General features: G+C 70.0%; 48 protein-coding genes and 1 pseudogene. 39 read left to right on the plus strand and 10 right to left on the minus strand.

Translation table 11 applies throughout. The features are described 5' to 3' along the window. The 4 genes from JR064_RS10330 to JR064_RS10345 all read left to right on the plus strand — a co-directional run. Positions 1-465: c-type cytochrome (locus tag JR064_RS10330; RefSeq protein WP_206229659.1), on the plus strand; the 465-nt coding region annotated here is incomplete at its 5' end. Continuing rightward, positions 462-1487, plus strand: coding sequence for a beta-propeller fold lactonase family protein (locus JR064_RS10335; protein WP_206229660.1), 1026 nt, complete (start codon positions 462-464; stop codon positions 1485-1487). The genes JR064_RS10330 and JR064_RS10335, both read left to right, overlap by 4 nt. A gap of 46 nt (positions 1488-1533) precedes the next feature. Next, entirely contained in the window at positions 1534-2643 is a 1110-nt protein-coding gene (locus JR064_RS10340) for an S-(hydroxymethyl)glutathione dehydrogenase/class III alcohol dehydrogenase (RefSeq protein WP_179567391.1), read from the plus strand. A 15-nt stretch (positions 2644-2658) separates the two neighbouring features. Next, entirely contained in the window at positions 2659-5055 is a 2397-nt protein-coding gene (locus JR064_RS10345; protein WP_206229661.1) for a TonB-dependent receptor, read from the plus strand. Between the two features lie 440 nt (positions 5056-5495). Here JR064_RS10345 and JR064_RS10350 read toward each other — a convergent pair whose 3' ends face one another. Both JR064_RS10350 and JR064_RS10355 read right to left on the minus strand, forming a co-directional pair. Next, positions 5496-7481: a sigma 54-interacting transcriptional regulator gene (locus JR064_RS10350; RefSeq protein ID WP_206229662.1), complete on the minus strand. Its 1986-nt coding sequence runs from the start codon at positions 7479-7481 to the stop codon at positions 5496-5498. Between the two features lie 254 nt (positions 7482-7735). Next, positions 7736-8668, minus strand: a complete 933-nt coding sequence (locus JR064_RS10355; protein ID WP_179567385.1) for a carbohydrate kinase family protein — start codon at positions 8666-8668, stop codon at positions 7736-7738. 262 nt (positions 8669-8930) lie between these two features. On the opposite strand from JR064_RS10355, the gene JR064_RS10360 reads away from it, so the two are divergent. The 13 genes from JR064_RS10360 to JR064_RS10420 all read left to right on the plus strand — a co-directional run bounded on the left by JR064_RS10360 (position 8931) and on the right by JR064_RS10420 (position 25638). Then, positions 8931-9977 carry a rod shape-determining protein gene (locus tag JR064_RS10360; RefSeq protein WP_003465837.1) on the plus strand — a complete coding sequence of 349 codons (1047 nt, stop codon included), beginning with the start codon at positions 8931-8933 and terminating at the stop codon, positions 9975-9977. A 169-nt stretch (positions 9978-10146) separates the two neighbouring features. Next, positions 10147-11310 (plus strand): rod shape-determining protein MreC, encoded by a 1164-nt coding sequence (gene mreC / locus JR064_RS10365; protein WP_206229663.1) that lies wholly within the window; start codon positions 10147-10149, stop codon positions 11308-11310. Continuing rightward, positions 11307-11792, plus strand: a complete 486-nt coding sequence (gene mreD, locus JR064_RS10370) for a rod shape-determining protein MreD (RefSeq protein ID WP_179567381.1) — start codon at positions 11307-11309, stop codon at positions 11790-11792. Before mreC ends, mreD begins: the two co-directional genes overlap by 4 nt. A gap of 1 nt (position 11793) precedes the next feature. Continuing rightward, positions 11794-13851 carry a penicillin-binding protein 2 gene (gene mrdA, locus JR064_RS10375; protein WP_206229664.1) on the plus strand — a complete coding sequence of 686 codons (2058 nt, stop codon included), beginning with the start codon at positions 11794-11796 and terminating at the stop codon, positions 13849-13851. Further along, positions 13848-14966, plus strand: coding sequence for a rod shape-determining protein RodA (rodA, locus tag JR064_RS10380; RefSeq protein WP_179567377.1), 1119 nt, complete (start codon positions 13848-13850; stop codon positions 14964-14966). Before mrdA ends, rodA begins: the two co-directional genes overlap by 4 nt. Before the next feature lie 340 nt (positions 14967-15306). Then, complete coding sequence (locus tag JR064_RS10385; protein ID WP_206229665.1) at positions 15307-16641, plus strand: virulence factor family protein; 1335 nt, start codon at positions 15307-15309, stop codon at positions 16639-16641. A 433-nt stretch (positions 16642-17074) separates the two neighbouring features. Beyond that, complete coding sequence (locus JR064_RS10390) at positions 17075-18217, plus strand: NAD(P) transhydrogenase subunit alpha (protein ID WP_206229666.1); 1143 nt, start codon at positions 17075-17077, stop codon at positions 18215-18217. Between the two features lie 3 nt (positions 18218-18220). Then, the gene (locus tag JR064_RS10395; protein WP_179567371.1) at positions 18221-18547 is read left to right on the plus strand and encodes an NAD(P) transhydrogenase subunit alpha part 2; all 327 of its coding nucleotides are present in this window, start codon (positions 18221-18223) and stop codon (positions 18545-18547) included. Positions 18548-18551: 4 nt separating this feature from the next. Beyond that, the gene (locus tag JR064_RS10400; RefSeq protein WP_206229667.1) at positions 18552-19958 is read left to right on the plus strand and encodes an NAD(P)(+) transhydrogenase (Re/Si-specific) subunit beta; all 1407 of its coding nucleotides are present in this window, start codon (positions 18552-18554) and stop codon (positions 19956-19958) included. A 67-nt stretch (positions 19959-20025) separates the two neighbouring features. Continuing rightward, complete coding sequence (locus tag JR064_RS10405; protein ID WP_206229668.1) at positions 20026-21417, plus strand: NAD-dependent succinate-semialdehyde dehydrogenase; 1392 nt, start codon at positions 20026-20028, stop codon at positions 21415-21417. A 225-nt stretch (positions 21418-21642) separates the two neighbouring features. Continuing rightward, entirely contained in the window at positions 21643-22779 is a 1137-nt protein-coding gene (gene mltB / locus JR064_RS10410) for a lytic murein transglycosylase B (RefSeq protein WP_206229669.1), read from the plus strand. After that, positions 22776-24233: a septal ring lytic transglycosylase RlpA family protein gene (locus JR064_RS10415; protein WP_206229670.1), complete on the plus strand. Its 1458-nt coding sequence runs from the start codon at positions 22776-22778 to the stop codon at positions 24231-24233. Before mltB ends, JR064_RS10415 begins: the two co-directional genes overlap by 4 nt. A gap of 193 nt (positions 24234-24426) precedes the next feature. Next, positions 24427-25638 carry a D-alanyl-D-alanine carboxypeptidase family protein gene (locus tag JR064_RS10420; protein ID WP_206229671.1) on the plus strand — a complete coding sequence of 404 codons (1212 nt, stop codon included), beginning with the start codon at positions 24427-24429 and terminating at the stop codon, positions 25636-25638. A 119-nt stretch (positions 25639-25757) separates the two neighbouring features. Here JR064_RS10420 and JR064_RS10425 read toward each other — a convergent pair whose 3' ends face one another. After that, positions 25758-26819: a lipid A deacylase LpxR family protein gene (locus tag JR064_RS10425; RefSeq protein WP_191825248.1), complete on the minus strand. Its 1062-nt coding sequence runs from the start codon at positions 26817-26819 to the stop codon at positions 25758-25760. Between the two features lie 281 nt (positions 26820-27100). Here JR064_RS10425 and JR064_RS10430 point away from each other — a divergent pair, with 281 nt between their 5' ends. The 4 genes from JR064_RS10430 to JR064_RS10445 all read left to right on the plus strand — a co-directional run bounded on the left by JR064_RS10430 (position 27101) and on the right by JR064_RS10445 (position 31535). Then, positions 27101-27379: a DUF493 family protein gene (locus tag JR064_RS10430; RefSeq protein WP_009606261.1), complete on the plus strand. Its 279-nt coding sequence runs from the start codon at positions 27101-27103 to the stop codon at positions 27377-27379. Beyond that, complete coding sequence (lipB, locus tag JR064_RS10435) at positions 27367-28080, plus strand: lipoyl(octanoyl) transferase LipB (RefSeq protein ID WP_179567357.1); 714 nt, start codon at positions 27367-27369, stop codon at positions 28078-28080. The genes JR064_RS10430 and lipB overlap by 13 nt, the downstream gene beginning before the upstream one ends. 22 nt (positions 28081-28102) lie before the next feature. Then, positions 28103-29119: a lipoyl synthase gene (gene lipA / locus JR064_RS10440; protein ID WP_206229672.1), complete on the plus strand. Its 1017-nt coding sequence runs from the start codon at positions 28103-28105 to the stop codon at positions 29117-29119. 238 nt (positions 29120-29357) lie between these two features. Then, positions 29358-31535, plus strand: coding sequence for a carboxy terminal-processing peptidase (locus JR064_RS10445; protein ID WP_179567353.1), 2178 nt, complete (start codon positions 29358-29360; stop codon positions 31533-31535). Positions 31536-31947: 412 nt separating this feature from the next. Here JR064_RS10445 and JR064_RS10450 read toward each other — a convergent pair whose 3' ends face one another. After that, positions 31948-32691 carry a sulfite exporter TauE/SafE family protein gene (locus tag JR064_RS10450; RefSeq protein WP_206229673.1) on the minus strand — a complete coding sequence of 248 codons (744 nt, stop codon included), beginning with the start codon at positions 32689-32691 and terminating at the stop codon, positions 31948-31950. Between the two features lie 85 nt (positions 32692-32776). Between JR064_RS10450 and JR064_RS10455 the strand changes: the two genes are divergently transcribed. Beyond that, entirely contained in the window at positions 32777-33691 is a 915-nt protein-coding gene (locus JR064_RS10455; protein WP_206229674.1) for a LysR substrate-binding domain-containing protein, read from the plus strand. Positions 33692-33715: 24 nt separating this feature from the next. Here JR064_RS10455 and JR064_RS10460 read toward each other — a convergent pair whose 3' ends face one another. Further along, positions 33716-34594, minus strand: a complete 879-nt coding sequence (locus JR064_RS10460; RefSeq protein WP_206229675.1) for an endonuclease/exonuclease/phosphatase family protein — start codon at positions 34592-34594, stop codon at positions 33716-33718. Between the two features lie 164 nt (positions 34595-34758). Beyond that, positions 34759-35754: a glycosyl hydrolase 53 family protein gene (locus JR064_RS10465; protein ID WP_206229676.1), complete on the minus strand. Its 996-nt coding sequence runs from the start codon at positions 35752-35754 to the stop codon at positions 34759-34761. A gap of 225 nt (positions 35755-35979) precedes the next feature. On the opposite strand from JR064_RS10465, the gene JR064_RS10470 reads away from it, so the two are divergent. The 6 genes from JR064_RS10470 (at position 35980) to JR064_RS10495 (ending at position 42012) form a co-directional block, all read left to right on the plus strand. After that, complete coding sequence (locus JR064_RS10470) at positions 35980-37035, plus strand: bifunctional nicotinamide-nucleotide adenylyltransferase/Nudix hydroxylase (RefSeq protein ID WP_179567343.1); 1056 nt, start codon at positions 35980-35982, stop codon at positions 37033-37035. Between the two features lie 64 nt (positions 37036-37099). After that, positions 37100-38524: a nicotinate phosphoribosyltransferase gene (locus tag JR064_RS10475; RefSeq protein ID WP_206229677.1), complete on the plus strand. Its 1425-nt coding sequence runs from the start codon at positions 37100-37102 to the stop codon at positions 38522-38524. Between the two features lie 8 nt (positions 38525-38532). Further along, positions 38533-39639, plus strand: coding sequence for a hypothetical protein (locus JR064_RS10480; RefSeq protein WP_206229678.1), 1107 nt, complete (start codon positions 38533-38535; stop codon positions 39637-39639). Next, on the plus strand, positions 39632-40696 hold the full coding sequence (locus JR064_RS10485; RefSeq protein WP_206229679.1) for a DNA methyltransferase: 1065 nt from the start codon (positions 39632-39634) through the stop codon (positions 40694-40696). The genes JR064_RS10480 and JR064_RS10485 overlap by 8 nt, the downstream gene beginning before the upstream one ends. 78 nt (positions 40697-40774) lie before the next feature. Next, positions 40775-41500: a DUF2242 domain-containing protein gene (locus JR064_RS10490; protein WP_206229680.1), complete on the plus strand. Its 726-nt coding sequence runs from the start codon at positions 40775-40777 to the stop codon at positions 41498-41500. A gap of 143 nt (positions 41501-41643) precedes the next feature. Further along, positions 41644-42012 (plus strand): glycine zipper 2TM domain-containing protein, encoded by a 369-nt coding sequence (locus tag JR064_RS10495; RefSeq protein ID WP_179567333.1) that lies wholly within the window; start codon positions 41644-41646, stop codon positions 42010-42012. A 254-nt stretch (positions 42013-42266) separates the two neighbouring features. On the opposite strand, the gene JR064_RS10500 is transcribed toward JR064_RS10495, so the two are convergent. After that, on the minus strand, positions 42267-43154 hold the full coding sequence (locus JR064_RS10500; protein ID WP_206229681.1) for a TIGR01777 family oxidoreductase: 888 nt from the start codon (positions 43152-43154) through the stop codon (positions 42267-42269). Between the two features lie 216 nt (positions 43155-43370). Here JR064_RS10500 and JR064_RS10505 point away from each other — a divergent pair, with 216 nt between their 5' ends. Beyond that, the gene (locus tag JR064_RS10505) at positions 43371-44672 is read left to right on the plus strand and encodes a hypothetical protein (RefSeq protein ID WP_206229682.1); all 1302 of its coding nucleotides are present in this window, start codon (positions 43371-43373) and stop codon (positions 44670-44672) included. Positions 44673-44741: 69 nt separating this feature from the next. Continuing rightward, positions 44742-45683: a phosphogluconate dehydrogenase (NAD(+)-dependent, decarboxylating) gene (gene gnd / locus JR064_RS10510; RefSeq protein WP_206229683.1), complete on the plus strand. Its 942-nt coding sequence runs from the start codon at positions 44742-44744 to the stop codon at positions 45681-45683. A gap of 13 nt (positions 45684-45696) precedes the next feature. On the opposite strand, the gene JR064_RS10515 is transcribed toward gnd, so the two are convergent. Continuing rightward, positions 45697-46740 carry an oxidoreductase gene (locus JR064_RS10515; RefSeq protein ID WP_206229684.1) on the minus strand — a complete coding sequence of 348 codons (1044 nt, stop codon included), beginning with the start codon at positions 46738-46740 and terminating at the stop codon, positions 45697-45699. A gap of 157 nt (positions 46741-46897) precedes the next feature. Between JR064_RS10515 and JR064_RS10520 the strand changes: the two genes are divergently transcribed. The 5 genes from JR064_RS10520 (at position 46898) to JR064_RS10540 (ending at position 51828) form a co-directional block, all read left to right on the plus strand. Further along, complete coding sequence (locus tag JR064_RS10520; protein ID WP_179567323.1) at positions 46898-47287, plus strand: BON domain-containing protein; 390 nt, start codon at positions 46898-46900, stop codon at positions 47285-47287. A gap of 204 nt (positions 47288-47491) precedes the next feature. After that, positions 47492-47857, plus strand: a complete 366-nt coding sequence (locus JR064_RS10525) for a hypothetical protein (protein WP_179567321.1) — start codon at positions 47492-47494, stop codon at positions 47855-47857. Positions 47858-48058: 201 nt separating this feature from the next. Next, positions 48059-49870 (plus strand): sensor histidine kinase, encoded by a 1812-nt coding sequence (locus tag JR064_RS10530; protein ID WP_191825264.1) that lies wholly within the window; start codon positions 48059-48061, stop codon positions 49868-49870. Further along, the gene (locus JR064_RS10535; protein WP_179567317.1) at positions 49867-50307 is read left to right on the plus strand and encodes a response regulator; all 441 of its coding nucleotides are present in this window, start codon (positions 49867-49869) and stop codon (positions 50305-50307) included. The genes JR064_RS10530 and JR064_RS10535 overlap by 4 nt, the downstream gene beginning before the upstream one ends. 6 nt (positions 50308-50313) lie before the next feature. Further along, positions 50314-51828, plus strand: coding sequence for an ATP-binding response regulator (locus tag JR064_RS10540; protein ID WP_206229685.1), 1515 nt, complete (start codon positions 50314-50316; stop codon positions 51826-51828). A gap of 161 nt (positions 51829-51989) precedes the next feature. Here JR064_RS10540 and JR064_RS10545 read toward each other — a convergent pair whose 3' ends face one another. Next, positions 51990-52829, minus strand: coding sequence for a proteasome-type protease (locus JR064_RS10545; RefSeq protein WP_179567313.1), 840 nt, complete (start codon positions 52827-52829; stop codon positions 51990-51992). A 95-nt stretch (positions 52830-52924) separates the two neighbouring features. Here JR064_RS10545 and folK point away from each other — a divergent pair, with 95 nt between their 5' ends. Further along, complete coding sequence (gene folK, locus JR064_RS10550) at positions 52925-53446, plus strand: 2-amino-4-hydroxy-6-hydroxymethyldihydropteridine diphosphokinase (protein WP_206229686.1); 522 nt, start codon at positions 52925-52927, stop codon at positions 53444-53446. Between the two features lie 117 nt (positions 53447-53563). Here folK and JR064_RS10555 read toward each other — a convergent pair whose 3' ends face one another. Next, positions 53564-54298 (minus strand): pteridine reductase, encoded by a 735-nt coding sequence (locus JR064_RS10555; protein WP_206229687.1) that lies wholly within the window; start codon positions 54296-54298, stop codon positions 53564-53566. A gap of 54 nt (positions 54299-54352) precedes the next feature. Between JR064_RS10555 and JR064_RS10560 the strand changes: the two genes are divergently transcribed. The 3 genes and pseudogenes from JR064_RS10560 to JR064_RS10570 form a co-directional block, all read left to right on the plus strand. Next, on the plus strand, positions 54353-55537 hold the full coding sequence (locus JR064_RS10560) for a class I SAM-dependent methyltransferase (RefSeq protein WP_225209873.1): 1185 nt from the start codon (positions 54353-54355) through the stop codon (positions 55535-55537). Then, entirely contained in the window at positions 55537-55944 is a 408-nt protein-coding gene (locus JR064_RS10565; RefSeq protein WP_425510289.1) for a VanZ family protein, read from the plus strand. The genes JR064_RS10560 and JR064_RS10565 overlap by 1 nt, the downstream gene beginning before the upstream one ends. Before the next feature lie 336 nt (positions 55945-56280). Continuing rightward, a pseudogene (locus JR064_RS10570) lies at positions 56281-56883 on the plus strand (expansin EXLX1 family cellulose-binding protein); the annotation flags it as partial. Between the last annotated feature and the right edge of the window lie 48 nt (positions 56884-56931).

Here is a 56931-nt window from a genome sequence, read left to right on the forward strand (position 1 = left end):
ACGCCTGCCGCTCCGTCGGCGACACCCGCCCCCGCAGCTGCGCCCAACACGGCTCCGGCCGCCCCGGTCGCTGCGCCGGCCGCCGCCGCCGCGACCCCGCCGCCGGCCGCGGTCACCCCGATCCCGAAAGGCCCGCCGGTGAAGGTGACGCCGGAGCTCGCCGCCGAGGGCAAGAAGATCTTCCTGTCCGCCGGCTGCAGCGCCTGCCACGGCGGCACCGGCGGTGGCGGCATGTGCCCGCCGCTGACCAATGACATCTGGGTCTACGGCCACGACGACGACACGCTGCGCACGCTGATCAGCGAAGGAACCGCCGGCATGACCGCGCACGGCAAGGTCCGCGTCGGCCACGAGAAGGTGGTCGGGCAGATGCCGCCGTTCGCGCCGGTGCTCAAGGACGGCGACACCGAGAAGCTGCTGGCCTTCATCCACTCGATCAACAAGACCGCGGGCGCGGCGCCATGATCCCAGGCGCGCGCCGCACGCTGGGCACCGCTGCGCTGGCGCTGCTGTTGGCCGGCGCCGCCTGCCAGCGCGCGGCCGCGCCTGCCGCGGAGGCGAACGCCGACGCCACGCCGTCCGCCACGCCGGCGGCGGCGCTGGCGTACGTGCCCAACCAGCGCGCCGGCACCATCTCGGTGATCGACACCGGCACCGACGCGGTGCTGCGCACGCTGTCCGCGCAGGGCCAGCTCGGCAAGCGCCTGCAGCAGATCCTGCCCGGACCCTCGGGGCACCTGTACGTGATCGACGCGCAAGGGCACCGGCTGCTGGAGCTGGATACGGTGCAGGACCGGGTGCTGCGCAGCGTGGACATCGGCGAGAACGCCGAGGGCATCGCCGCGTCGCCGGACGGCCGCCAGTTCGCGGTCTGCGTGGAAGGGCAGAACCAGGTGATGCTGATCGATCCGGCCAGTTTCGCGATCGGCGCGCGCATCGCCACCCAGGGCCAGGCGCCGGAGCACTGCGTGTACAGTCCCGACGGCGCGCTGCTGCTGACCAGCAACGAAGGCTCCAACGACCTGGACGTGATCGACCTGAAGGCGGGCAAGTCCACCGGCATCATCGCCACCAGCGGCCATCCGCGCGGCATGGCGTTCGCCCCCGACGGCAATACCGTGTACGTGGCGCAGGAAGCGGCCAGCGTGGTCGATGTGATCGATCTGGTCGCACGCCGGCGCGTGGCCAGCATCCCGGCCGGGCAGCGCACCGCCGGCATCGCCATTTCGCGCGATGGCAGCCGCGTCTACGCCTCCAACGGCGGCGCCGGCACGGTCAGCGTGATCGACCCGTCCGCGCGCGCCAGCCTGGCCGAGATCCCGGTCGGGCAGCGCCCGTGGAATCCGGCGCTCAGCGCCGACGGCAAGAAGCTGTACGTGGCCAACGGCCGCTCCAACAGCGTGAGCGTCATCGACACGACCACCATGAAGGAGATCAAGCAGATCGCAGTGGGCGACATGCCCTGGGGTGTGGTCATCGCGCAATGAGGCGAGGAGCGCATGCGGCACAGCGAGAGGATGCGGGGAGAGGGGAATGAAGACGCGAGCCGCTGTCGCCTGGGCGGCGAACCAACCGCTGGCCATCGAGGAGGTGGACCTGCAACCGCCCAAGGCCGGCGAGGTGCTGGTGCGCCTGGTCGCCAGCGGCGTGTGCCACAGCGACGCCAGCACCCTGTCCGGCGCCGATCCGGATGCCGCGTTCCCGGTGATCCTGGGCCAGGAAGGCGCCGGCGTGGTCGAGGAGGTCGGCATCGGCGTCACCAGCGTGCGCCCCGGCGACCATGTGATCCCGCTGTACATGCCCGAATGCGGGGTGTGCAAGTTCTGCCGTTCCGGGCGCACCAATCTGTGCCAGGCGATCCGCGCCAGCCAGGACCGCGGGCTGATGCCCGACGGCAGCAGCCGCTTCTCGCTGCGCGGGCGGCCGATCCTGCACTACATGGGCACCAGCACCTTCGCCGAGTACACCGTGCTGCCGGAGATCGCGGTGGCCAAGATCCATCCCTCCGCGCCGCTGGACAAGGTGTGCCTGCTCGGCTGCACGATCACCACCGGCATCGGCGCGGTGCTCAACACCGCGCGGGTGCGGCCCGGCGACAGCGTGGCGGTGTTCGGACTCGGCGGCATCGGCCTGTCGGTGGTGCAGGGCGCGGTGATGGCGCGCGCCGGGCGCATCATCGTGGTCGACATCAACCGCGACAAGTTCGAGCTGGCGCGCGCACTGGGCGCCACCGACTGCCTGGATCCGAAGGACTTCGGCGCGCCGGTGCAGCAGGTGATCGTCGATCTCACCGACGGCGGCGCCGACCACAGCTTCGAGTGCGTCGGCGACGTGCGCGCGATGCGCGCGGCGCTGGAGTGCTGCCACAAGGGCTGGGGCGAAAGCATCATCCTGGGAGTGGCGCCGAGCGCGCAGGAGATCAGCACGCGGCCGCTGCAACTGGTCACCGGCCGCGCCTGGCGCGGCAGCGCGTTCGGCGGGGTCAAGGGCCGCAGCGAACTGCCGGCCTACGCCGAGCGCTACCTGGCCGGCGAGATCCGCATCGACGAACTCATCAGCGAGACGCTGCCGCTGCAGGACATCAACCGCGCCTTCGATGCGATCCGCGCGGGCAGGGGCATCAAATCGGTCGTACTGTACTGACACGTAGGAGCAAACATGGCTTGCAACAAGGAACGTGGTACTTCGCTGGCAAGCGCGCATGCGCTGGCCGTCGCCATCGCCATCGCCTTGGCCGCCGCGCCGGCCGGCGCGCAGACCACGGTCAATGCCGGCGATGCGCAGATCACCGCGCTGGACCGGGTCGAGGTCACCGCCACGCCGATCCCCGGCACCCTGATCGATGCCGACCACCTGCCGTACACGGTGCAGACCGCCAACGCCGACGACATCGCGCGCAGCCAGGCTGGCAACCTCACCGATTTCATGCTGCGGCAGATGAACGGCGTGGACACCAACGAGGTGCAGGGCAGCCCGTTCCAGACCGATCTCACCTTCCGCGGCTTCCGCGCCTCGGCGTTGCCGGGCGCCTCGCAGGGCGTGTCGGTCTACCTGGACGGGGTACGCATGAACGAACCGTTTGCCGACATCGTCAGCTGGGACATGATGCCGGAGGCGGCGATCCGCAGCGTGGCGCTGATGCCCGGCTCCAACCCGTTGTTCGGCCCCAACACGCTGGGCGGCGCGCTGGCGTTCACCACCCAGTCGGGCCTGACCGCGCCGGGCCTGCGCGCGGATCTGTCGTTCGGCAGCGGCGCGCGCAAGCGCCTGGACGCGTCCTACGGCTATGCCGGCCGCGATGGCCTGCACGCCTTCGTCGCGGTCACCGGTTTCGACGAGGACGGTTGGCGCGACGCGTCCGAAGGCCGCCTCGGCACCGTATTCGGCAAGCTCGGGCGGCAGGGCGAAAACACCGACTGGGACGTGTCGCTGCTGCACGGGCGCAGCCGCCTGATCGGCAACGGCCTGCTGCCCGGCAGCCGCTACACCGACGACGGCATCGAGCCCGGCCTGTACGAGGCCGATCGCGACGCGGTCTATACCTCGCCGGACCTGACCCGCAACCGCAACACCCTGCTGACCGCGCAACTGGACCACCGCTTCGACGCGGACACGTCGCTACATCTGTTGGCCTATTACCGCGACGGCCGCCGCGACACGGTCAATGGCGACATCAACGAGGACTACGAGGAATTCGTCGAGGACTGCGCCGATGGCTACGCCGCCGACGGCACGCCGCTGGACGACGACTGCACGGTGTCGCGCGCCGAGGCCGACGCCCTGCACAGCGGCGTGCTCAACACCACGCAGATGCGCCAGCACGCCGAGGGCGTGGCGCTGAACTTCAGCCGTCAGGCCGGCGCGCATGCGCTCAGCCTCGGCGCCACCTACGATCGCAACCGGGTGCGCTACCGGCAATACGCACAGGAAGGCTTCGTGGAGGACGACCGCGCCGTCGTCGCCGATCCCGACGAGGAGCGCGAATTCTTTTCCGGGGTCAGCGGCCGCAGCAGCACGCTGGGCGTATTCGCCGCCGACACCTGGGAAGTGAGCGAGGCCACCCACGTGACCGGCGCGTTGCGCTGGAACCGGGTCGAGGTCAGCAACGTGCTGTCCACCGCCGAGGACGGCGCGCTGCCGCGCGAGCGCTTCGTGTTCGCCAAGGCCAATCCGTCGCTGGGCATCACCCAGCGCCTGGGCGGCGGCTTCACCGCTTTCGCCTCGGCCTCGCAGAACAGCCGCGCGCCGACCGCGATCGAACTGGGCTGCGCCGATCCGGAACAGCCGTGCCGGCTGCCGACCGGGCTGCAGGCCGACCCGCGCCTGGAGCAGATCGTCTCGCGCACCTACGAAGTCGGCGTGCGCTGGAACCCATCGCCGGAGCAGGCCTTCAACGCCTCGCTGTATCGTGCCGACAATCGCAACGACATCCTGTTCCTGCGCGCGCCGAATACCCAGCTGGGCTACTTCGACAACGTCGATCGCACCCGCTACCAGGGCGCGGACCTGAGCTGGCGCGCCAGCAGCGGCCCGCTGCGCTGGTTCGCCGCCTACAGCTACCTGGACGCGACCTACCGCAGCGACGGCGAACTGCTGTCCGGCGAGCGCACCATCGAGCTGCATCCGGGCATGCGCATCGCCGGCCTGCCGCGCAACACGCTGAAGCTGGGCGTGGAGTGGCAGGCGCTGGCGCCATTGGCATTGGGCGCGGACCTGCGCGCGATCTCGCGGCGCGTGGCCAGCGGCAACGAGGACGGCCTGGTCGAGGATCCCGAGGATGGCGAAGACGCAGTGCGCCACGACCTGTCCACCGGCGGCTACGCGTTGGTCGACGTGCACGGCACCTGGCAGATCGCCGACGGCCTGTCGCTGTACCTGCGCATCAACAACCTGTTCGATCGCCGCTACGAGACCTATGCGGCGGTCGCCGAGGACCTGTTCCCGGACGGCGCGCTGGCGCGCCCGCAGGACGCCGCGGTCGAGGACGGCCCCTCGCGCTTCGTCGCCCCTGGCGCGCCACGGCAGTACCAGGTCGGTTTGCGCTGGCGGTTCTAGAGTGGCCGGTGATCTGTGCAGCGCAGCGCATGGCGCCGCGCCGCCTGCTCCGGGCGAATGCTTTTTGTAGGAGCGGCTTCAATCGCGGCATCGAAGCCGGAAAGTTTCAGGCTTCGACAGCAGTCGGGACTGAAGTCCCTCCTGCAACGGCACGGATGTGCATCGCCGCACCAGGCCACGGTTGTTTGTAGGAGCGGCTTCAGCCGCGACATCGAAGCCGGAAATTTTCAGGCTTCGGAGGCAGTCGGAACTGAAGTCCCTCCCACAACAACGGCATGGATGCGCATCGCCGCACCAGGCGAGAGCTCCTTTGTAGGAGCGACTTCAGCCGCGACATCGAAGCCGCTGGGTATCCGGCTTCGATGTCGCGGCTGAAGCCGCTCCTGCAGAGAGCGTTGGCGTACGCGGGATGGCGTGATCGAGCAGCTTCGCACCCGCACTCAGGCCGTCGCCAATCCATGCTTGCGCAGTTTGCGGTACAGGGTGTTGCGGCTGATGCCGAGTGCGTCGGCGGTGCGGCTGACGTTCCAGCGGTGGCGTTCGAGCTGCTGCTGCAGCACGCTGCGCTCGGCGCTGTCCAGGGCCACGCGGCCGGGCATGTCGTCGGCGGCGACCGCATCGCCGTTGACCAGGCACGGGCCGCTGTCGGCATCGACGATTTCCTGCGGCAGGTTGGAGATGCGGATCATGCCGTCGGCGCACAGCACCGCGGCGGTGCGCAGCACGTTGCGCAGTTGCCGCAGGTTGCCCGGCCAGGCGTAGCTGAGCAGCTTGTGCAGCGCATCTTCGTTGATGCGCACGTGATGCTCGCCGCTCTCCTCGCGCAGCAGGGTGCGGATCAGTTCGGCCTTGTCGCTGCGCTCGCGCAGCGGCGGCAGGTGCAGCACCACGCCGTTGAGGCGGTAGTACAGGTCCTCGCGGAATTCGCCGGCCGCCACCATCTGCATCAGGTCGCGGTGGCTGGCGCTGATCACGTGCAGTTCCAGCGGCATCGCCCGGTCGCTGCCCAGCGGGGTCACGCTCTGTTCTTCCAGCACGCGCAGCAGCCGCGTCTGCAGCGGCAGCGGCATGTCGCCGATCTCGTCCAGGAACAGGGTGCCGCCGCTGGCCTGCAGCAGCTTGCCGTGGCGGCCTTCGCGCGCGGCATCGGTGAACGCGCCGCGCGCATAGCCGAACAGTTCGCTCTCGATCAGCGCCTCCGGGATCGCCGCGCAGTTCACCGCCACGAACGGCCGCGCCGCCCACGGCGAGCCGCGGTGCACCGCCTTGGCGAATTCCTCCTTGCCGGTGCCGGTGGCGCCGCACAGCAGGATCGACACCCGATGCGCGGCCAGCTTCAGCGCGTTGTCCAGATTGTGGCGCATGCGCGGATCGGAGCCGACGTGTTCGCGCGAATAGGCCGCCTCGCCGCTGTCGGCACTGGCGGCGCGCGCGTGGCCGGCGACAGCGTCGCGGCGCGGCGGCTGCGCCAGGGCGAAGAAGCGGCGCCCGTGGCAGGCGCAGCGGATCGACCACAGCGTGCTGGCGTCGTTGCGCGCGCGCTGTTCCACGGTGTCGAAGTCCAGCTGCATCACCTGCGAGATGTCGCGCCCGACCAGCAGGCCGCGATCGCCCTTGCCGAGCTGTTCCAGCGCGGCATCGTTGACGGCCAGCACGCAGCCGTCGTCGCCGATCGCCATCAGCGCCTCGTGCAGCAGGCCGGCGAACTCCGGGCGGCTGTGGAAGCGCAGGATCCACGCATGCCGGTACTGCTCCAGGAAATACGAACGCGCGATCTGCGCCGCCGACATGCGCACCAGCGCGCTGGTGTGGCGCTGCACCAGCTTGGTGTCGCGCGCGTCCGGGGTGGAAGCATCCAGGACCGCCAGCAATTGTCCGTGCGGGTCGAGGATCGGCGCGCCGCTGCACGACAGCGGCAGATGCCGGACCAGATAATGCTCCCCGCGGTGCACGCCGAGCGCGCTGCGCTCCACCGCGCAGGTGCCGATGCCGTTGGTGCCCTGGTAGCGCTCGGCCCAGCTGGCGCCGCAGAACAGCCCGGTCTCGCGGAATTCGCGCAGCAGCGCCGGGTCCTGCACGCTGTGCAGCAAGGTCGCCTCGGCGTCGGCGAACACCACCGCGTAGCCGCCGCCGGCGATCTGCTCGTAGAGGTTCTCCATCTCCACCTTGGCGATGCGCAGCACCTCTTCGAGCCGCTGCTGGCGCTCGCGCAGCCCGCTGCCGTCGTGGACCATCGGCGAAGGGGGGGCGTCCGGACTCAGTCCGTACTCGTCCAGGCAGCGCTGCCAGGAGCGCGCCAGCGCCGGCGGCAGCGGTTCGATCTGGCGGAAGCGGCGCATCCGCGCCAGCAACGCGGATTCCGCCTCGGCAGCGGACGGCGGTCCAGCCGTGGCCTGCAGGAGGTTGGCGACAGTCAGTTCCGACACGTGGCGCATCCTCGGTCCCCACCCGGGACCAGAGTGGCAGTGACGCACAAACCGGGCCTTGGCTCAAACCGCAGTGCAGCAAAAGCCGGGAGTGGGGAGTCGGGATTGGGGATTGGCAAGAGCGGCTTGCCTGGGTCGGATCCCTTGCCGCCCTGGGCCAAAACGAAAAACCGCGCGATCGCGCGGCTTGTCGTGGCATCAAGGCGCCAGAACCCTGCTTTTACGAATCCCCAATCCCGACTCCCCAATCCCGGCTACAAGGCATACCCGAACTGCTGCTTGAACTGGTCGTTGAACTCGTCGAAGTCGAAGCGCTGGTTCTGGGTGCCCGGGTGTTCCACCTTCAGCGCGCCCATCAGATTGCCCATGCGCCCGATCGTCAGCCAGTCGCAGCCGCGCTCGATGCCGAAGATCAGGCCGGCGCGGAACGCGTCGCCGCAGCCGGTCGGGTCGACCACGCGGCGCTCGTGCGCCGGCGGGACGTCGTAGGTCTTGTCGGGGGTGTACACCAGTGCGCCCTTCGGGCCCTGGGTGGTGATGTAGGCCTGCACCCGCGAGACGATGTCCTGCTCGTTCCAGCCGGTGCGCTCCTGCAGCAGGTTGGACTCGTAGTCGTTGACCACCACGTAGTCGGCCTGTTCGATGAAGGTGCGCAGCTCCGGGCCGTTGAACAGCGGCATCGCCTGGCCGGGATCGAAGATGAAGGGGATGCCGCCGGCGGCGAATTCCTCGGCGTTCTGGATCATGCCCTCGCGCCCGTCCGGGCCGACTAGGCCCAGGGTCACGCCCGGCACGTCGCGCACGTGGTTCTCGTAGCTGCGCATCATCGCGCCGGGATGGAACGCGGTGATCTGGTTGTTGTCGTGGTCGGTGGTGATGAACGCCTGCGGGGTGAACAGCTCGTCGATCACCTTGACCCGCGACAGGTCGATGCCCAGCGTCTCGAAATGCTCGCGGTACGGGCCGAAATCCTGGCCCACGGTGCCCATCGGGATAGGATCGCCGCCCAGCAGGTGCAGGTTGTAGGCGATGTTGCCGGCGCAGCCGCCGAACTCGCGGCGCATCCGCGGCACCAGGAACGACACGTTCAGGATGTGCACCTTGTCCGGCAGGATGTGGTTCTTGAACTGGTCCGGGAACACCATGATGGTGTCGAAAGCGAGGGAACCACAGATCAGTGCGGACATCGGGCAGGCCTTGGCGGAGGGATGAGCCCGCATTCAGGCGGGCAGCGTGCGGGGTCGCCGCGGCGCAAAGGGTAACGGCTGCGGCCGGGCAGGGCCACAAGCACGATGCACGGCGCCCCCTGCGAGTGCATGCAAGGCGCGGTTTTAGCGAGAATTTTCCTTGCCCGCACCCAGGTGGGTTGTTACGCTAGCAGACTTCGTTTTCTGCCCATTTTTTCGCCATTCGGCGACGGCACGCGACTCCCCAGGACTCAATTCCCCGATGTTCAAGAAACTCCGCGGCATGTTCTCCAACGACCTGTCCATCGATCTGGGCACGGCCAACACCCTCATCTACGTGCGTGGCCAGGGCATCGTGCTGAACGAACCGTCGGTGGTCGCGGTGCGCCAGGACCGGGCGATCGGCGGCACCCGTTCGGTGGCCGCGGTCGGCGCCGAGGCCAAGCAGATGCTCGGCCGCACCCCGGGCCACATCACCACCATCCGCCCGATGAAGGACGGCGTCATCGCCGACTTCACCTATACCGAGGCGATGCTGAAGCACTTCATCAAGAAGGTGCACAAGTCGCGCTTCCTGCGTCCGAGCCCGCGCGTGCTGGTCTGCGTGCCGGCCGGCTCGACCCAGGTCGAGCGCCGCGCGATCAAGGAATCGGCCGAGGAGGCCGGCGCGCGCGACGTGTACCTGATCGAGGAACCGATGGCCGCGGCGATCGGCGCCGGCATGCCGGTCACCGAGGCGCGCGGTTCGATGGTCATCGACATCGGCGGCGGCACCACCGAGGTGGCGGTGATCTCGCTGAACGGCATCGTCTATTCGCAGTCGGTGCGCATCGGCGGCGACCGCTTCGACGAGTCGATCACCAACTACGTGCGCCGCAACCACGGCATGCTGATCGGCGAGGCCACCGCCGAGCGGATCAAGCTGCAGATCGGCTGCGCCTATCCGCAGGAAGAGGTGCAGGAGATGGAAATCTCCGGCCGCAACCTCGCCGAGGGCGTGCCGAAGATGATCAAGATCAACTCCAACGAGGTGCTGGAGGCGCTGCACGAGCCACTGTCGGGCATCGTCTCGGCGGTCAAGCTGGCGCTGGAGCAGACCCCGCCGGAGCTGTGCGCCGATGTCGCCGAGCGCGGCATCGTGCTGACCGGCGGCGGTGCGCTGCTGCGCGACCTGGACCGGCTGATCTCCGAGGAGACCGGCCTGCACGTGCAGGTCGCCGACGATCCGTTGACCTGCGTGGCCCGCGGCGGCGGCCGGGCGCTGGAGCTGGTGGACATGCACGGCAACGAGTTCTTCGCGCCGGAGTGATCGTGAAGCCGGGAATGGGGAGTGGGGAATGGGGAATCGAACGGCCCCTCCGCACCGACATTGCCGGCTCCGCAGCCGCTCCCTTGCCTGCGCCCCGGCCTGATCAAGCCGGGGATGCGCTGTTGCTTTCCGATTCCCCATTCCCGATTCCCCAATCCCGGCTTTAACTGTGCCTCCCTACGCCGGTCCTCCCGTCACTGCCCGCCCGGGCGAAGCCGCCAGCACGCCGCGCCTGCTGGCGTACCTGGCCCTGGCGGTGGTGCTGATCGTGCTCGATGCGCAGGCCGGCTGGCTGGCCCAGCTGCGCAGCCAGACCAACCTGCTGGTGCAGCCGCTGTGGGCGCTGGCCGGGCTGCCGGGCCGGCTCGGCTCGCAGGTGCAGGAGAACGCCGCCAGCCATGCGCAGCTGGTCAGGGAGAACCGCGCGCTGCGCAACGAACTGCTGATCGCCAAGGCGCGGCTGACCCGGCTGCAGACCGCGGCGCTGGACAACGCGCAGCTGCGCGAGCTGCTGGGCGTGGCCGAGCGCCGCGGCCTGGACGTGCAGCTGGCGCCGATCCTGGACATCGACCTGGACCCGACCCGGCAGCGCCTGGTGCTCGACGCCGGCGGCCGCGACGGCGTCCACGTCGGCCAGGCGGTCATCGACGCCGGCGGGCTGATGGGCCAGGTGATCGAGGTGACCCCGCTGCACTCCACCGTGCTGCTGCTGACCGACCCGGACCACGCGGTGCCGGTGACGGTGGCGCGCAACGGCGTGCGCCTGATCGTCTACGGCCGCGGCGACACCCTCGAACTGCGCGACGTGCCGCTCAGCGCCGGGGTCGAAGTCGGCGACGAGATCGTCACCTCCGGCCTGGGCGGCCGCTTCCCGGCCGGCTTCCCGGTCGGCACGGTGGCGACGCTGCGCCCGGACGACACCCACGCCTTCCTGGTCGGCAACCTGAAGCCGGCGGCGAAGCTGGATCGGGGGCGGGATGTGTTGTTGCTGCGGCCTTCGGCCTCCGCAACGGGATTGGGGAGTGGGGATGGCCAGCCTGCGGCTGTCGAAGAGCGCGCGGGATTGGATAAAAGCGGCGCCAGCGGTGGCGGCAATGGTCGTGTGCCATCCGCGGCTTCCACCGCGCCAACTCAGCCGGCGTCCTCCCCACTTCCGGACTCCCAGCAGGCCACGCCTTCGCGATCGGCCGCCACCCCGCCGCCGGCACGTACCGCGACGGCTCCCGCTCCCGCGGCCTCCGCCGCGCCCGCTGCCCGCAAACAGCCGCTATCCCCTCGAATCCCGAATCCCGAATCCCCAATCCCGGCGTCTCCACAGGAGACGCAGCAATGAGCCGCCCCCGCAGCAAAGGCTGGGTGCTGCCGGTCAGCGTGATCCTGGCGCTGGTGCTGGGCTTGCTGCCGTTGCCGCTGTTGCTGCAGCCGCTGCGCCCGTACTGGCTGGCGCTGGTGGTGGCGTACTGGGTGATCGAGACCCCGGACAAGGTCGGGCTGGGGTTCGCCTTCGCCATCGGCGTGGTCGCCGACCTGCTGTACGGCGGGGTGCTCGGCGAGCAGGCGCTGCGGCTGGTGATCCTGAGCTTCATCCTGCAGCGCTTCCGCGCGCGGATCCGCTTCTTCCCGATGTCGCAGCAGGCGCTGGCGATCGGCGGCCTGCTGGTCAACGACCGCATCGTCGCCGCGGCGGTGCACCTGGCGGTGGGCGAGCCGACGCTGCCGTGGAACTACTGGTGGGCGCCGCTGCTGGGCATGGCGCTGTGGCCGCCGCTGTTCGTGCTGCTGGACGCGCTGCGGCTGGGCCGGCGGAGCAAGTAGCGTGGCCTTCACCCGCCGCACGCAGAAGAACCCGCACGCCGAGGCCGAGCAGTTCCGGCGCCGCGCGGCGCTGGGCTTCTTCGGCGTGCTGGTGGCGCTGGTCGGCCTGGGCGCCTGGTATTTCAAGCTGCAGGTGCTGGACCACGACATCTACGCCACGCGCTCGGACGCGAACCGGATCAAGCCGCGGCCGGTGGTGCCGGGGCGCGGCATGATCTACGACCGCAACGGCCGCCTGCTGGCCGAGAACGTGCCCGCGTTCCGGCTCGACGTGACCCCGGACAAGGTCGAGGACATGGACGCGCTGCTGGCCGAGCTGGGCAAGGTCATCGCGCTGTCGGCGGAGGACATCGAGCGCTTCCAGGCCGCGCGCAAGGCCAGCCGCAGTTTCCGCCCGGTCACCCTCAAGCTGCGGGTCAGCGAGGAGGAGCGCGCGCGTTTCGCGGTGGACCGCTGGCGCTTCCCCGGCGTGGAACTGGAGCCGTACCTGACCCGCCACTACCCCTACGGCGACCTGTTCGCGCACATCATCGGCTACGTCGGCCGCATCGACGAGAAGGACCTGGAGATGCTCGGCGAGGGCAATGCCGCGCTGACCCACATCGGCAAGTCCGGGCTGGAGCGCTATTACGAAGAGGAACTGCGCGGCAAGGTCGGCTACGAGCAGGTCGAGACCAACGTGCAGGGCCGCGCGATCCGCACCGTCGGCCGGGTCCCGGCGCAGTCCGGCGCCGATCTGCGCCTGTCCATCGACGCCGACCTGCAGCGCGCGATGGTCGCCGCGTTCGGCGACTACCAGGGCGCGGCCATCGCGATCGATCCGCGCACCGGCGAGATCCTGGCGATGGTCAGCCTGCCGTCCTACGATCCCAACCTGTTCGTCAACGGCATCTCGCACGCCGACTTCCAGGCGCTCAACAGCGATCCGTCGCGGCCGCAGTTCAACCGCCTGGTGCTCGGCGGGGTGGCGCCCGGTTCGACGATCAAGCCGTTCATGGGCCTGGCCGGTCTGGACAGCGGCACGCGCCGGCCGGAGGACAAGATCCTGTCCACCGGCATGTTCTACCTGCCCGGGGTCAGTCGCGGCTGGGGCGACTCGCACCGCGGCGGGCACGGCTGGACCGACCTGCGCAAGTCGATCGCGCAGTCGGTCAACACGTACTACTACAAGCTGGCCGTCGACATGGGCATCACCAAGGTCGACCAGTACATGAACCGCTACGGCTTCGGCGCGCCGACCGGCATCGACCTGATGGGCGAGATCGGCGGCATCGTGCCGTCGCCGGCCTACAAGGCCAAAAGCCGCAAGGAAGCGTGGTATCCCGGCGACACGGTCAACATCGCCATCGGCCAGGGCGACTGGAAGGTGACCCCGCTGCAGCTGGTGCGCGCGGTGGCCGGCATCGCCGATGGCCAACTGCGCACCCCGCACCTGGTGATGGCCCAGCGCGGCGCGTTCGACCAGCCGTGGGCGCCGGTGGCGCTCGGCCCGGGCAAGCCGATCAGCGACAATCCCGGCAACCTGCAGGCGGTGCGCGAGGGCATGATGGACACCATGCGTCCCGGCGGCAGCGGGCATGCGATCGCGGTCAGCGCGCCGTACCAGATGGCCGGCAAGACCGGTACCGCGCAGGTGGTCAGCCGCAAGGGCCTGGCCGCGGTGGATCCGCGCAGCCTGCCGATGCACCTGCGCCATCGCTCGCTGTTCGAGGGTTTCGCCCCGGCCGAGCAGCCGACCATCGCGCTGGCGGTGGCGGTGGAAGGCGGCGGCTACGGCGCCAGCACCGCCGCGCCGATCGCGCGCAAGATCTTCGATGCCTGGCTGCTCGGGCGCCTGCCCGCCGGCATCGAGCCGCTGGACAGCCTGCGCGGCGCCACCGCGTTCGGCAGCCAGCTGTACTACGCCGAGGATCCGGGCTCGCGCGGCGCCGCCGACGCGGTGGCGCTGGCCGCCGGCGAGCGCCCGGTGCTGATCGGCCCGGTCGAAGTGGAGGCCGCCGAGGTGCCGCTGCCGGCGGCGCCGCCACCGATCCCCGACGAGATCCCGGACGAACGATGAAGGATTTCCTGCGCTGGCTGACCGATCTCGGCGGCCGTTTCGCCCGCACCCTGGACTGGCCGATGTGCCTGGCCCTGGGCGCGCTGATGGTGATCGGCCTGGCGGTGCTCAAGAGCGCCGGCGGCCAGGCCGGCGGCAACCACCTGATGCTGGCCCAGGCCATCCGCTTCGCGATCGGCGCGGCGGCGATGTGGGGCCTGTCGCGGGTCTCGGCGCTGCGCCTGCGCGCGTGGACGCCGCTGATCTATGCGCTGTCGATGCTGCCGCTGCTGGCGGTGTTCGCGCTGGGCACCGGCAAGTACGGCCGGCAGTGGCTGGACCTGAAGGTGTTCTACCTGCAGCCGGCCGAACTGCTGAAGATCAGCATGCCGATGATGGTGGCCTGGTACCTGCACCGCGTGCCGCTGCCGCCGCGCGTGCCCACGGTGCTGGTCAGCGCGGTGATCATCGGCATTCCCACCGCGCTGATCATGCTGCAGCCGGACTTCGGCACCGGCGTGCTGATCGCCGCCAGCGGCGGTTTCGTGCTGCTGCTGGCCGGGCTGCCGTGGTGGTGGGTGGGCATCGCGGTGGGCGGCGTCGCCGCGGCCGCGCCGGTGGCCTGGCTATGGCTGCTGCGGCCGTACCAGAAGGACCGGATCATGATGTTCCTCAATCCGGAGAACGATGCGCTCGGCGCGGGCTGGAACATCATCCAGTCCAAGATCGCGATCGGCTCCGGCGGCCTGCACGGCAAGGGCTGGGGCCTGGGCTCGCAGTCGCACCTGAACTTCATTCCCGAACAGACCACCGACTTCGCGTTCTCGGTGCTCAGCGAGGAGTTCGGCTGGATCGGCGTGGCCACGGTGCTGACCCTGTACCTGGTGGTGATCGCGCGCTGCCTGTGGATCGCCGCGCAGGCGCGCGACACGTTCTCGCGCCTGCTCGCCGGCGCCACCGGCCTGGCGTTCTTCGTCTACGTGCTGGTCAACGGCGGCATGATCTCCGGGCTGCTGCCGGTGGTCGGCGTGCCGATGCCGCTGATGAGCTATGGCGGCACCTCCGCGGTGTCGCTGCTGGCCGGGCTGGGCCTGGTGATGGCGGTCAAGGCGCACCGCCCGGTGCACGGCTACTGAGCCGCACGCACCGCCGGCGCGCGCTGGCTTAACCGCAAGTATGCGGTGATGTGGCAGACGATTGCGGCATGTGTCGGCGCTGCGCACAATTCGCGTCGATGCCACGTCGCGGCGCCGGATTTTCCGGTCCGCTGCGAGCGCAGGATCCGTTCCGGGTGAGCCACGCGCGGCCTCGATGCCGCCCAGCCGACCCGCGTCCACCGAGGGGAGCCAACGCAGCGCAGCGTCGATCCGGGCCAGGCCCGTGTCGTGTCCTTGCGTCCGTCCGCCTGCACCAGTTCCTCTCTCGTCTTCCCCGTGGTTCCTGTCCGCTCGGCTGTGCCGACATGGATGTGTGTCGATGAAATTCCTGAAATTCCTGCTGCTGCTGAGCGTTGCGCTCGGCCTGAGCGGCTATGCGTTGATCCGCTACTACTTTCCTGTCGGCGCGATGCACAGCCACGGCTACGGCCGGGTCGCGCTGACCCAGCCGCCCGGCCCGCCGCAGGGCATGGTGATCCTGTTCGCCAGCGGCAACCGCGCGCAGCGCCAGGCCGCGGCGGCGCGCATCGCCGCGACCGGCGCGGTGGTCGCGACGGTCGACGGCGATCGCTACCTGACGCGCCTGCAGCGCGCCGGCACCGGCTGCGGCCATGCCTGGCACGATGCCGAGCAGTTGAGCCGGCACCTGCAGCGCGATCTGCACGGCGACCGCTACTTCCTGCCGATGCTGGCCGGCACCGGCACCGGTGCGACCCTGGCCGAGCGCATCGTCGGCGCCGCGCCAGCGGCGACCCTGGGGGGCGCGATCGGCATCGCGCCGGCGCCGACCGAGGTCTGCGCCGGCACTGCGCACGCCAACAGCGCGCAGGGCTTCGTCGACATCGCGGCGGCACCGGTGGGCGCTGCGCCGGAGACGATGCTGGCCGCGCGCGTGGCCGCGCACCTGCACATGCCGGGCAGCGGCGGTGCGCTCGACGACCTGCCGTTGACCGAATTGCCGGTGCGCGTGCCCGGCGCGCCGCTGGCGATCGTGCTGTCCGGCGACGGCGGCTGGCGCGACATCGACAAGGGCATGGCCGAGGCCTTGCAACGGCGCGGCATCGCGGTGGTCGGCTGGGACAGCCTGCGCTACTTCTGGCGCGACAAGCCGCCGGCGCAGGCCAGCGCCGACCTGGCGCGGGTCATCGACCACTACCAGCAGCGCTGGCACCCGCAGCGCATCCTGCTGGTGGGCTATTCCTTCGGTGCCACCGCGATGCCGTTCATGTACAACCGCCTGCCGCCGGCGCAGCGCGCGCAGGTCGGCCTGCTCGCCCTGTTCGGCGTGGACCACAAGGCCGATTTCCAGATCCGCGTGCGCAACTGGTTCGACCTGGGCGATGCCGACGACGCCAAGCCGGTGCTGCCGGAAATCGCGCGCATCGCGCCGTCGCAGCTGCTGTGCGTGTATGGCGACCAGGAGAAGGACACGGTGTGCCCGCAGCTGCGCGACAGCGGTGCGAAGATCGTCGCGCTGCACGGCGGCCACCATTTCGACCAGCATCCGGCCGGATTGGCGACGATCGTCGACGCGCGTTGGCAGCAGCTCGCAGAAGACGCGCGCCATCCTGTCGCGGCGCTCGATGCCGGGCATCCTCGCGCCGGCGCGGCGCAACCCGCGCCGCTGCGCACTCCGCCCGGCGCGCTGCAATAGCGATGTCCGGTGCCTCGGCCTCGGCGCTGCCGCTGCCGGGGCGGATGACGATCCAGGCCTCCGTCGCGCCCGGCCATGCGCGCATGGCCGTCGCGTCCGCCTCCAACGCGTCATCTGCGTCGCTGCGCTGAAGGCAGGCAGCGCGCGTATCCGCGTGCACGGCTGCGACCCGCAACGCTCCACCGGCAGCGTTGCCGGCGCCTGGGCGACCACGTGTCCGGTGCGCTGCCCGCGCGCAGCTGGATGCCGGTCGTTCCCGCGTCGTAGTCGGCGCGGCGAGGCGCCAGCCCGACAGCGCTGACAGGCGCTATCGCTACCTTAATCGTCCCGCGCCTGTACCGCAGGCCACTGCGCCGGCCGCAATTGATCGCAATCAATGTTCGCGGCGGGCCGCGCGCGCATCGTGCCTGCAGTTCCCCACAGGCACCGACCCATGGCGTTCACCGTAGCGGTAGTGAAGGAAGAGCAGGCCGGCGAGCGCCGCGTGGCGATGGTGCCCGCGGTGCTGCCGAAGCTGGCGAAACTCGGCGCACAATTGCGCCTGCAGGCGGGGGCCGGTACGGCCTCGCGCTTCGACGATGCCGCCTATGCCGGCGCCACCGTGCTCGACGATGCGCAGGAAGTCGTCGCCGGCGCCGACCTGGTGCTGGCGGTGCAGGCGCCGTCGCTGCAGACGCTGGCGGCGATGCGTCCGGGCAGCGTGCTGGTGGCGATGCTGTATCCGGCCAAGGCGCCGGGCTTGCTGGAGGTGCTGTGCGAACGCCGCATCACCGCGTTCGCGATGGAAACCGTGCCGCGGATCAGCCGCGCGCAGGCGCTGGACGTGCTGTCCAGCCAGGCCGCGCTGGCCGGCTACTACGCGCCGCTGCTGGGCGCGGTGCACCTGCCGCGGATCCTGCCGATGATGACCACCGCGGTCGGCTCGCTGCGCGCCGCGCGCGTGCTGGTGATGGGCCTGGGCGTGGCCGGCCTGCAGGCGCTGGCCACCGCTCACCGGCTCGGCGCGATCACCGAAGGCTACGACGTGCGTCCGGAGACGCGCGAGCAGGCGCAGTCGGTCGGCGCCAAGTTCGTCGACACCGGCATCGATGCGCGCGGCGAGGGCGGCTATGCGCGCGAACTCACCGCAGAGGAGCGGGCCAAGGCCGCCGCGGTGCTGACCCAGCACATCCAGCAGGCCGACATGATCGTCACCACCGCCAACGTGCCCGGACGCACCGCGCCGATCCTGATCGACCGCGCGCAGATCGCCGGCATGAAACCCGGTGCGGTGATCGTGGACCTGGCCGCCGACAGCGGCGGCAACTGCGAGGGCAGCGTGCCCGGGCAGACCGTGGAAGTGGGGCCGGTGACCATCGTCGCGCCGTTCAACGTGCCCTCGGCATTGGCCCAGCACGCCAGCGAGCTGTACGCGAAGAACCTGCTGAACCTGCTCGAGCTGCTGGTCCGCGACGGCGCGCTGGCGCCGGACTTCGACGACGAGGTCGTGGCCGGCACCCTGCTCACCCGCGACGGCCAAGTCTGCCATCCCACGCCACGCGCGGCGCCGCCTGCGCCCGCCACCAAGGAGTCCTGAGCGATGAATCTCGATCTGTCGATGAGCTGGATGATCGCGTTGTACGTGTTCATGCTCGCTGCGTTCACCGGCTACGAAGTGATCGGCAAGGTGCCGTCGATCCTGCACACGCCGCTGATGTCCGGTTCCAACTTCATCCACGGCATCGTCGTGGTCGGCGCGATGCACGCGCTGTTCAACGCCGACACCGTCGCCGGCCAGGCGATCGGCTTCGTCGGCGTGCTGCTCGGCGCCGGCAACGCCGCCGGCGGTTACGTGGTCACCGACCGCATGCTGGCGATGTTCAAGCCCAGCGCCAAATCCGTCTCCGCCTCCGCCCCGAAGGAATAGCGCCATGTTGCAGCTACTGGTGGAAGTCAGCGGGTTCGCCGCCGCCCTGTTGTTCATTCTCGGCCTCAAGCACATGTCCTCGCCGGTGACCGCGCTGCGCGGCATCGTGCTGGCCGGCATCGGCATGCTGGTCGCGGTCGCCGCCGCGTTCGGCTATCTGGCCGATCTGCAGCCCAGCGCGCAGCCGCACGCGCTGACCAATCTCGCCCTGGCGCTGCTGGCGCTGGCGCTCGGCGGCGCCTGGGCCTGGCGCAGCGGACGCAGCGTGGCGGTGACCGCGATGCCGCAGATGGTGGCGCTGTACAACGGCATGGGCGGCGGTGCCGCGGCCGCGGTGGCCGCGGTCGCGCTGACCTCGCGGCAGCCGCAGCACGGCGGCCTGCACCTGGCGGTGACCGTGCTCGGCGCGTTGATCGGGGCGATCTCGCTGTCCGGTTCGGTGATCGCCTGGGCCAAGCTCGACGGCCGCATCAACAGCGCCTGGCGCTTCAAGGGCCAGAGCGTGTTCAACGCGGGCGTGTTCGTCGCGGCGCTGGCGCTCGGCACGCTGGTCGTTGCGCAGATCGGCGGCGGCTGGGCGGCACTGGCGTTCTTCGTCGCCGCGCTGGGCTTCGGCATCCTGATGACGCTGCCGATCGGCGGCGCCGACATGCCGGTGGTGATCTCGCTGTACAACGCCTTCACCGGCCTGGCGGTGGGCCTTGAAGGCTTCGCGCTGCAGAACCCGGCGCTGATGATCGCCGGCATGGTGGTCGGCTCGGCCGGCACGCTGCTGACCGTGCTGATGGCCAAGGCGATGAACCGCTCGCTGGCCAACGTGCTGTTCAGCAATTTCGGCGACGGCGCCGCGGTGGCGCAGGGCGACGTGCAGGGCCGCATGACCGCGGTGGAAGCCGGCGATGCGGCGGTGGCGATGCGCTATGCCTCCAGCGTGATCATCGTGCCCGGCTACGGCCTGGCGGTGGCGCAGGCGCAGGCGCGGCTGTACGAACTGGTCAAGCTGCTGCAGGCCGCCGACGTCGACGTGAAGTTCGCGATCCATCCGGTCGCCGGGCGCATGCCCGGGCACATGAACGTGCTGCTCGCCGAGGCCGGCGTGCCCTACGACCTGATCTTCGACATGGAAGACATCAACGACAGCTTCGCCAGCACCGACGTGGCGCTGGTGATCGGCGCCAACGACGTGGTCAACCCGGCCGCGCGCACCGACAAGGCCTCGCCGATCTACGGCATGCCGATCCTCAACGCCGACCAGGCGCACCAGGTCTACGTGATCAAGCGCGGCCAGGGCAAGGGCTACGCCGGCGTGGAGAACCTGCTGTTCTACGGCGACAACTGCGACATGGTCTACGGCGATGCCGCCGCGGTGCTCAACCGCATGGTGCAGGCGGTCAAGGAACTTGCCGGCTGACCGAACCGATTCCCGTGCCGGCGCAGCCACGCGCCGGCGCTTTCCCACCTTACACGAGGACACGACCATGGCTTATGCGACCCGCAATCCCTACACCGGCGAACTGCTCGCCAGTTTCCCCGAGGCCACCGATGCGCAGGTGCTCGCCGCGATCGGCGCAGCCGATACCGCCTTCCAGCACTGGAAGAACGCCTCCTTCGCCGAGCGCGCCAAGGTCATGCACGCGGCGGCGCAGCTGTTGCGCGCCGATGTGCGCGGCTACGCCAAGTTGCTGACCCTGGAAATGGGCAAGCTGATCGGCGAGGCCGAAGCCGAGGTGACCCTGTCGGCCGACATCTTCGAGTACTACGCGGTCAATGCCGAGCGCCTGCTGGCGCCGGAAACATTGCCGGTGGCCGATCCGGCCGAGGGCGAGGCGATGGTGGTGCACGAACCGCTGGGCGTGCTGCTGGCGATCGAGCCGTGGAACTTCCCGTACTACCAGATCGCGCGGATCATCGCCCCGCAGCTGTCGGCCGGCAACACGGTATTGCTCAAGCACGCCTCCAACGTGCCGCAGTGCGCGGCCAGGTTCGAAGCGCTGATGGCCGAAGCCGGGCTGCCGGCCGGTGCGTTCGCCAACCTCTACGCCACTCGCACCCAGGTGGAGACCATCCTCAACGATCCGCGCGTACACGGCGTGGCGCTGACCGGCTCGGAAGGCGCCGGCGCCATCGTCGCCGCGCAGGCGGCCAGGGCGCTGAAGAAATCGACGATGGAACTGGGCGGCGCCGACGCCTTCGTGGTGCTGGCCGATGCCGAGCTGGACAAGACGGTGAAGTGGGCAGTGTTCGGCCGCCACTGGAACGGCGGCCAGGTGTGCGTGTCGTCCAAGCGCATGATCATCGTGCGGGAGGTGTACGAGCAGTTCCTGCACCGCTACACGCAGGGCGTGGCCGCACTCAAGGCCGGCGATCCGATGGACGCGGCGACCACGCTGGCGCCGCTGTCCTCGCAGGGCGCGGCCGACGAGCTCAAGCTGCAGATCGCCGCGGCGGTCGACCATGGCGCCACCGCCACCGAGGTCGGTCCCAAGGTGCCGACGCAGGGCGCGTTCGTGCAGCCGACCATCCTGACCAACGTGACCAAGGACAACCCGGCCTACTACCAGGAGTTCTTCGGTCCGGTGTCGATGCTGTTCGAGGCCGCCGACGAGGACGAGGCGGTGCGCATCGCCAACGACTCGCCGTTCGGCCTGGGCGGCTCGGTGTTCACCGCCGACACCGCGCGCGGCGTCGACGTGGCCAGGCGCATCTCCACCGGCATGGTGTTCGTCAACCATCCGACCATGGTCAAGGCCGACCTGCCGTTCGGCGGCGTGCGCCGCTCCGGCTACGGCCGCGAGCTGATCGGGCTGGGCATCAAGGAGTTCGTCAACCACAAGCTGATCGACGTGGTGGACATCGACGCGCCGTTCTGAGCATCGGCGCCGCGCAGCACTCCGGGCCGTCGGTGGGCAACCACCGGCGGCCTTTGCGTTTGCGCTGCGCAGCCGGCGATGGCGCCGATGCCGGCGCCGCGCCCCAGCGGGGCATCGCCGCGCTGTTCAGCATGAATACGCCAGGCGCACTTGACTCGCAGCAAAGTTCTTTTGTTTCATGGCGTTATTGGTGGAAATTCATCTGGACTCTGTTAACCTGCCGGCATGATTCGACGCTCGCTGATTTGCCTGATCACGCTTGGCCTGGTCGCATGCGCGACCCAGCCCAAGGCTCCGCCGCCGCCGCCGCAGGCCAATGCGCTGCCGCAGCCCGCGCCGCGCCCGGCGTTGCCGGTGGAGGCGGCGCCCGAGGCGGTGCCCGCGCCGCCGGTCGACCTGACCCCGGTGCCGTTCGAGATCGCGCGCGCCAACTTCGTCCGCGACACCGCCGCCAGGTACGGCCTGGACCCGGCACAGATCGAGGCGACGCTGGCGCAGGCGCAGTTCAAGGACGCGATCGTGGCGGCGATGTCGCGCCCGGCCGAGCGGGTCAAGCCGTGGAACGAATACCGGCCGATGTTCATCAGCCAGGCGCGCATCGACGGCGGTCGCGCGTTCCTGGCCACGCATCGCGAAGAACTGATGCGGGTGCAGGCGCGCACCGGCGTGCCGCCGGAGATCATCGTGGCGATCATCGGCGTGGAGACCAGTTACGGCAAGAACGCCGGCAGCTACCGCGTGCTCGACGCGCTGTACACGCTGGCGTTCCGCTATCCGCGCAGCGGCGATCCGGCCAAGCTCGAGCGCGAAGTGCGCCGCGAGCTGTTCTTCCGCGACGAACTCGGCCAGCTGTTCGCGCTCGGCCGCGAAGAGAACCTGGACATCGCCACGCTGATCGGCAGCTACGCCGGCGCGATGGGCCTGGGCCAGTTCATGCCGTCCAGCTACCGCCAGTTCGCGGTGGACGGCGATGGCGACGGCAAGCGCAACCTGTTCACCGACTACGACGACATGTTCTCCTCGATCGCCAACTACTTCGTCAAGAAGGGCGGCTGGGTCCGCGACGGCGCGGTCGCGGTGCCGGCCACGCTGCGTCCCGGCGCCGAGGAATTCAATCCGACCGACTGGACCCCGAGCTACACGCTGGCCGACCTGGCCGCGCGCGGCTACCAGCCGGCCGCACCGGTCCCGGCCGGCGCCACCGCCACCCCGATCACGCTCGACGGCAGCGCCGGCAAGCAGTACTGGCTCGGCTTCCAGAACTACTACGCGATCACCCGTTACAACATTTCCAAGATGTACGCGATGGCCGTGTACCAGCTGTCCCAGGCCATCGCCGGCAAGGAGTTACCCCCGGCATGAACCCGAACGCGCTGCTCCGGATCGTTCCCGTCGTCGCCCTGCTGGCGCTGGCCGCCTGCAGCAGCGCCCCGAAGAAGACCGCCGGCGGCGGCGCCGCCGCGCCCGGGGTCAGGGTGGAAGGCCGCGGCCCGGCGCATGTCGCCACCGGCTGCCCGTCCACCTCGCCGTACGCGCCGGCCAAGGAAGACCCGTCCACGCGCGGTAACTACACCGCCGGCGGCCTGTACGCGCCGGGGGTCAGCGACAGCACGCCGGACTACGTGCCCAACGTGGCCTGCATCCCCGAGCCGCTGGTCACCAACGAGCCGCGCTCGGCGGTCGGCAACCGCTCGCCGTACATGGTGCTCGGCCGCGAATACAAGATCATCGACGACCCGCACAGCTACGTCGAACGCGGCACCGCCTCTTACTACGGCAGCAAGTTCCATGGCCGCCTGACCTCCAACCGCGAGGTCTACGACATGTACGCGTTCACCGCCGCGCACAAGACCCTGCCGCTGCCCAGCTTCGCCCTGGTCACCAACCTGGACAACGGCGAATCGGTGGTGGTGCGGGTCAACGACCGCGGACCGTTCCATGACGACCGGGTCATCGACCTGAGCTACGCGGCGGCGGTCAAGCTCGGCATCACCGGCAAGGGCACCGGCCGGGTCGAAGTGCGCGGGCTGACCCCGGCCGACAACGGCAACCTGCTCGCGTCGCGGCGGACCGGCAAGCAGGTCGCGACGGGCACCACGCTGGCCAGCGCGGCCGGAACGGGCAGTGCCGTGCAGACCGCGGCGGCGCGGCGCGCCACCGACATGGACAACCTGGTCAAGGCCTTGCCGGCCAAGCCGGCCACCGTCGTCGCCGCGTCCAGCGTGTCGGCGCGCAGCGCTGCCGCGTCCAGCGCCGCTGCGCCCAGCGCCGCCAGTGCGACCGCGGCGGCAGCCGCTTTGCCGGAAGGCGAGCGCTGGCGCTATCGCGTGCAGGCCGATGCCGACACCGCGGCCAATGCCGACCATTTCGACGACTGGATGAAATCGCGCGGCGTGCGCGTGGCGACCGGCAAGCCGGCCAAGGTCGATGCGAGCGTCGCCACCACGCAGGTGCCGCCGCGACGCGCCACCGCTGCCGCGGCGCCGGCCTCCACCGCGACCCCCGTCGCGGCTGCGGCACCGGCACCGGCGCCGGCCGTGTCGGCGACCCGCGCGGCCGCCGACAACGCGGCCGCGCGCGGCCCGCTCGGCATCCTGTTGCAGGTGGCCAGTTTCGCCAGCCGCGAGAACGCCAACCGCGCGCTGTCGCAGCTGGCCTCGGCCGGCATCGTCGGCGCCAGCGTCAGCGACATCGTGTCCGGCGGACGCACGCTGTGGCGGCTGCGGGTCGCGGCCGAGGACCATGGCCGCGCCACCGAGTTGGCCAGCCGCATCGCCGGCCTCGGCTTCGGGCGTCCGCAGATCGTCAAGGACTGAAGCGCGCGGCGAACCCGTACGCCTGTCGCTCGCGCCGCCGCGTGCCGGCCGTCGCCAGGTTCGCGTGTCGCTCCCGCGCCGATGGCTTAACGCCGACTCCCGCCTGCGCCGCTGCGGCGCCTGGGCGGGCGCCGGCTGGCCCTACAATGCCTCGTTTACCATCGGCCTTCGGGCCTGCCAGGAGTCGTTTTAGATGAAATTCCGCTTCGCCGTCGCCGCCGTGGCCACCTTCGCCGTCGGCCTGGTTTCCGCGCAGACCCCCGGCCCGGTGCCGGCATCGCCTGCCGCCGCCGCCGCCGCGCCCGCCGCCGTGGCGATCCCGCCGGCGCCCAAGCCGGCCGTGTCCAAGTCCTGGGTGTTGATGGACTACGCCACCGGCCAGGTGTTGGCCGGCGAGAACGAACATGTGCGGGTGGCCCCGGCCAGCATCACCAAGGTGATGACCTCCTACGTGATCGCCGCCGAACTGAAGCTGGGCAAGATCAAGCGCGACGACCAGGTCATGCTCAGCGAGCGCGCCTGGCGCGAAGGCGGCGCCGGCACCGACGGCAGCTACAGCGGCTTCCCGGTCAACCAGACCGCGCGCCTGGAGGACATGGAAAAGGGCATGGCGATCCAGTCCGGCAACGACGCGGCGATCGCGCTGGCCGAACACGCCGCCGGCAGCGAGGAAGCCTTCGCCTCGTTGATGAACAACTACGCGGAAAAGCTCGGCATGACCGGCTCGCACTTCGTCAACGCCCACGGCCTGTCCGCCGAAGGCCACTACACCACCGCCTACGATCTGGCGCTGCTGGGCCGGGCGATGGTGCGCGACTATCCGGAAACCTACGCCTACAACAAGATCAAGGAATTCAAGGTCGGCGACATCACCCAGCAGAACCGCAACCTGCTGCTGTGGCGCGACCCCAGCGTGGACGGCATCAAGACCGGGCACACCTCCGAGGCCGGCTACTGCCTGCTCAGCTCGGCGCAGCGCGGCGACCAGCGCCTGATCGCGGTGGTGATGGGCGACAGCTCCGAGAAGCAGCGCGCCGAGGACAGCCTGGCGCTGTTGAACTGGGGCTTCCGTTTCTACGAAACCCACCGCCTCTATGAGCCGGGCAAGCAGGTCGCGCAGCAGCGCGTGTGGAAGGGCACCGAGAAGGAAGTGCTGCTGGGCGTGGCGCAGCCGCTGCTGGTCGGCGTGCCGCGCGGCCGCTACAACGAACTGAAGCCGTCGATCGACGTGCCCAAGACCCTGGAAGCGCCGATCAAGCAGGGCCAGGCGATCGGCACGGTGAAGGTCTCGCTGGACGGCAAGGTGATCGCGCAGGCGCCGCTGGTGGCACTGAAGGCGGTCGACGAGGCCGGCTTCTTCAAGCGGTTGTGGGACAGCTTCTGGATGTGGTGGGAAGCCGAATGAGTTGAAAAAAAGCCGGCTTGCGCCGGCTTTTTTTTGGGATTGGGGATTCGGGATTTGGGATTCGCCGAAGCCGGGAGCGCTTTTCCAATCCCGAATCCCGAATCCCCAATCCCGGCCTTTCACAGCCGCCGACTGATCGTAAAGCTGCCAAACACCGGCGTCTGCTTCTGCAGGTCGAATTCGCGGGTGCTCCAGTAGCGCGCCAGTGCGAACTTCCACTTGCCGCGCATCACCGCCAGGCCGAAACCGGCCTCGCCGACGAAGGGGCGCTTCTTCACGCTGTGGCTGTCGCGGAAGGTGTTGCCGTCCAGGGTGATGTCGCGCACGACCCAGCGTGCGTCGCTGGTCAGGAACAGATGCGCCGACCAGCCGCGGCCCAGGCCGTAGCGGGGCGGGGCGGTGTTCTCGCCGGCCGGGCGCAGCGGCGAGCTGCCGAAGTCGTCCGGCAATTTCCAGCCGAAGCGCACTTCGGCGCCGGCGTTGGCATGGGTCTCCAGGGTGCCGAGTGCGCCGCCCCAGTGGCTGATCGCGTCCCAGCCCCAGCCGTCGGCGTTGACCGTCGCGTCGCCGGGCCAGCGGCGCATGCGTTCGTGCAGCAGGCGGAACACCGGTTCGTCGTGCAGCTGGTTGTCCCAGCCGAGGAACTTCTCGTCGCCGAGCGCGTCGTGCACCGCATCCTGCACCTGCTTGCCCTGCGCCGACGGGCCGACCATGCCCAGCAGCAGCTGGGTGGTGCGCAGGCGGTCCTGGTTGCGCGCGTTGTAGCCGAAGTTCACCGCCAGTATCGCGGCATAGGGGCGGTCGTCCTTGATCAGGTCGCGGCGGGTCTTGTCGGTCGGGGTGTAGATGGCCTGGCCGAAACTGAAGACCATGTTCTGCTGCTCGAACTCGCCCGGGTGCAGGCGCTCCAGGTAGCGGTTGACCGCCCGCGCCAGCCGCGGCAGGCAGGGGTCGTCGGTGAAGTCGACCAGGTTCGGCGACACCAGGGTCATGCCGAAGCCGTTGGTATAGCCCTGGTCCTGGCCGGCGCCGCCGAACAGGTCGTTGTCGACGCGGAAGTTCACCGTCGGCGGGGTGTCTTCCAGTGCGCTGCCGGCGCACCGGTCGGTGGCGGCAGCAGCGGGCAGCGAAGCGAGGGCGAGCACGACGGCGAAGGCGAGAGGCAGGCGCGATGACGGCATGGGCGACGTCCCTGGAGGGAAGGAGGAATGGGTGCACCGACGCTAGCGGGACGGATGCGCGCGTCCCGTGAAGCCTGCATTCATAAAATGCCGGGGCGAGCATAGGCCGCGGCGGCGTTGGCGCGAAAGCCGTGTAGCCGTATCGCTTCGTCCTATTGGCATCGCTTGCCAACCGTGCCCACATGCTGACGCGGCGCGCCGCGGCGGCGGCCGCCCCCGCACGCGGCCTGCCGGCGCGCCCCGGCCTTGGGTTTGCCCGGCGCCGGCCCGATAATGCAGCCATGGATATCACCTCGGACAACCCCGATCACGGCTTCCAGTTCCCCGGCGTCTTCGAGCTCAGCGCGATGGGCACCGCCAACACCGGACTGGAGACCGAACTGCCGCGCCTGCTCGCCCAGGCCGGCGTGGACGTGCTGGAAGAGCGCATCAGCTGGAAGCATTCGTCCAACGGCAAGTACGTGTCGGTGCGGATCGCCTTCCGCGCCGCCGACCGCGCCCAGTACGACGCCGCGCACCTGGCGCTGCGCGAGCATCCGGAAGTGAAGTGGACGCTGTAGCCGGCGCCGCGGTACCGCCGCCGGAACCGGCGCAGGCGCCGCCGCCGTGCCGGGTCCGCGATCTCGGCCGCCAGCCCTACGCGCCGGTGTGGCGGGCGATGCAGCGCTTCACCGATGCGCGCGAGGAAACCAGCGCCGACGAACTGTGGGTGGTCGAGCACGAACCGGTGTTCACCCTCGGTCAGGCCGGCAAGCCCGAGCACGTGCTGGCGCCCGGCGAGATCCCGGTGCTGCACGTGGACCGCGGCGGCCAGGTCACCTACCACGGCCCCGGCCAGCTGGTGGTGTATCCGCTGCTGGACCTGCGCCGGCTCAAGATCGGCGTGCGCGACTACGTGTGCCGGATCGAGCAGGCCATCATCGACACGCTGGACGAATGGAACATCCTCGGCCAGCGCCGCGACGGCGCGCCCGGGGTCTACGTCGGCGCGGCCAAGGTCGCCGCGCTCGGCATCCGCGTGCGCCGCGGCTGCACCTTCCATGGCCTGTCGTTCAACGTGGCGATGGACCTGGAGCCGTTCCACCGCATCAACCCCTGCGGCTACCAGGGCCTGCAGGTGACCTCGGTGCTAGACTTGGGCGGTCCCTCCGGCATGCAGGCCGTCAAACCGGTGCTGCTGGCCCAACTGGCGCGCCAGTTCGGGCTGACCCTGCAGCCGCTCGACGCCTTGCCCGACCTCACGCTCACGCACGCGGCCTGACCGCCTGCCCGCCGACGACGCCATGACCCAGCCCAGCGCACGCACCATCCCCCTGCAGGTCCTTTCCGGCGACAGCGCGCCCGCGTCCGCGCCGCTGCAGGCCGGCGTCAAGCAACTGGGCGGGGACAAGATCAACCGCTCGCCGGTGCAGTTCGCCGATGCGCCGGTGCTGCGCAAGCCGTCGTGGATCCGGGTGCGGATCCCGTCCGGCAACGCCGTGCAGACCCTCAAGGCCAAGCTGCGCGAGAACCGCCTGGTCACGGTCTGCGAGGAAGCCAGCTGCCCGAACATCCACGAGTGCTTCAGCCACGGCACCGCCACCTTCATGATCCTGGGCGAGGTCTGCACCCGCCGCTGCTCGTTCTGCGACGTCGCCCATGGCCGGCCCAAGCCGCCGGACGCCGGCGAGCCGGCCAGCCTGGCGCAGACCGTGGCCGACATGGGCCTGCGCTACGTGGTGGTGACCAGCGTCGACCGCGACGACCTGCGCGACGGCGGCGCCCAGCACTTCGCCGACTGCATCGGCGCGATCCGCGCCGCCGCGCCGGCCACCCGCATCGAGATCCTGACCCCGGACTTCCGCGGCAAGGGCCGCATGGACCGCGCGCTGGAGATCCTGGCGACCAATCCGCCGGACGTGTTCAACCACAACATCGAGACCGTGCCGGACCTGTACCCGAACGTGCGTCCCGGCGCCGACTACCAGTGGTCGCTGACCCTGCTGCAGAAGTTCAAGGCGCAGCACCCGTCCATCGCCACCAAGTCCGGGATCATGCTCGGCCTGGGCGAGACCATGGAGCAGGTGCAGGCCACGCTGCGCGACCTGCGCGCGCACGCCGTGGACATGGTCACCATCGGCCAGTACCTGCAGCCGACCGCGCACCACCACCCGGTGATGCGCTACTGGACGCCGGAGGAATACAAGGCGCTGGAGGAGTACGGCAACGCGCTGGGCTTCAGCCACGTCGCCTCCGGGCCGATGGTGCGCTCGTCCTATCACGCCGATCGGCAGGCGGCCGGCGCCGGCGTCGCCGCCTGAGTTCGCCCTGCGGCCCCGTTCCGGCGCCGCCGCCGCGTCCTGGCGATCGCCCGGGACGCCCGCCGTGCCGGCCGCGACGCCCGCCCGCGGCGCCTGCACCGGCACCATTCACACTTCGCTACCGGGCCCCGGCTAGTCTGGTTCAGGAACAGGTGACACGGCCTGCAACTTGCGGCACTGTCGTGTTGTCTCACGCGATCTGCAGCCCCCCTGACGGCCTCGTGCCGAGAGTACGTAGATGAAATTCAAAGCTTCCGTCTTCCTGCTGGCGTTCGCGCTGACCACGCCGCTGGCGCTGTTCGCCCGCACCGACGCGCCCGCGCTGCCGGCGGCCTCGACCGCCGACCAGTCCACCACCGCCAAGCTGGTGTACGGGCTGCTCTCCGACAGCCGCTACGCCTACCGGCCGCGCGCGCTCGACGAGGCGACCTCGAAGGAAGTCTTCAAGAAGTACCTGGAGACGCTGGACGGCAGCAAGCAGTTCTTCACCCAGGCCGACGTGGACAAGTTCGCCGCGTTCCAGGCCAACCTCGGCAGCAATATCGCCGCCGGCCAGCTGGAGCCGGCGTTCCAGGTGTTCGCCGTGTACCGGCAGCGGGTGGACGAGCGCATCGGCTACGCGCGCAAGCTGCTCAAGCAGGACTTCGATTTCAACGGCAGCGAGAAGTTCGAGTACGACCGCAAGGACGTGCCGTGGCCCAAGGACAACCAGGAGCTGGACGACCTGTGGCGCAAGTCGGTGATGAACGACTGGCTGCGGCTCAAGCTCGCCGGCAAGAAGCCCGAGGACATCCGCAAGACCCTGGACAAGCGCTACGCCAACCTCGCCGATTCGGTGAAGGAACTGAAGAGCGAGGACGTGTTCCAGTTCTTCATGAACGCCTACACCAACACCGTCGATCCGCACACCGACTACTTCACCCCGCGCACCGCCGAGAACTTCAACCAGCAGATGTCGCTGTCGCTGGAAGGCATCGGCGCGCAGCTGCAGAAGCAGGACGACATGGTGGTGATCCGCGAGGTCATCCCGGGCGGTCCGGCCGCGGTGGACGGCACGCTGAAGCCGGGCGACCGCATCGTCGGCGTCGGCCAGGGCAAGTCCGGCCAGGTCGAGGACGTGATCGGCTGGCGCATCGACGACGTGGTGGCCAAGATCCGCGGCGACAAGGACACCCAGGTGCGCCTGGAGTACATCCCGGCCGAGGCCGGCGTGGACGGCAAGCACCGCCAGCTGCTGCTGACCCGGCAGAAGGTGCGCCTGGCCGAACAGGCCGCCAAGGGCGAGACCATCACCCTCCCGGCGAAGGACGGCGAACCGGCGCGGCGCGTCGGCGTGATCAAGCTGCCGGCGTTCTACCAGGACTTCGAAGGCCGTCGCCGCAACGCCAGCGACTACGCCTCGGCGACCCGCGACGTGGCCAAGCTGCTGGCCGGCTTCAAGACCGACAAGGTCGACGGCGTGGTGCTGGACCTGCGCAACAACGGCGGCGGCTCGCTGGACGAGGCGATCGAACTGACCGGCCTGTTTATCGAGCAGGGCCCGGTGGTGCAGGTGCGCGAATCCGGCGGCCGCGTCACCGTCAACAGCGACGACAACCCGGCCGTGGCCTGGGACGGCCCGTTGGCGGTGCTGATCAACCGCGGTTCGGCCTCGGCCTCGGAGATCTTCGCCGGTGCCATCCAGGACTACGGTCGCGGCCTGATCATCGGCGAGACCAGCTTCGGCAAGGGCACGGTGCAGAATATCGTCGACCTGGACCGCTGGCCGGCCAACGAGACCGACCGCTTCGGCCAGGTCAAGCTGACCATCGCCCAGTTCTTCCGGGTCAGCGGCAGCAGCACCCAGCACAAGGGCGTGGTGCCGGACATCGCGTTCCCGGCCAGCGTCGATGCCACCGAGTTCGGCGAGAGCACCTATCCCAACGCCTTGCCGTGGACCCGCATCGCCGCGGTGCCGCACACCCAGTACGGCAACTTCGCGCCGCTGCTGCCGAAGCTGGAGACGCTGCATGCCAGCCGCATCGCCAGCGACAAGGAATTCCAGTGGTGGGAAGAGGACGTGCAGCAGTTCCGCACCGAGGCGGCGAAGAAGTACGTGGTGCTCAACGAAGCCGAGCGCCGCGCCGAGCGCGAGAAGCAGGACGTGCAGCGCAAGCAGCGCCAGGAGACGCGCAAGCAGCTCGGCCTGCCGCTGGATCCGCTCGCCGACGACAGCAGCGACGACGGCCTGACCGGCAACGAGCGCGACATCGTCAAGGACGCCGCGCGCGAGAAGCTGGTCGACAAGCGCCCGGATCCGCTGCTGCGCGAGTCGGCCTCGATCCTGGCCGATGCGCTGAACCTGCTGGAAAAGGACCGTCCGCTGTCGGTGCAGGTGCTGCCGCAGTCCACCGGCCCGGGGCGCTGGGCCGACTGAGCCCGCGCTTCATCGCCGCGCGAACACGCACGCGCCATCGCCCAGCGGTGGCGCGTTTTTCGTTGGACGTTCGCTTGGCCGCACGCAGTCGCCTGCATTCCACCGTAGGAGGGGTTTCAGCGCCGGCAGGTCATCGCCAGCGTATCGACAGGCTCTTTGTGGGAGCGAGTTCAGTCGCGACGGGCCTTACCGATAAAGCCGTCGCGACTGATGGCCCGATGCCGCCCGAAACCGCTCCTGCAAGGGTTTGCGATGGGCCGGCTGGGCGCACGGTAGGAGGGGCTTCAGCCCCGACAGGTGGCCTGACACGCTCTTTGTAGGAGCGGCTTCAGCCGCGACCGGGCGTTACCGGTAAGACCTGGTCGCGGCTGAAGCCGCTCCTAACAAGTGCGCATCAGCATCGAAAGTTGCGCTAACCCAGCGCCTGCCACAGCTGATGCACGCCCAGCGCCAGCAAGGTCAGGAAGAACACCCGGCGGAACGCCTCGGCGGAAATGCGCCGGCGCAGGTGCGCGCCCAGCCACATGCCGATCGCGGTCGGCAGCAGCGCCAGCAACGACGGCCCGAGCGCGCCGCGCGCGAACGCGCCATGCCAGGCCAGGGCAGTGGCGAGCGCCAGCGTGGCGGTGAAGAAGCAGTAGCCCAGCGCGCGCATCAGCGTCTCCCGCGGCAGGCCCAGCGCGACCAGATAGGGCAGCGACGGCAGCACGAACACGCCGGTGGCGCCGGTGAGCAGGCCGGTCGCCAACCCGGCCGCCGGGCCCGCCCAGGGCTCGTGCCGCGACGGCAGCCGGCCCTGCCAGCGGCTTAGGCCGAGCAGCGCGTACAGCGCCAGCAAGGCGCCGAGACCGCCGCGCGCCAGCGCCGGATCGGCGCCGACCAGGATGCCGGCGCTGAGCCAGGTGCCGAGCGCGATCGTCGCCAGCAGTGGCCACAGCCGCCGCAACAGCGGCGCCGCGCCTTCGCCCCAGGCCTGCTGCAGATTGGTCAACAGCGACGGCAGCACCAGCAGCGCGGCCGCTTCGGGCGGGGCCAGCCACAGCCCCAGCAAGCCCATGGCGACGGTCGGCAGGCCGGTCCCGGCCACGCCCTTGACGAAGCCGGCCAGGCAGAACACCGCGGCGATCGGCAGTAGATGCGGGATGAGCGAGTGCATGCCTCCAGCATCGGCCGTGCCGCGGCGCCGGACAATGCGCGATCGCTTCAGGCAGACTTCGGCAACGACGAAGGCTGGAGCGGCGATGCACCTGGATTTCATCGACTTGCGGCTGTTCGTGGCGGTGGCCGAGGCCGGCAGCATCACCGCCGGCGCCGACCGCGCCGCGTTGTCGCTGGCCGCGGCCAGCGCGCGCATCCGCGCGCTGGAGCAGCAGGCCGGTGCGGCGCTGTTCGCGCGCGGCCGCCGCGGGGTGAGCCTGACCGCGGCCGGCGCCGCGCTGTTGCGGCATGCGCGGCAGTTGCTGCGCCAGGCCGAGGCGATGCGCGCCGAACTGGGCGAGCACGCCGGTGCCAACCAGGCCACGGTGCGGCTGCTGGCCAATACCGCGGCGCTGTACGAGTGGCTGCCCGAACTGCTGGCGGAGTTCCTGGTCGCGCATCCGCGCATCGACCTGGCCTTGCGCGAACAGGGCAGCAGCGCGGCGGCCGACGCGGTGCGCGAGGAGCGGGCCGACCTGGCGGTGATCGCCGACCATGCCGACCTGGCCGGCCTGCACGCGCAGGCGTTCCGCCGGGACCGGCTGGTGCTGGTGGCGGCCGCCACGCATCCGCTGGCGCGCGCGCCGCAGCTGCGCCTGGCGCAGCTATGGCAGGCGGAGTTTCTCGGCCTGGCCGACGACAGCGCGCTGCAGCGGCATCTGCGCACGCAGGCCGCGCGCGCCGGCGGCCAGCTGCGCATCCGCGCCCACGTGCACGGCATCGAACCGCTGTGCCGGATGCTGGCGCGCGGCGCCGGCGTGGCGATCCTGCCGCAGGCCGCGCTGGCCCGGGTCAGCGTGCGCGAACACCTGGTCGCGGTGCCGTTGCAGGAGCCGTGGGCGGCGCGGCAGTTGTCGATCGTGTGGCGGCCCGCACCGGCGCCGGCGCCGGCGGTGCGTCAGGTGCTGGACTGGCTGTGTGCGCACGCCGGCGGCGCAGCGGCCACCGGCGCGGGATGACGTCCCGCGCGCACGCGATGGACCTCACTGCGGCCAGGCGAACTCGGCTTCCACCGGGAAATGGTCCGACGGCCAATGTCCCTGTGGCCGCGCGTCGAGCGTGGCGAAGTGGGTGGCGCGCAATCCGCGCGACAGGATCCAGTCGATGCGCCGATCGGGATGGCCGGTGAAATCGTGGAAGGTCGCTTCCGGTCCCAGCGCGTGCGGTGCCTGCTTGCGCGCGTCGGCCAGCGCCGGAACCAGCGTGCGATAGGTGGGCGAATCCGGCGCCGTGTTGAAGTCGCCGGTGATCACCACCGGCACGTCGGCCGGCAACGCCTGCACGCGCGCGAGGAGCAGCGCGGCGCCCTTGGCGCGCGCGGCCTCGTCTTCGTCGCGGTACGGCAGGTGGGTGTCGAACAGGTAGAAACGGCGTCCGTCGGCGATGCGTTCGAACAGCCCCCAGTTCACCATCCGCGGCAGCGGGTGACCCCAGCTGATGCTGCCGACCACGTCTGGCGTGTCCGACAGCCAGAAGTCGCCCGATTCCACCAGCTTCAGGCGGCGGCTGTCGTAGAACACGCCCATGCGCTCGCCGTCCTCGCTGCCGTCGCGGCTGCGCCCGAACCAGCGGTAGTCGGGCAGTTGCGCGGCCAGGTAATCGGCCTGCAGCTTGACCAGCTCCTGGGTGCCGAATACGTCGGGATGCTGCGCGCGGATCAGCGCGGCCATCGCGCTGCGGCGGATCTCCCAGCGCTTGTCGCCGTCGGTATCGACCGGCACGCGCACGTTGAAGCTCATCACCTTGAGCGTGGCTGGCGCCTCGTGCGCCGGTGCGCGCGCCTGCGCCGGGGCGAACACTGCGCCCAGTGCGAGCAACAGCAGCAACCCAAGCGAACGCGGTGACAACGGGAATGTGGACATGGCGACAGGTCTGGCGGTGGGGATCGCGCCAATGGTGGCATGCCGATGTGACCGTCAGCCAGTCGCGGATTGCGCCGCGCTCGCGACGCCACACTGCTTGCCTCGGCGCACGCCGCACGCGGCGCGCCCCGCCCGCCGCGCATCCGCGCGAGGCGCCGCACGCGTTACTGGAACGCTGCAAGCGCCTGGGTAAGCTGCCCGTTGTTGTTCACCGCGCCCTTGGTATAGCCCTGCCAGCCCGGATACGCATCGGGTTCCCAATAGAACACGCCCAGTCCATGCGCGCCGACCGCGCGGGTCTTGGCGACCAGGTCGGCCAGCATCGCGCGGGTCGCCGCGTCCTGCTGCCAGTCCATGCCCACTTCGCTGACGATCACGTCCGCGCCGTAGCGCGCCACCATGTCGCGCATGTTGCTGGCGATCTGCGTGTTCGCGCTTTGCCAGCCGCTGCTCGAGGGGTAGTGCGACATCCCGACCACGTCCCACTTGCCGCCGGCGGACTTGAGGCCGTCGAAGAACCAGCGGAAGGTGGCGTTGTCGTAGCCGTTGGCCAGATGCACGACCACCTTGGCGTTGGGATAGACCGACTTGCTGGCGTTGTAGCCGCTGTTGATCAACTGCGCGAGATTGCCGAAGTTGGGGGTCTTGCCGTCCGGCCACAGCATGCCGCTGTTGATCTCGTTGCCGACCTGCACCCAGCTGACGTCGATGCCGTTGGATTTGAGATACGACAGGATGCCGCTGGTGTGCGCGTAGACGTCGGTGACCAGCTTGGAGAATGCATCGCCGCTCCACGCCGCGGGCTTGGTCTGCTGTCCGGGATCGGCCCAGCTGTCGCTGTAGTGGAAGTCGATCATGATCTGCATGCCCTGCGCCTTGGCCCGCTTGGCCATGTTCAGCACGTCGGCGCCGTCGCACCAGCCGTCCTTGGGATTGACCCAGACGCGCAGCCGGATTGCGTTGACGCCGGTGCCTTTCAGCAACGCGAAGAAGTCGGCGTTCGCGCCCGCGGCATTGCGGAACACGCGGCCGCTGCTCTCCTGCTGATCGATCCAGCTCACGTCCGCGCCCTTGGCGAAACTCTGCGCCGCCGCCGGTGCGCACAGACAAGTCAGCAGCAGCGCCAGCCATGCGCACAAGCCCTTGCTCGATCCGTTCATAGGTTCCTCGCGATGATGGAGTGCCGGAAAAAACGCTGCCTGCGGCGCGGGCCGGGGCGTGCGCGAGGCTAGCGCGATCGCGCGCGCCACGCGCGTTGCAGCGCAGGGTGTCTACGCATGGCGACAGCGGCGCCTCGCGCGCGGCACTTGACGCCTTCGCCCATTGGCGTAGCATTTGCCGCACGCCAAGGGACAGACCCGTGGCGACTCCAATCACCGTGAGGGATGCTCATGGAATACGACTATCTTGTTTTCATCGGGCGCTTCGAGCCCTTCCACAACGGCCACGCCGCCGTTGCCCGCCACGCCCTGGCGCGTGCGCAGAAACTCATCTTCCTGATCGGCTCGGCCGAAACCCCGCGCACCATCCGCAATCCGTGGACGGTGGCCGAACGCAGCGTCATGATCCAGGCCGCGCTCGAGGGCGCCGCCGAGCGCCTGATCCTGCGCCCGCTGCGCGACCACCTGTACAACGAGAGCCAATGGATCGCCGCGGTGCAGTCGGCGGTGGCCGAGGCGGTGCGTGCCGATGGCGGCGGCAGCGAGGCGCGCATCGGCCTGGTCGGCATGGACAAGGACGCCAGCAGCTATTACCTGCGCGAATTCCCGCAGTGGCCGCTGGTCGACGTGCAGCACACCGAGACGCTGTCGGCGACCGAGCTGCGCCGCTACCTGTTCGAGGCCGGCAGCATCGATTTCCACGGCGCGCTGTTGATGCTGCGCGGCAACGTGCCGGCGCCGGTGTTCGACATGCTCGAGGCGTTCCGCAAGAACTCGCCGTCGTATGCGGAACTGCTCGCCGAATACCAGTTCATCGAGCAGTACCGCGCGGCCTGGAAGGAGGCGCCGTATCCGCCGACCTTCGTCACCGCCGATGCGGTGGTGGTGCATTCGGGCCACGTGCTGCTGGTGCGGCGCCGCGCGGCGCCGGGCAAGGGCCTGTGGGCGCTGCCGGGCGGCTTCGTCGGCCAGCACGAGAGCATCTTCGATGCCTGCCTGCGCGAACTGCGCGAGGAAACCCGGCTGAAGATCCCGGTGCCGGTACTGAAGGGCTCGCTGAAGAACCGCCATGTGTTCGACCATCCCGAGCGCAGCCTGCGCGGGCGCACCATCACCCATGCCTTCCACTTCGAATTCACCTTCGGCGAACTGCCCGAGGTGCGCGGCGGCGACGACGCCGACAAGGCGCGCTGGATTCCGGTCAGCGAAGTGCTGGGCATGGGCCCGAAACTGTTCGAAGACCACCTGCACCTGCTCGAATTCTTCCTGGGCCGCGGTTGACCGCGGCTTTCCCGGCCGGCGGACAGACCGCTGGCCTTCCCCCGACGCGAAGGAGCTTCCCGTCATGCAATGCCTGAACAACCTGCTGCTCAACACCGACAGCTACAAGGCCAGCCACTGGCTGCAATATCCGGCCGGCACCGATGCCACGTTCTTCTATGTGGAATCGCGCGGCGGCGTCTACGACCGCACCGTGTTCTTCGGTCTGCAGTCGATCCTCAAGGAGGCGCTGGGTCGCGCCATCACCCATGCCGACGTCGACGAGGCGCGCGACCTGTTCGCCGCGCACGGCGAGCCGTTCAACGAGGCCGGCTGGCGCGACATCGTCGATCGCCTCGGCGGGCAGTTGCCGATCCGCATCCGCGCCGTGCCCGAGGGCAGCGTGGTGCCGACCCACAACGCGCTGATGACCATCGAGTCCACCGACGCGCAGGCCTATTGGGTGCCGTCGTACCTGGAAACGCTGCTGCTGCGCATCTGGTATCCGGTCACCGTGGCCACGGTCAGCTGGCACGCCAAGCAGACCCTCCGCCAGTTCCTGGAACGCACCAGCGACGATCCGGAAGGGCAGTTGCCGTTCAAGCTGCACGACTTCGGCGCGCGCGGCGTGTCCAGCCTGGAGTCGGCGGCGATCGGCGGCGCCGCGCACCTGGTCAACTTCCTCGGCACCGATACCGTGTCCGGGCTGTTGCTGGCGCGCGCGCACTACCACGAGCCGATGGCCGGCTATTCGATCCCGGCCGCCGAGCACAGCACCATCACCAGTTGGGGCCGCGAGCGCGAAGTGGACGCGTACCGCAACATGCTCCGGCAGTTCGGCAAGCCCGGCGGCATCGTCGCGGTGGTGTCGGACAGCTACGACATCTTCCACGCGATCCGCGAACACTGGGGGACCACGCTGCGCGAAGAGGTGATCGCCTCCGGCGCCACCGTGGTGATCCGCCCCGATTCCGGCGACCCGGTCGCGGTGGTGCACCAGTGCCTGGAACTGCTCGACGAGGCCTTCGGCCACAGCGTCAACCGCAAGGGCTACAAGGTGCTCAACCACGTGCGCGTGATCCAGGGCGACGGGGTCAACCCGACCAGCATCCGCGCGATCCTGGAACGCGTCACCAGCGCCGGCTACGCCACCGACAACGTCGCCTTCGGCATGGGCGGCGCGCTGCTGCAGCGGCTGGATCGCGATACGCAGAAGTTCGCGCTGAAGTGCTCGGCCGCGCGCGTGGACGGTAAGTGGATCGACGTCTACAAGGACCCGATCACCGACAAGGGCAAGCTCAGCAAGCGCGGCCGCATGAGCCTGCTGCGCCATCGCGAATACGGCGGCTACCGCACCGAACCGGTGCCGGCCACGGCCGCGTCGCTGGACGAACTGGCCCGGCCTGCCGGCTACGACGACGCGATGGTCACGGTGTGGGAAAACGGCCGCCTGCTGCACGACTGGAGCCTGGCGGAAGTGCGCGAGCGCGCGAACGCCGCGCGTCTGTAGGTGCCGGCATGGACGCCAGCATGGAGTTCGCGCCGCCGCTGAGCGGCGCCTCGCCGCTGTTCGCCGCACTGCGCGCCGGCATGCCGCACCTGGAATGGCGGGTGCCGGCCGCCGCCGATGCCGCGCGCTGGCGGGTGCAGCGCATCGGCGGGCGCGACTACCGCGTTGCGCAGCCGGTCACCTTCACCCCGTACGCGTCGGTGCGGCCGTGTTCGGCACGTTGCCGCTTCTGTTCGGAAACGCTGCGCCCGCAGGTAGGCGGCACCGCCGCGGCCAGCCTGCGGCCGCCGCCGGACTATTTCGCGATGCTGCGGCAGGGAGTGGCGCAGCTGTCCGGGCTGCCGCTGTCGCACTCGCTGTCGGGGCTGGAGATGACCGACGACGAAGCCTGGTTCCTGCAACTGCTGCAGACATTGGGCGAGGCCGAACGCGATGGGTTGCTGGTCGAGCAGCGCGTGCTGTACAGCAACGGCGCGGGTTTCGCTCGCAGCAAGGGCGATGCGTTGCTGGACGCGCTGCAACGCTTCGGGCTGTCGTGGGTGGAGCTGTCGCGGCACCATCCGCAGCAGGCCGGCAACGACGCGATCATGCGCTTCCGCGACGGCGAGGCGATCGCCGATGCGCAGGTGTTCGTCGCCACCGCGCAACGCATCGCCGCCGCGCTGCCGCTGCGCCTGGTGTGCATCCTGCAGCACGGCGGCATCGCCGATGCCGACGGCGTTGCCGGCTACCTGCGCTGGGCACGCCAGTGCGGCGCGACCACGGTGATCTTCCGCGAGTTCTCGCGGCTCGGCGACGGCTACCGCACCGGCGGCACCCAGCGCTATCTGGCGCAGGCGCGGGTCGGCGTGGAGCAGGTCGTGGCCGCATGCATGGCCACGCCGTGGTGGCGCACGCTGCGGCCGCTGCAGATCACCGAGGGCTATTACTTCTGGAACCTGCGCATGGCCACCGCCGAGGGCATGGAGGTGGTGTTCGAGACCTCCGACTATGCCGCCATGCAGGCGCGCCACGACAGCGGCGACATCTACAAGCTGGTGTTCTTCGCCGACGGCCGGCTGTGCGCGGGCTGGCAGCCGGATCGCGATCTGCTGTGGCGGGCCGGCCATGGATAGCCGTAGCTGGTGGACGCCGCCGCCGGATCCGCCCGAACACCGGCTGCCCGAGGACCTGCGCCGGCGCGATCCGCTGGGCGCGCGCGACTGCGGCTGGGTCAGCCAGATGCGTCCGTTCGTGCGCCAGTTCAGCGCGCCAGACGCCTGCGTGCTGGATCCGTTCTGCGGCTTCGGCAGCACCTTGCTCGCCGCCGAACTGGAGGGCCGGCGCGGACTGGGGCTGGAGATCGACGCGGGGCGCGCGGCGCTGGCCCGTGAACGCCTGCAGCGGCTCGGGCTGCGCGCCGAGGTCCGGGCTGGCGCGCTGCCGCAGCTCACGCTGGAGGAGCCGATCGACCTGTGCCTGACCAACGTGCCGTATTTCGGTTGCGACTGGCCGGGCGCGACGGCACCGGGCCAGCTGTATGCCAGCCCCGACTACGCGGCTTACCTGGGCGGGCTGCGCGCGGTGTTCCATGCGGTGCGCCGCGCCTTGCGCGACGACGGCTTCTGCATCGCAATGGTCGAGAACGTGGAGGTCGGCGGCGTGTGCGTGCCGCAGGCCTGGGACCTGGCGCGGGTGCTGGGCAGCCTGTTCGTGCCCTGTGCCGAACGGGTGCTGTGCTATCCGCGCGAGAGCGTGCAGCCGCTGGCGCCCGGCGATACGCGCAGCGACCGCAGCCATGAGTACGCATTGGTCTTCCAGAAGCGGCGCGAACCGATCGACCTGCCGGGCAGCGCCCAGCTGCTGGCCGCGTTGCGCGCGGACGGGTTCGATTACGCCGTGCACGGCAGCTATCCGCTCTGGCTCGCCGATCCGGGCACGGCCGTGCGCCCGCCCGGCGATGTGGACCTGTTGCTGCCGCGCGACCTCGGCCAGCTGCAACGGCTGCTGGACTGGCTGCGCGCGCGCGGCTTCGCGCTCAGCCTGTGGGGCGAGCCGCTGGCGGCGCCGCCGACGCTGGCGTTGCTCGACGCCTACCACTACCTGCGCGCCGAACGCCGCGACCGCGGCGGCGGCCTGTTGCGGGTGGACCTGTCGCTGCAGCCGGTGCCTGGCTCGCTAACCGCGGGATGAGCGCTGGCGGCGGCATCAAGGCCGCCTCGACACGCTTGCGGCTATCCTTGGCCGGTTCCTTCCTTTCGGTCCACGGCCATGTCCGCTTCGTCCAACGTCCTCGCCTTTCCTGCGCTCGTGCTGGTCGCGATCGGCCTGAGCGGCTGCTTCGCCCGCAAGCAGGACAACTTGGTGAAGGAGACCTTCAACTCCGACAACACCTATTCGCGCAGCTATCCGGTACAGCCGGGCCAGGCCTGCGAATCGGCGCGGCGCGCGCTGCTGAGCCAGGGCTACGTGGTCGCCAAGGCCACCGCCGATGCGGTCGAAGGCACCAAGAACTTCCAGCCCAACCAGGAGTCGCACGAGCAACTGGAGCTGCGCGTGTCGTGCGTGGCGCACGGCGCGGACGAGTCCTGGGTGTTCGTCAGCGCGCTGCAGGACCGCTATGCGCTGAAGAAGAGCGCGACCTCGGCCAGCGTCGGCGTCGGCGTGCTCGGCTCGGTGTCGCTGCCGGTCGGCAGCAGCGACGACTCGCTGGTGCGCGTGGCCAGCAGTACGGTGCAGGACAGCGATTTCTACAAGCGCTTCTTCGAACTCATGGCGCAGTACCTGCCGAAGGCCAAGCCGGCCGCGCCGCCGGAGCCGCCGCCGGCGGCAGCGCCCAAGCCCGAGCCGGCCGCTGCGGTACCGGCGCCGACGCCGGCAGCAGTGTCGCCGGCACCTGCACCTGCACCTGCAGCAGTGCCAGCGACGCCGGTGGCGGAAGCTACGCCCGCGCCCGCTGCCGCGCCCGCGGTCAGCGACGGCACCACGCCGCGCTGAGGCATGCGTTCATCCGCGGCTGCGGAAGCTGAATAGAGGGCATTTCGCTTCACGATCCATTCGCAATCGCGGTGCAAAGGTGGCCCCGTCGGGAGTGCGATGCCTGCAACAGGCATCGGCTCCGCCACCCAGGAGCAACCAGCATGAACACTTTCAAATCCGCCGTGTGTCTGAGCATCCTCGCGATCGCCACTGCTGCCGCGCCGTTGGCGCAGGCGCAGCGCCATTACGGGCCGGAAGACGCCGGACGCCGCTTCAACGACGGCACCCGCGTGCACTGCAAGAAGGTCGCGGTGCAGAAGAACAACACCGATCCGAACCGCATCGGCGGCACCGTGGCCGGCGCGGCGATCGGCGGCCTGCTCGGCAACCAGATCGGCAAGGGCGACGGCAAGAAGTTGGCCACGGTCGGTGGCGCGGTCGCCGGCGGCGCCACCGGTCGCTACATCCAGGGCCAGCGCCAGCAGGCCAACGGCAACCGCCGTGTCGAGACCGTCTGCAAGCGCTACTGAGTCCACGCCGCGATCGGCCATCGCGGCGCACTCGGCAAACAAGCAAAAACGCCTCGGCGGACAGCATCCGCCGGGGCGTTTTTTATTGTCGAGGCGTGCGGTTGTGTGCAGTTCGCTGGGATGCCACCGCGCCGCTCGCCTGCGCTCGCCAGGCCTTGTGTAGGAGCGGCTTCAGCCGCGACAGGGCGTTGCCGGGAATGCCCCGGTCGCGGCTGAAGCCACTCCTGCAGGGGCAGGTTGGCGCTTTACCGGCCCTATCCGATCACTTCGCGTAGTGCGCCCCCCAGCTCCGGATAGCGAAACACGTAGCCTTCCTGCTGCGCGCGCGTCGGCAACACCCGCTGGCTGCCCAGCAGCAGGTCGGCCATCTCGCCGAAGGCCAGGCGCAGCGCCGCGGCCGGCGCCGGCAGCAGCGCCGGCCGGTGCAGCGCCTGGCCGAGCTGCTGGGCGAAATCGGCATTGGTCACCGGGGTCGGGGCGGTGGCGTTGTAGGCGCCTTCGCCGCCGTGCTGCAGCAGCCACAGCAACAGGCCGACGTGATCGTCGCGATGGATCCAGCTCATCCATTGCCGGCCGTCGCCCATGCGCCCGCCCAGGCCGAGCCGGAACGGCGGCAGCATCCGCGACAACGCGCCGCCGTCGCGGCCGAGCACCACGCCGGTGCGGACCAGGCTGGTACGCACGCCCAGCGTCTGCGCGCGCAACGCCTCGGTTTCCCAGTCGCGGCACAGGTGCGCGGCAAAGTCCTCGCCGGCCGGGCTGCGTTCGTCGAGCAGGTCGTTGCCGCGGTCGCCGTAGTAGCCGATCGCCGAGCCGGAGAGCAGGCAGGCAGGACGTTGCGCCGGGTCCAGTTGCGCGATCCAGTCGAGCAGCGCGCGGGTGGTGCCGATGCGCGAGGTGCGGAAGCGGCGCTTGCGGGTCTCGTTCCAGCGGCCGTCGCTGAGCGGTTCGCCGGCGAGATTGATCACCGCGTGCGCCGGCGCCGCGCCCTGCAGGTCTTGCAGCGCCTGCACGCCGGGCAGCGCACGCGTCGCGCGCGCCGCGTCGCGGCTGAGCACGCTGACCTGGTGTCCGGCCTGGAGCAGGGCAGGGCACAGTGCGCGGCCGATGAATCCGGTGCCGCCGGTGACGAGCACATGCATGAGGAGGGTTCCGCGAGCGGGGAGCGGCAGTGTAGGGCCGGCCGGCATGGCAGCAGAGTGAATACGCCTGCCGATGACCGCCACGCGCGTCGCTGCGTCGCAGGGCTTCGCGGCGCGTGCACCGCGCGCGCGTCACGCTGCGCACCCGCGTGCGCGTGCCGCTGCGCGGCCATGCATCCCGCCACTGTCCTCTTTCGCATCTGCCATGCTCGCGCCATGACCGTCCCGACTCCGAACCCGCCAGCGCCGCGCCGATGCCGTTTCGCCGCGCGCCTGCTGCTGGCGTTGGCACTGGCCAGCGGCGGTGCACTCGCCGCGCCGGCCGCGCCGGCCGACCAGGCCAGCGCCGACTGTCTCGCCGCACTGCTGCGCCAGCTCGGCTGGCGCATCGACAGCACGCCAGCCGCGCAGCCGCGGCTGCTGCCGGGCGCGCCGTGCGAACGCAGTTCGCTGGCCGACGCACAGGCGCACGGCGACCTGCAGGCGGCGTTGCCGGCGCAGTGGAACCCGGCGCAACGGCGCGACGCCCTGCGCGCGCTGCTGGAGACGCCGGCCACGCAGTGCGGCTATTTCCTGCTGCTCGGCGCGGCCACCCAGCGCGCGGTGGCGCATCTGCAGGGCAATCCCGGCTACCGCTTCAGCGCGCTGCAACTGGGCTGGATCGGATTCGGTCCGGGCGGCGCGCGCCGGCAGGGCTGGCAGCGCTTCCGCAGCTTCGGCCGCGGCTACCGTCCGGCGCAGGGCAATGCGCGCGCGATCGAGGCGTTCTACAGCGGCCATGTGCGCTCGGAGTGCGGCGTCGGCCGGCAGATCGCGCAGCTCGCCACGCAGCGCGAGCTGTACGGCGATGCCGGCTTCGATCGCGCGTTCAGTGCCGGGGAACTGTCGATCGGCACCTTCCTCACCCTGCACGACACCGACAGCATCCTGCTCGGCGCGCATGCCGGCGAGTTCTTCGCCGACGGCAAGGCGGTCAAGACCTCGCAGCTGGGCGGCGCCGCCTTCCTCGGCGCGCCCGGTTTCATCGCCCACGTGTTCGAGCGCCGCTACCTGGACGACATCAACAACCAGGCGGAGAACTTCGTGGTCGTGGCGGTCAGCGCCGACGCGGCAGCGGCGTTGCGCCGGCATGGCGGCTTCGCCCATTACGACGCCAGCAACCGGCGCATCTGGGAACTGGCGCAGGCGCTGCGCGGACCCGGCCGCGAGCGCTTCGAGAAACTGCTGTTCGAACGCGACCCCACGCTGCGCGCGAGCTTGTCGCCAGCGCAACGCAGTGTCCTGACGCAGATCGATGCGCTGCTCGATGATCCCTTCTACCGGGGCTTCGACGTGTACGTGCATCCCAAGGGCACCAAGCCGATCGGCTACCACGTGGCGCGCCTTTTGGACCGCAATCCGCGCACCCCGTTCGCGATCGACCTGACCCTGCACAACCTGCATACCACCCTGTACCGGCGCTGGCGCGACCACCAGTTGCAGGCCTGCGCGCAGGCCGCGCAGACGCAATCGCCTTAGCTGCGCGTCAGCCGCGGCGCGACGCTTCGTGCGACCCTAATGGGCCTCACTTCGAGCTAGGACAGACGCATGGAACTGGGACTTGTAGGCTTGGGCCGGATGGGCGCGAACATGGCCGAGCGGCTGGTGCGTGGCGGCCACCGCGTGGTCGGTTTCGACCTGGGCGAGGCGGCGCGCAGCGCGGCGCAGCAGCGCGGCGTGGAGACGGCGGACTCGATGGCGGCGCTGGTCGCGGCACTGCCGGCGCCGCGTGCGGTGTGGCTGATGGTGCCGTCCGGCAAGATCGTCGACGACACCCTGGCCGCGCTGTTGCCGCTGCTGGCCGAGGGCGACGTGGTCGTGGACGGCGGCAATTCGTACTACAAGGATTCGATGCGCCGTGCCGCCGAGTTGGCCGCGCACGGCATCGCCTACGTCGATTGCGGCACCAGCGGCGGCGTGTGGGGGCTGAAGGAAGGCTACAGCCTGATGATCGGCGGCGACGAAGCGGCGGTCAGCCGGCTCGACCCGCTGTTCGCCACCCTGGCGCCGGCCACCGATGCCGGCTGGGGCCGGGTCGGTCCCAGCGGTGCCGGCCACTTCACCAAGATGGTCCACAACGGCATCGAGTACGGAATGATGCAGGCCTATGCCGAAGGCTTCGCGCTGATGGCGCGCAAGCAGGAGTTCGAACTGGACCTGCACCAGATCGCCGAGGTCTGGCGGCAGGGCAGCGTGGTGCGTTCGTGGCTGCTGGACCTGTGCTCGGATGCGCTGGGCGACAACCCCACCCTGGCCGGGATCGCGCCCTACGTCGAAGACTCCGGCGAAGGCCGCTGGACGGTGGCCGAGGCGATCGACCTCAACGTTCCCGCGCCGGTGATCACCTTGTCGCTGCTGGAACGGCTGCGCTCGCGCGACGACGATTCGTTCACCGACAAGCTGTTGTCGGCGATGCGCAACCAGTTCGGCGGGCATGCGATCAAGCACGAAACGCCGGCCGTGCCGCCGTCCGGGACCGCGGCCGGATAAGCCGCGCGGTGGTTCAAGCCAGCGCCAGCGTGCGGCCTTCGGCGGCGCTGCGCTGGCCCAGTTCGAGCAAGCGCATCACCGCCAGCGCCTGCGCCGCATCCACCGGCGCAGGCGCGCGTCCGGCCATCGCCTCGCGAAAGCCGGCGTAGCAGTGCCGATAGTCGCCGCGCTGCGTCTGCAGCGCGTGCGCGGTGGCGCTGCCGTCGTCGTCGACCAGGGTCAGCTGGCCGGCGAGCGGATCCTCGCCCCACTGCGGCGCGGCCGGGGTGAGTCCGGCGCGCAACTGCGCCTCCTGCGTATCCAGGCCATGCTTGAGATAGCTTCCGCGCTCGCCATGCACGGCGAAGCGCAGCCCGTTCGCCGCGACCAGCGAGCCGGCATGCAGGACCGCACGCAGCCGCGGGTAGCGCAGCACGGCATGGAAATAATCGGTCGCCTGGGCGCCGTGGCGCTGCTGCGCCAGATCGACCTGGATCGCTTCCGGCAGGCCGAACAATTGCAGGGTCTGGTCGAGCAGGTGCGGCCCCAGGTCGAACCACAGTCCGGAGCCGGGCAGCGCATGCTCGCGCCAGCGGTTGCCGATCTGCGGGCGATGGCGGTCGAAGTGCGAATGGAACTCGGCGACCTCGCCCAGCGTGCCCGCCTCCAGCAGCGCGCGCAGGGTGAGGAAGTCGCCGTCCCAGCGCCGGTTCTGGAACACGCTGACGATGCGCCCGGCGCGTTGCGCCTGGGCGACGACCTGCTGCGCCTCGTCCACGTCCAGGGTGAACGGCTTGTCCACCAGCACGTGCTTGCCCTGCGCCAGCGCCGCCAGCGCCAGCGGCGCATGGGTCTGGTTCGGCGTGGCCACCACCACCGCATCGATCTGCGGATCGGCGAAGGCCTGCTGCGCGTCGGCGACGATGCGCGCCTGCGGATAGGCCGCGGCCGCCTCGTCGTGGCGGCTGGACACGATGGTATGCAGGCGCAGGCCCGGCGTGTGCGCGATCAACGGCGCATGGAACACGCGGCCGACGAAGCCATAGCCGAGCAAGGCGAGATTGAAGGTCTGATCCATGGCGTGCGGAGGGGCGGCAGTGCGGGAAAGGACAGTATCCCGGCAAAGGCCTTCACCCGGCGTGCACGCCTTTCACGCTGCCGCGATTTGCCGGTCACGTCGCTTGTACGCCGCCACGCAGACACTCCGCCCCACACCTTCAAGGGAGGAGGACATCATGAAAAAGTTCACGTCGCCCACGCTGCTCAGCGCTGCACTCGCCTTCGGTCTTACCCTGGCCGCCGGCCAGGCGCTCGCCGTCGATCCGCCGACCACCGCCGACAAGGACCATGCCGCCATGGCCCACAACGACGGCATGAAGCACGAGTCCAAGGAGCCGGTCACCGACACCTGGATCACCACCAAGGTGAAGGCCGATCTGCTCGCGACCAAGGACGTCTCGGGCACCGACATCAAGGTCGAAACGCTCAATGGCACGGTCAAGCTGTCCGGTGCGGTCGAAAGCAAGGCGCAGCGCGACAAGGCCGTGTCGGTCGCCAAGATGATCGACGGGGTCAAGAAGGTCGATTCGACCGGCCTGAAAGTGACCGGCGCGGCCAAGCACTGAGCTCCGCCACGCCATCGGTGACGGCGGCGGGGCGCGAGACGAGGCGCGCCCCGCCGCTTCACTACGACGCACTCTTCGGAGTGCGTTTTTTTTGGGCGGCACACTCGCGTGCGGGGGGCATCACCCAGCGTATCGCCGCGCTTCGCATTGCATTGACGCACGTTCAGTCATCATCAAGCCACGTCAGCTACCAGGCGAATTGCCATGTTGGATGCTTACTCTCCAGCCGCGTCCAGCCACGCGGCCACGCACCCCGCGTCGCTCGATGCGGTGGATACGGCGCTCTCTTCGACAGGCGCGCCGCCGCGACCGTCTTCCTTGCTCCTGGCGATGCGCCAGCTCGAATCGAAGCTGGGCATGTTGCTGGTCACCTTCCACGACGATGCCGGGTTCTGGCGCGCCTTCGCCAGACTGATGCAGGACCTGGACAAGGACCTGACCACGGGCGAGCGCGCGCGCCTGCGCAGCCATGCCGATTTCCTGCTGGTTCGGGCAGGGATGTCGTCGTGGACGCTGATCGGCGCGACGGACGACGCCGCCGCCCGCGTGGTCCGAGCGGCAGCACGCTGATCCGGATGCGGGCCAACGGTCTCGACCCATGGGCGGCGCATAGCCGCCCATTTCTTTGTACCCAATCGTTAAGATAGAGTCGCATTCAGGTGTCGCGACGGGGAGCTTGCGCGAAGCCTGAATAATTCATCGCGCGCTCGCGCGGATCGGCGACAATGCCGCCCCGCTTTCGCTGCCGTCTTCAATCTTCCAAGAACAGGTATGCAGATCACCGCCAAACATGACGCCTGGGACCGCTGGCGTTTGCCGCTGCTGGTGCTGGCGGTGGTCCTGATCGTGATCCTGCCCTCGTTGCTGTTGCGGCAGATGAGCGAAAGCACCTTGCGTGCGGCCGATTGGGTCAGCCACAGCCAGGAGGTCACGGCGGGGCTCAGCAGGTTGGAAGCGGACATGCGCGACATGGAGTCGGCGGCGATGGCGATGTCGCACGATGTCGACTCGCCGATCCTGCGCGCACGGTTCGGCGAGTCGCGCGCGGCGATCCCCCCGACCATCGCGCGCCTGGTCGAGCTGACCCGCGACAACCCCGACCAGCAGGTGCGCATCGGCCGCCTGCAGAGCACCCTGGACCGCCGCAGCCTGCTGGCGGCGCGCATTGCCCAGAACCGCGACCCGGACCGGATCCGTGGCTTGATCCAGGAGATGACCGCGGACAACCCGATCCGCGGCCTGGTCGCCGAACTGCAGAAGCGCGAGGATGCGCTGCTGGCCGAGCGCACCGCCGACGCCGACCAGCGGCGGATGCTGGCCTCGGCGATCAGCTGGGTGTCGCTGGCGGTGCAGTTGCTGCTGCTGGGCCTGGTGATCTGGCTGCTGCAAGGGCAGATCGGCCGGCGCCTGGACGCGGAGCGGCACATGCTGCGCGCCAATGCCCGCGCCGCCGCGGTGCTGCAGACGGTGCGCGAGCCGATCGTGCTGCTCGACAGCGAGCAACGCATGCTGATGCACAACGCCGCCTTCGGCGAGCTGTACGGGCTGGACCCGGAGCGTCCGACCAAGATGCTGGCCGATGTCGGCGACGGCGTCTGGCAGGATCCCCTCGTGCGCCAGCGCCTGGCCGACGTGCTGCTGCGCGGGCGCGAGCTGTGGGACTTCGAGCACGAACAGCTCGGCGCCGACGGCGTCGGCCGCACCATGCTGCTGAACGCGCGGCGCATGCCGCTGCCGGACAGCGAGGACGAAGTGGTGCTGATGACGGTCAGCGACATCAGCCTGCAGAAGGCCTCGCAGCAGCGCATCCAGATGCTCAACCGGCAGCTCGAGGGCAAGGTGGAGCAGGTCTCGGAGGTCAATCGCGAACTGGAGGCCTTCAGCTATTCGGTCTCGCACGACCTGCGCGCGCCGCTGCGCCATGTCGCCGGCTTCGCCGACAAGCTGGCCCGCCACCTCGGCGACGACGCCGACGAGAAGAGCCGCCATTATCTGGAAGTGATCGGCACCTCGGCGCGGCGCATGGCGTCGCTGATCGACGACCTGCTGGTCTACTCGCGCCTGGGCCGCAGCGCGCTGCGCCTGCAGGCGGTGGACATGCAGTCGCTGGTGGCGGAGACGCGCTCGGTGCTCGATGCCAACGCGCAGTCCGACCACGCCGGCAGCGGCCACCGCATCGAGTGGAACGTCGCGCCGCTGCCGATCCTGGTCGCCGACGAGAACATGATGCGTCAGCTGTGGCTGAACCTGCTCGGCAATGCGGTCAAGTACAGCGCCAAGCGCGAGGTCGCGGTGATCGAGGTCGGCTATCAGCTGCAAGCCGACGGCAGCCACCACTTCACCGTGCGCGACAATGGCGCCGGTTTCGACATGGCCTATGCGGCTAAGCTGTTCGGTGTGTTCCAGCGCCTGCACAAGGCCAGCGAGTACACCGGGACCGGCATCGGCCTGGCCAGCGTGCGCCGCGTGCTGACCCGCCACGGCGGCCATATCTGGGCCGATGCCGCGCCGGACCAGGGCGCGTCCTTCCATTTCGTCTTACCTCCCGCGCTCGAAGCGCCTACCAACGAGTTGACCGTATGACCGCCATCCGCACCATCCTGCTCGCCGAAGACAGTCCCGCCGATGCCGAAATGGCGGTCGATGCGCTGCGCGATGCGCGCCTGGCCAATCCCATCGTGCACGTCGAGGACGGCGTGGAGGCGATGGATTACCTGCTGCGCCGCGGCGCCTACGCCGACCGCGAGGAAGGCCTGCCGGCGGTGCTGCTGCTGGACATCAAGATGCCGCGCATGGACGGGCTGGAAGTGCTGAAGCTGGTGCGCACCGACGAGTCGCTCAAGCGCCTGCCGGTGGTGATCCTGTCGTCCTCGCGCGAGGAAAGCGACCTGGCGCGCAGCTGGGATCTGGGCGTCAACGCCTACGTGGTCAAGCCGGTGGACGTGGACCAGTTCTTCACTGCGGTGAAGACCCTGGGCACGTTCTGGGCGGTGATCAACCAGGCGCCGGACAAAGAGTAAGCGCCTATGCCTACGACCGGCACCAAGCTCGGACCGATCCGGATCCTCATGGTCGAGGATTCTCCGGAAGACGCCGAGCTGCTGTCCGACCAGTTGCTGGACGCCGGCCTGGAGGCGACCTTCCGGCGGGTGGAAGGCGAGTCCGCGCTGCGTGTCGCGCTGCGCGAGTTCGCCCCGGACATCGTGCTGTCGGACCTGAGCATGCCGGGCTTCTCGGGACACCAGGCGTTGCGCGTGCTGCGCGAGCACAGCACGTCGGTGCCCTTCATCTTCGTCTCCGGCACGATCGGCGAGGAGACCGCGGTGGAGGCGCTGCGCGATGGCGCCAACGACTACATCATCAAGCACAACCCGACCCGGTTGCCGTCGGCGGTGGCGCGCGCGATCCGCGAAGCGCGTACCGAGCGCGAGCGGCAGCGGGTCGAGGGCGAACTCATGCGCGCGCAGCGGCTGGAGAGCCTGGCGATGCTCGCCGCCGGCCTGAGCCACGACCTGCGCAACATCCTGCAGCCGCTGCTGATCGTGCCGGAGCTGATGATCGGGCGCAGCGACGACCCGCAGCTGCGGCACCTGGCCGAAGTCATCGCCGAGTGCGGCCGGCGCGGCCACGAGATGGCCGAATCGATGCTGTCGTTCGTGCGCGGCTCGCGCACGCCCAGCGAGCGGGTGTCCATCGCCGGCCTGTTCCAGGCGGTGCAGATGCTGCTCAAGAGCAGCCTGCCCGAGCGGGTCGGCCTGCAGGTGGACGTGGCCGACGCCGAGCTGTCGATCGAGGCCAACTACACCGAATTGCAGCAGTGCCTGCTCAACCTCGGCCTGAACGCGATCCAGGCGATGCCCGATGGCGGCACGCTGTCCATTTCGGCGGCGCCGGCGATCGGCGCCGACGGCAGCGAGCAGGTGCGGATCCTGGTCCGCGACACCGGCGTGGGCATGGATGCGGACACCCAGGCGCAGCTGTTCAGTCCGTTCTTCACCACCAAGGCCGACGGCACCGGCCTGGGCCTGATCTCGTGCAAGCGCATCGTCGAAAGCTACGGTGGCAGCATCGGCGTGGACAGCACGCCGGGCGTGGGCACCTGCTTCGAGCTGCTGATCCCGCTGCGCGGCCACGCGCCCTCGGCCGAGCCGGAGCCGGCGATGCCGATGGGCAGGGGCCAGCGCGTGTTGCTGGTGGACGGCGAGGCCACGCGCCTGTCGCTGCTCGGCAACGCCTTGTCCAGCCAGGGCTACCAGCCGCAGCTGGCCTCCGACGGCGCCGCGGCGCTGCGCGAGGTGCGCGAACACGGCATGCCGGATCTGGTGATCGTCGACAGCGACATCATCCTGCTGTCGGCGGTGAGCCTGCTGCTGGCGCTGCAGGACCTGGACTACCACGGCCCGGCGATCGTGCTCGAGGATGCCGGCACCGCCCTGCAGCGCGATCACTTCCCGCGCGACATCGCCGTGCACGTCCTGCGCAAGCCGCTGGAGATGCAGCGTGTGTTCCGCGCGGTGGCGCATGCGTTGGAGAGTGGTTGAGGGGCCGGGATTCGGGATTGGGGATTCGGGATTCGTTTCAGGCAACAGCTGACGACAACGACACTACCGTTGCACGCAAGGTAAAGCGCTTCAGCTCAGGCGATCAGGCAGCTGGAATGCCGCTTTTGCGAATCCCCAATCCCGAATCCCCACTCCCAGCTTCACTGCTGCGACGACTGATCTTCCGGGTCGCGCCTGGCCGGCACGCGGCGCGGCGGCAGTGGCGGCAGGGCGCCGCGGGTGTCGGTGTCGCTTTCGGTGGTCAGCGCCGGCTCCCAGGGGAAGCGCGGCAGGGTGCGCACCGCGTTCTCCAGCTTGCGCGACCAGGTGTCGTGGATTTCCGAATACAGCGGCGTGTCCGCTTCCAGGCGCAGGCGCTCGGTGACGCGCAGGTCGTTGCGACGGATCACCGCCAGGTCGATCGGCATGCCGACCGACAGGTTGGAGCGGATGGTGGAGTCCAGCGAGACCAGCGCGGTGCGCGCGGCGTCCTCCAGCTGCATCTCCGGGCGGATGATGCGGTCCAGGATCGGCTTGCCGTACTTGGACTCGCCGATCTGCAGGTACGGTGTCTCCGGCGAGGTGGCGATGGCGTTGCCCAGCGGGTAGATCATGTACAGCCCGGGCCGCTCGCCGGCGATCTGCCCGCCCAGGATCAGGGTGGACTGCACGCTGACGCCGCTGTGCTGGGACTGGTCGGAGAGCTTGACCTGGCTGGAGACCAGGACCTCGCCGACGTACTCGGCGACCTCGAACAGGTGCTTGAACGAGCGCAGGCTGCGCGGCGCGTCCGGATCGTCCGCATCGCGTTGCAGCTTGGAGATCGCCAGCTGGGTGGTGGCCAGGTTGCCGGCCGACATCAGCACGAACACCGCCTGCCCCGGATACTCGAACACATGCAGCTTGCGATGCACGCGGACGTCGTCCAGCGAGGCGTTGGTGCGCGTGTCTGCGGCGAAGACCAGGCCTTCGTCCACTTCGATGCCTACGCAATAAGTCATGTCGCTGCCGGAGTTCAATGCGTTTCGATTCTATGCGGGGGGGACGGGCTTGGCTACCCGTTGACGGTCGCGGCCGCGGCATGCGCGAATATCCCATGACCACCGTGCTCCTCAGCCTGGGCAGCAATCTGCGCCCGCACCAGCATCTGCCCGCCGCGATAGGTGCGCTGCGGCAGCGTTTCGGCCCGATCGCGGTGTCCCCGACCTACCGCACCCCGGCGGTCGGATTCGACGGCCCGCCGTTCCTGAACAATGCCGTGTCGTTGCAGACCGAGTGGGAGCTGGAAACGCTGGATGCCTGGCTGCATGCGCTGGAAGACGCGCATGGGCGCGACCGCAGCGGCCCGCGTTTCAGCGACCGCACCCTGGATATCGACGTGGTGTTCTACGGCGACCGCATCGTCGAGGGCCCCGGCCATTTGCGCATTCCGCGCCCGGAACTGCGCCATGCCTTCGTGCTCAAGCCGCTGGCCGACATCGCCGCCGACTTCGTCGACCCGCTCAGCGGCCGCCGCCTGGGCGCGCTGTGGCAGGCGCATGCGCAGTTCCGGGAGGCGTTCGAAGTGGTCGAGTTGGATGAAGCCGGGAGTGGGGAATCGGGAATGGAGAATCGGTAGAGCCGGACGCCGGGTCGAGGCCTCGGGCTGTCATGGCGCGGCAATGAGTGGCTCTGGGCAACGACTGGCCTGGGCGCGCTCGCCTGTTCCCCATTCCCCATTCCCAAGTCCCAGCCGTCAGGAAAGTCCCCGCCCCCCATCCACCCGCAACGTCTGCCCGGTGACGAAGCCGGCGTCGTCGAGCAGCCAGCGCACCGCCTCGGCGATCTCCTCGACCTGGCCGATCCGCGCCAGCGGCGTGCGCGCCAGCAGCGCCTGCTGCGCAGCGCTGTCCTTGCCGGTCTCCGGCCACAGGATCGCGCCGGGGGCGATCGCGTTGACCCGCACCTGCGGCGCCAGCTCCAGCGCCAGCGAGCGGGTCAGCATCGCCAGCGCGGCCTTCGCCGCGCTGTACAGCGGGTGCGCGCGCAGCGGCTGCTCGGCGTGCAGGTCGGTGATGTTGACGATCGCGCCGCGGTGCTCGCGCAGTTGCGCGGCCGCGGCCTGGGCCAGGAACAGCGGCGCGCGCGCATTGACCGCGAACAGGTCGTCCCATTGCGCCGGCGTGGCTTCGGCCAGCGGCGTGGGATAGAAGTTGGAGGCGTTGTTGACCAGCGCATCGAGCCGGCCGAAACGCTGCACGCACTGCGCCACCAGCGCCGGCAGCTGGGCGGTGTCGCGCAGGTCGGCGTGCAGGGTCAGGGTGCTGCCGGCGCGCGCGGCTTCCAGTTCCTGCGCCAGCGCCTGCAGCTCGGCCTGCGAGGTATGCGCGTGCAGCGCCAGGCGATAGCCGGCCGCGTGCAGGCGCCGCGCGATGCCGGCGCCGATGCGCCGTGCGCTGCCGGTGATCAGGGCGACTTTGGTCTCGGTCATGTGTGCATTCCACGCTCGGCTATGCTGTGCATTGTCCACGCAATCCAGCGCCGCATGCCTATCGACTTTCCCACCCCCGACGCCGACGCGCTCGCCCACAGCGATCGATTGGCCGCGCATCTGCGCGCCGAGATCGCCGCCGGCGGCGGCGCGATTCCGTTCTCGCGCTTCATGGAGCTGGCGCTGTACGCGCCGGGCCTCGGCTACTACAGCGCCGGCAGCAGCAAGTTCGGCGAGGACGGCGACTTCGTCACCGCGCCGGAGCTGGGGCCGTTGTTCGCCGCCACCGTCTCCAACGCGCTGGCCCCGGTGCTGCAGCAGCTCGGGCCGCAGGCGCGGATGCTGGAAGTGGGCGGCGGCAGCGGCGCGTTCGCCGAGGTGATGCTCAAGCGCCTGCTGGCGCTGGACGCGTTGCCCGAGCGCTACGCCATCCTCGAGCCCAGCGCCGACCTGCGCGAACGCCAGCGCGCGCGCCTGCAGCGCGCGCTGATCCCGCCGGTGTTCGACCTGGTGGAGTGGCTGGACCGGCCGTTCGAGGACGACTGGAACGGCGTGCTGTTCGCCAACGAGGTGATCGACGCGCTGCCGACGCCGCGCTTCACCCTGCGCGACGGCGAGGTATTCGAGGAAACCGTGACCCTGGACGGCGAAGGCCGCTTCCGCCGCGGCGAGCAGCCGGCCGATCCGCTGCTGGCGGCGGCGGTGCGGCATGTCGAACGCTATCTGCAAACGCCGTTCGCCGATGGCTACCGCTCCGAGCTGCTGCCGCAGCTGCCGTACTGGATCCAGGCGGTGGCCGGCGGCCTGCGCAGCGGCGCGATGCTGTTCGTCGACTACGGCTATCCGCGCGGCGAGTTCTACCTGCCGCAGCGCGACGACGGCACCCTGCGCGCGTTCTACCGGCACCGCACCCATGCCGATCCCTATCTGTGGCCGGGCCTGCAGGACCTGACCGCGTCGGTGGACTTCACCGCGCTGGCCGAGGCCGGCACCGGCGCCGGTTTCGAACTGGGCGGCTACTGCACCCAGGCCAGCTTCCTGCTCGGCAACGGCCTGGATGCGCTGCTGGCCGAGGCCGAGGCGCGCAGCGACGAACGCGGCCGCCTGCGCCTGCGCGAGCAGGTGAAGCGCTTGACCCTGCCCAGCGAAATGGGCGAGCGCTTCCAGGTGATGGGCTTCGAACGCGATGTGTCGCTGGCGCCGGCGTTCCTGGTCGGCGACCTGACCTGGCGGCTGTGATGGCGGCGATCCGCGCATTCCGCCGGCCCTGGCTGTGGCTGGGGCTGTGGTGGCTGGGCGTGCTGGTGCTGATCTATGTATGCATGATGCCGCACCCGCCGCAGCTGTCCGACCTGCCGGACACCGACAAGGCCGAGCATTTCACCGCCTACCTGCTGCTCGCGGCAGGCGCGGTGCAGGTCTACGCCGGGCCGCGCGCCTGGCGTTGGGCGGCGCTGGGCCTGCTGTTGCTCGGCATCGGCATCGAGTTCGCGCAGGGCGCATGGACCACCACGCGTTCGGCCGATCCGTTCGACGCGCTGGCCGACGCGCTGGGCGTGGCGGCGGGCATGGCCACCGCGCTGACCCCGCTGCGCGATCTGCTGTGGCGGTTGGAAACCGGGGCGGGGCGGCGCCGCCGCGGCTGATGCCCGGTTTCGCTTCGCGCGCGCCGTGCCGCCGGCCCGGCGCCGCGGTCTACGCCATCGGCCAAGATGCGGTTTCCCCGGTGGCGGTGCCGGCGCGCGCGCAGCGCCTGGCCTAGAGTGCGTCGGCCCGCGCAGTGCCCGGGCCGCCGCGCGGCGCACCGCGCACCTTGCGCATGGCCGGCGGCCGCACGCCAGCGGCCGGCGCCGCCTTCGCCGAGGAGAATCCCCATGCCGACACGTCGCGCCCGCGCCTTGTGCAGCACCACCCTGTTCGCCGGGCTGTGCCTGGCCGCCATCGCCACCCCTGCCGCTGCCGCCTGGGACGGGATCTGCAACGGCACTGCGACCTATACCGGTTCCGGCTACTCCGGCGGCGCGGTGCTGCTGGATCCGATCCCGGCCGATGCGATGATCACCGCGCTGAACCCGGCGCAGATGAACTACGGCGGCGTCTCCGCCGCGCTGGCCGGCGCCTATCTGCAGGTGCAGGGGCCGCGCGGCACCGCCACGGTCTACGTCACCGACCTGTATCCGGAGGGCGGCGATTGCGGCCTGGACCTGTCGCCCAATGCCTTCGCCGCGATCGGCGACATGAGTGCCGGGCATCTCGCGATCAGCTGGAAGGTGGTCGCCGCGCCGATCGATGGCAACGTGGTGTACCGGATCAAGGAAGGCAGTTCGCAGTACTGGGCCGCGATCCAGGTGCGCAATCACCTGTACCCGGTGGTCAAGTTCGAATACAAGAAGGACGGCGCTTGGGTCAGCCTGCCGAAGATGCCGTACAACCATTTCGTCGGCGAGCAGGTGGGCGCGCAATTGCTGGAGATCCGCCTCACCGACATCCGCGGCCAGGTGGTGACCGACACGTTGTCGGCGTTGCCGAGCCAGGGCGACAAGGGCGTGTATTTCGTCGAGGGCCATGTGCAGTTCGCCAAGTGAGTGGCGGCGTGGCGCGGACTGGCGCGTTGCGCCGTCGCCGGAGCGACG

Origin of the sequence: Xanthomonas bonasiae, from assembly GCF_017163705.1 — a bacterium.
In the GTDB taxonomy this organism is placed as follows: Bacteria; Pseudomonadota; Gammaproteobacteria; order Xanthomonadales; family Xanthomonadaceae; genus Xanthomonas_A; species Xanthomonas_A bonasiae.

Bases quoted from the DNA above. Each gene is read 5' to 3' on its own strand.
- JR064_RS10335 (WP_206229660.1), top strand. From the start codon at position 462: ATGATCCCAGGCGCGCGCCGCACGCTGGGCACCGCTGCGCTGGCGCTG.
- JR064_RS10340 (WP_179567391.1), top strand. From the start codon at position 1,534: ATGAAGACGCGAGCCGCTGTCGCCTGGGCGGCGAACCAACCGCTGGCC.
- JR064_RS10345 (WP_206229661.1), top strand. From the start codon at position 2,659: ATGGCTTGCAACAAGGAACGTGGTACTTCGCTGGCAAGCGCGCATGCG.
- JR064_RS10355 (WP_179567385.1), bottom strand. From the start codon at position 8,668: ATGTCCGCACTGATCTGTGGTTCCCTCGCTTTCGACACCATCATGGTG.
- JR064_RS10360 (WP_003465837.1), top strand. From the start codon at position 8,931: ATGTTCAAGAAACTCCGCGGCATGTTCTCCAACGACCTGTCCATCGAT.
- mreD (WP_179567381.1), top strand. From the start codon at position 11,307: ATGAGCCGCCCCCGCAGCAAAGGCTGGGTGCTGCCGGTCAGCGTGATC.
- rodA (WP_179567377.1), top strand. From the start codon at position 13,848: ATGAAGGATTTCCTGCGCTGGCTGACCGATCTCGGCGGCCGTTTCGCC.
- JR064_RS10385 (WP_206229665.1), top strand. From the start codon at position 15,307: ATGAAATTCCTGAAATTCCTGCTGCTGCTGAGCGTTGCGCTCGGCCTG.
- JR064_RS10390 (WP_206229666.1), top strand. From the start codon at position 17,075: ATGGCGTTCACCGTAGCGGTAGTGAAGGAAGAGCAGGCCGGCGAGCGC.
- JR064_RS10395 (WP_179567371.1), top strand. From the start codon at position 18,221: ATGAATCTCGATCTGTCGATGAGCTGGATGATCGCGTTGTACGTGTTC.
- JR064_RS10400 (WP_206229667.1), top strand. From the start codon at position 18,552: ATGTTGCAGCTACTGGTGGAAGTCAGCGGGTTCGCCGCCGCCCTGTTG.
- JR064_RS10405 (WP_206229668.1), top strand. From the start codon at position 20,026: ATGGCTTATGCGACCCGCAATCCCTACACCGGCGAACTGCTCGCCAGT.
- mltB (WP_206229669.1), top strand. From the start codon at position 21,643: ATGATTCGACGCTCGCTGATTTGCCTGATCACGCTTGGCCTGGTCGCA.
- JR064_RS10415 (WP_206229670.1), top strand. From the start codon at position 22,776: ATGAACCCGAACGCGCTGCTCCGGATCGTTCCCGTCGTCGCCCTGCTG.
- JR064_RS10420 (WP_206229671.1), top strand. From the start codon at position 24,427: ATGAAATTCCGCTTCGCCGTCGCCGCCGTGGCCACCTTCGCCGTCGGC.
- JR064_RS10425 (WP_191825248.1), bottom strand. From the start codon at position 26,819: ATGCCGTCATCGCGCCTGCCTCTCGCCTTCGCCGTCGTGCTCGCCCTC.
- JR064_RS10430 (WP_009606261.1), top strand. From the start codon at position 27,101: ATGGATATCACCTCGGACAACCCCGATCACGGCTTCCAGTTCCCCGGC.
- lipA (WP_206229672.1), top strand. From the start codon at position 28,103: ATGACCCAGCCCAGCGCACGCACCATCCCCCTGCAGGTCCTTTCCGGC.
- JR064_RS10445 (WP_179567353.1), top strand. From the start codon at position 29,358: ATGAAATTCAAAGCTTCCGTCTTCCTGCTGGCGTTCGCGCTGACCACG.
- JR064_RS10450 (WP_206229673.1), bottom strand. From the start codon at position 32,691: ATGCACTCGCTCATCCCGCATCTACTGCCGATCGCCGCGGTGTTCTGC.
- JR064_RS10455 (WP_206229674.1), top strand. From the start codon at position 32,777: ATGCACCTGGATTTCATCGACTTGCGGCTGTTCGTGGCGGTGGCCGAG.
- JR064_RS10460 (WP_206229675.1), bottom strand. From the start codon at position 34,594: ATGTCCACATTCCCGTTGTCACCGCGTTCGCTTGGGTTGCTGCTGTTG.
- JR064_RS10465 (WP_206229676.1), bottom strand. From the start codon at position 35,754: ATGAACGGATCGAGCAAGGGCTTGTGCGCATGGCTGGCGCTGCTGCTG.
- JR064_RS10470 (WP_179567343.1), top strand. From the start codon at position 35,980: ATGCTCATGGAATACGACTATCTTGTTTTCATCGGGCGCTTCGAGCCC.
- JR064_RS10475 (WP_206229677.1), top strand. From the start codon at position 37,100: ATGCAATGCCTGAACAACCTGCTGCTCAACACCGACAGCTACAAGGCC.
- JR064_RS10480 (WP_206229678.1), top strand. From the start codon at position 38,533: ATGGACGCCAGCATGGAGTTCGCGCCGCCGCTGAGCGGCGCCTCGCCG.
- JR064_RS10485 (WP_206229679.1), top strand. From the start codon at position 39,632: ATGGATAGCCGTAGCTGGTGGACGCCGCCGCCGGATCCGCCCGAACAC.
- JR064_RS10490 (WP_206229680.1), top strand. From the start codon at position 40,775: ATGTCCGCTTCGTCCAACGTCCTCGCCTTTCCTGCGCTCGTGCTGGTC.
- JR064_RS10495 (WP_179567333.1), top strand. From the start codon at position 41,644: ATGAACACTTTCAAATCCGCCGTGTGTCTGAGCATCCTCGCGATCGCC.
- JR064_RS10500 (WP_206229681.1), bottom strand. From the start codon at position 43,154: ATGCATGTGCTCGTCACCGGCGGCACCGGATTCATCGGCCGCGCACTG.
- JR064_RS10505 (WP_206229682.1), top strand. From the start codon at position 43,371: ATGACCGTCCCGACTCCGAACCCGCCAGCGCCGCGCCGATGCCGTTTC.
- gnd (WP_206229683.1), top strand. From the start codon at position 44,742: ATGGAACTGGGACTTGTAGGCTTGGGCCGGATGGGCGCGAACATGGCC.
- JR064_RS10515 (WP_206229684.1), bottom strand. From the start codon at position 46,740: ATGGATCAGACCTTCAATCTCGCCTTGCTCGGCTATGGCTTCGTCGGC.
- JR064_RS10520 (WP_179567323.1), top strand. From the start codon at position 46,898: ATGAAAAAGTTCACGTCGCCCACGCTGCTCAGCGCTGCACTCGCCTTC.
- JR064_RS10525 (WP_179567321.1), top strand. From the start codon at position 47,492: ATGTTGGATGCTTACTCTCCAGCCGCGTCCAGCCACGCGGCCACGCAC.
- JR064_RS10530 (WP_191825264.1), top strand. From the start codon at position 48,059: ATGCAGATCACCGCCAAACATGACGCCTGGGACCGCTGGCGTTTGCCG.
- JR064_RS10535 (WP_179567317.1), top strand. From the start codon at position 49,867: ATGACCGCCATCCGCACCATCCTGCTCGCCGAAGACAGTCCCGCCGAT.
- JR064_RS10540 (WP_206229685.1), top strand. From the start codon at position 50,314: ATGCCTACGACCGGCACCAAGCTCGGACCGATCCGGATCCTCATGGTC.
- JR064_RS10545 (WP_179567313.1), bottom strand. From the start codon at position 52,829: ATGACTTATTGCGTAGGCATCGAAGTGGACGAAGGCCTGGTCTTCGCC.
- folK (WP_206229686.1), top strand. From the start codon at position 52,925: ATGACCACCGTGCTCCTCAGCCTGGGCAGCAATCTGCGCCCGCACCAG.
- JR064_RS10555 (WP_206229687.1), bottom strand. From the start codon at position 54,298: ATGACCGAGACCAAAGTCGCCCTGATCACCGGCAGCGCACGGCGCATC.
- JR064_RS10560 (WP_225209873.1), top strand. From the start codon at position 54,353: ATGCCTATCGACTTTCCCACCCCCGACGCCGACGCGCTCGCCCACAGC.
- JR064_RS10565 (WP_425510289.1), top strand. From the start codon at position 55,537: ATGGCGGCGATCCGCGCATTCCGCCGGCCCTGGCTGTGGCTGGGGCTG.